Raw genomic sequence first — 54,183 nt, forward strand, 5'->3', positions numbered from 1 at the left:
CAACTTCCCGAGCCACGGAAATCCACTTATCTGCATGAAGAGCTTCGTCAAAATGAGTAAAGTTTGCCACCACAACGCCAGACTTAGGGCGTTTATTGAAGTAGCCGTAGTTAATGTAATAATGAACATTAGCGTCGTGGTAATCCTCATTTATCTTTGCGTTCTTTAAACGCTTTACAATCTCTTCCCCTTTTCTGTGCATTATCCAGCCGGGCTTCTCGGTAACCACTCTTAGCTTTACGTCATCCGAATTTGGCAAAACCACCTGTTCCTTTGAAAACATTCTCGTAATTACATCCTTCATTCGTTTAATATCGTTTGGCGGCGTCACTTTTTGGTCGAACAGCTTTCTAGTTTTGTTCTCATAGTGAATGGCAGTCGCGTTATGGCAGTACATCACTTTCTTCTGGAACGCTTCTCTATACTCAAGGCACAAGATAACATCCTGTGCTGCCACTTCACACTGCTCATCGAACCTGACCGCTAAAAACTCTTCTCGGTCGATTATCACAAACGCGCCTGTAACCGCAGGCACATCCATATCATACGCAACCCTGGGATCTCTGTATGACGCCTTGTTTTTCAAATAATGATAAGGCATTAACTCATCGTTGATGAACATTCCCGCATGCTGAATATTTCCGTCCGGGTACCTTAAGTTCGCCCCCACAACACCAACATCACGCTGTTGAAAAACAGTCAATGCCCTATCGATGCAATGTTGATCTAACTCGATATCATCGTTAATGAAAAGCAGCGTATCGTAGCTCGCCATCTCGGCAATTTCATTGTTGTTTTTTGAAAAGTTGTATGGCTTGATTGATTCAAAAAGAATATTTTGGCTGTCATATCGACCAATTGGCGGCAGCGATTCACCATTCCAGGAACAGATCACCTCGTAATCCCCCTTGGGAAACGCTTTTGGAATAGAGATAATTAGCTTGTCAAGGTTCTCTAAGCTTCTGGATACCGTCAAAATTGACAACATTTTCTACTTCTCCATTAATTCAAGAATTAGCTCTCTATACTCTGAGACCATTTCTTCATAACTGGTTAGGGCCTCAAACTGTTTGTAAGCGCATTTCCTATAAGCGCTTAAACGCTGGAGACTGCCTATTACACCATAAAGCTTTGTTGCCAGCTCCTCTTCATTACCAGCTTCGTAAAAAACACCACTTTCACCTTCTGTAATTTGCTCAACGACTCCAAAGCAGGGAGTTGCCACTACTGGAAGAGAAAAATATAGCGCCTCAAGAACTACCCTAGGATAGCTTTCGTGAACAGATGACATTACGAAGGTGTCGGAAGCAAGGTACAGCAGTTGAACCAGTGGGTCATTCGTATCCTCTGTCTGGGGCAACAAATGAATTTTACCTTGCAACGCCACCGGAAGATTCAACATTTCATCGTAAACCAGTCTAGAATACTCATTATCATTCATGCCGACGATAAACACACGGGGCACCTCATCCAGCCTTTCATAGAGGCTGGGTAACGCGCGCACTAAATCCAGCTGCCCTTTCCTTTCGCAAACAGTGCCAACACTCAGTACTACTCTTTCGTTACTCGATATCCCCATCATTACTCGTGCAGTATCGCGCGTAACTCCACCAAGTTTTCTTTCAAGCTCAGACGCTTCAAGCCCATTGTAGATAACAGTTTGATTGCCAGAGTCTGCAAATCCCCAAAGATTCTTTGTTGCGCGAGCGACAAAAACTGATCGATCAACACGGGCTACCAATGAGTCAGCATATCCTCTAATATAGTCGGGCAAGTAGGAAAAGTAAGTTGTCGGATCCTCGCTCTCCCGAGGGATTAAGATAGTCGGAATGTCAAGGGCCAAACCAACAATCGCAGAATGAAAAGACTGCAAGGTGTTCGCTACAATTACATCAGGAGATAGCGCCCCCATGGAGGCTATAAGATAATCTAGCTCGCTTAGCCAAGACTCCTCTGATGAGCCACGCACCCGAGGGTAGCTTTGAACGATCACCGAAATACCCTGTTCTTCGTAAGCCTCTCTCATTGGGCCGTCAGTAGGTGAAAAAACGACGGGATATAGCCTAGCCGACCTCGCCAAGCCAACTACTGTCTGATAAAGACTTGTCTGAGCACCCTGAACTTTAAAATTATGGGAAGCGAATAAGACAACTCTCTTTCCTAGCGTCTTCGCGTGCTCTGCACGTTTTACCCAAGCCGACTTCTCCTTAAACCGCTCAATGCCGATAACTCTACTGACAGAATCGGTAGACAACCTTACTTCCAACCTATGTTCGTCACCATCAAAAAATTGCTTAGGAACGCTTAATAGCAACTCACCGGCCGGAATATTTAAGGCTCTTTGGACATCCGGCCGATTGTTGGTCACATTCGTTGTCCTGACCACTTCGCCATCAATTAAAAGGTGTGCCTTTACACTCTTCAACTCTTTTATTGTAGGCATTGCCAGCCAGCCCCTATACCTGCCTTTAGAAAAGGACTCTTTTCGAAAGCTTACCTTTATTTCACCGCATTCCGGAAGCTTTACTTTGCCTCCGTCAAGTTTTTCTTTGATTTGACCTAACCTCTGAAACTCCTTCCTTGATAAAAACCGTGCATTGTCAATCAGGCTTGTACGACGAAAAAAAATGTCGCATAACGACCGCCTAAGTCCCGACACCCTCTCAAAGTAGAGCTGGAACCTATTAAGGGTATCATCTGAAACATCCAGCCATAGATCATGCGTGTTAAACACTGCAGCTGATCTACTTCTGATAGGCTGAATTCTTCCACATTCTAGAAAAGGAAAGTCAACTGGAACTTTCGTCTTCTCACCTGCAACCTGAATTACGCTCCCCCAACATACATGGTGAAGCAAACCAAATATTAGAGAAGATCGACCAGCGCTTTCTAAGTTAACGATTGCAGCGGGCTGAGAGACGACCAAGTCTCGAAGTTGCGTCACAAAGGAGGCGCTCTTTTCAAACTCACGCAAGGCAACCCATCCCGAGGCAAGGTCTTTGTCACTCTCAATAACACTGATTGGCTTTAAAACATCCCGCCTAATAAAACTAGGAATTAACCGCAAATTAAACGCTGCTTGTTCTGCGACTACATTATTAGCCCCAAGACTGGCAATGCATTTGACATAGCCATCAAATGCATTGGAGTAATTCCTCTTCCTAAAAGCGGAGTTAGCTCGGCCTAAAGATTTTTTTACGTTATCCATAAAGTTTTTTGTCACCCATTAGCGAATCGTAATCACTTGAAATTAATCAACATCACCAATCAAGTGCTTCAAATACTTACCATACTGAGTTTTTCTGTATAGAAGTGCCTGAGCCTCTAAATCCACGGATGTAATCCATTGATTCCTCCATGCAATTTCTTGAAGGCAAGCCACCTTCAAACCCTGCCTATGCTCAATGGTTTGCACATACTGCGCTGCCTCAAGTAGACTATCGTGAGTCCCGGTATCCAACCACGCAAACCCCCTCCCCAAGCGCTCCACACTTAAGTCGCCTCGTTCTAAATATGCATTGTTAATAGAAGTAATTTCCAACTCACCTCGGACTGAGGGCTTAACCGACTTCGCAATATCAACAACATCGTTGTCATAGAAGTATAAGCCAGTCACCGCGTAGTGGGATTTTGGTTTCTCTGGCTTTTCTTCAATGCTAATGGCTTTACCATTTTCATCAAACTCCACTACGCCAAATCGCTCAGGGTCATTAACCCAATAGCCAAAGACAGTTGCACCTTTTCCTTTACTTGCGGCATTTTTAAGTTGATTGGTAAAGTGCTGACCGTGAAAAATGTTGTCGCCCAACACCAAGCAGACGCTGTCATTGCCAATAAATTCTTCGCCGATAATGAAAGCTTGGGCCAGGCCGTCCGGGCTGGGTTGGACTTTATAGCTAAAGGTAACGCCAAACTGCTCGCCCGTACCCAATAATTTTTGATATTGAGGCAAATCGTCAGGGGTACTGATGATTAATATATCGCGAACACCCGCCAGCATTAGAACTGATATGGGGTAGTAAATCATCGGTTTGTCGTACACTGGCAATAATTGCTTTGATGTTCCCAGAGTGATGGGGTGTAGGCGGGTTCCGCTGCCGCCTGCCAGTACGATGCCTTTCATTTAGCTTTCCTTTGATGTTTGGTTACTTTGTTGCGTTGTTTGCTCCGCTAAAGCGGGCTCTTTTTCTGGATTCCCTGTCGTGGCAGGGAATGACGTTACTACTAAACCCTTTCCTATTTCTGGATTCCCTGTCGTGGCAGGGAATGACGGTAATGCTAATTTGTCTTTTCACCTGCCTGGATTCCCTATCGTGGTAGGGAATGACGATAATGATAAACCGCCTGTCTCCTGTTTGGGTTCCCTATCGTGGTAAAGAATGACATTAGTGCTAATTTGTCTCTTCGTCTGCCTAGGTTCCCTGTCGTGGCAGGGAATGACGTTGCTACTAAACCCTTTCATATTTCTGGATTCGCTGTCGTGGCAGGGATTGACGATTTTACTAACCGCTCCGATTCCCTCCTTTTGGGAAAAACGGTTTTCTTTTGGGGTTAACCGTTATAATCCAGATATTCCTCTAGCGTTTGTTCTAGTTGGGACTTCCAGTCGGGTAGCTGTATACCTAGGGCTGACTCCAGTTTTGTTAGGTTTAAGCGCGAGTTTAGCGGACGCTTAGCCGGTGTGGGGTAATCTGCCGTGGCTATGGGGTGAACAGCCTCGGGCGTTATCGCTAGCTTTTTGCCGTGCATCAAACACCCGGTAAAAATGGCTTGGGCAAAACCTTGCCAACTGGTAGAACCGCTGGGTGCCAGATGATAAATACCCGACTCTATCCTCTTTTCATACGCCAGTAACGAGACTTGCGCAATAAGTCGCGCCGGGGTGGGTGCGCCTGTTTGGTCTGACACGACGTTCAGCTGTGCCTTTTCTTTGCCTAGGCGAATCATGGTTTTCATAAAGTTGTGGCCACGGGCGCTGTAAACCCAGCTGGTACGGAATATGTAGTGCTTGCAACCGCTGGCAACAATGGCACTGTCGCCACTCAGCTTAGTCGCGCCATAAACGCCTAAGGGACCAGTTTCAGCCGTTTCGCTATAAGCCGCACTGCCAACGCCTGGGTATACATAGTCAGACGAATAGTGGATTAGCATTGCACCAGACTGGGCCGCATAGTTTGCTAATTGACTGGGAAGCTCCGCATTAATTCGGGCAGCTAAAGCTTGTTCGCTTTCGGCTTTATCAACAGCGGTGTATGCTGCGGCATTTAGTATTAAGGCTGGCTTTAACTCGCACAAGTGGGCGTCTACAGCCTCGGCGCTTTCCAGGTTTAGCTCTGCTCGGGTTGGGGCGTTTATTTCCCCCAGGGGTGCGAATACACGCTTTAGCTCGAAACCAACTTGGCCCGTTTGGCCCAACAGTAATATTGTCATAGCATTCAGCACATTCGTGGCTAGGAAAATTTAGGGGCGTCGTTAAACAACAAGCCTTCGGCATCTTTCGCGGAAAGCGTAGGATTGGCCCCTGCGGGCCATTCTATACCCACGGTAGGGTCATCCCACCGTAGCGAGTATTCATCACCAGGGTTGTAGTAATCGGTGCACTTATACTGAAACTCCGCCATTTCACTGGTTACATAAAATCCATGAGCAAAGCCCGGCGGCACCCACAGCATTTGCTTATTAGCTTCGCTTAAATAAGCCCCCACCCACTGCCCGAACGTAGGAGAACTTTGGCGCATATCCACAGCCACATCGAAAACCTCACCCCGAGTTACCCGGACTAACTTTCCCTGTGGCTTTTGGTACTGATAATGCATACCACGCAAAATACCCTGAGCGGAACTTGAATGATTATCCTGCACGAATTGATATGCACCACACTCTCGCTCAAATTCACTTTGACGAAAGCTTTCCATGAAAAAGCCGCGTTCGTCGCCGAACACTTTAGGGGTAAGCAGTTTTACGTCGGGTATTGCTAATGCTTTATAGTTCACTTTTACATCTCTCCCACTTTAGCGGCAGCCACGCCTAAACGCTCCCCTCGGTAGCTGCCGTCTTGTACCTTTTTCCACCAAGCTTCGTTAGCCAGGTACCACTGGACGGTTTTACGCAATCCGGTTTCAAAAGTCTCTGCAGGTGTCCAGCCCAGGTCTTTTTCGATTTTGCTCGCGTCAATCGCGTAGCGGTGGTCATGGCCTGGGCGATCGGTCACAAAAGTGATTAGTTCGCGGTAACTGGTGGACTGGGGCACCAGTTCTTGCAAAAGGTCGCAAATAGTTTGTACAACCTCAAGGTTGGCTTTCTCGTTATGGCCACCGATATTGTAGGTTTCACCCACTTCACCTTTGGTAGCCACGGTTATGAGCGCACGGGCATGATCTTCCACATACAACCAATCGCGAATTTGCTGACCATTGCCGTACACAGGTAATCGTTTAGCCGCCAGGGCGTTTAAAATCATTAACGGTATCAGCTTTTCGGGAAAGTGATAGGGACCGTAATTGTTACTGCAATTGGTAATTAACGTGGGCAAGCCATAAGTACGCTGCCAGGCGCGAACCAAGTGGTCCGAGCTGGCCTTGCTGGCACTGTAGGGGCTACTGGGAGCATATGGAGTGGCTTCGGTAAACAGATCATCCGTGCCCTCAAGATCACCATACACCTCGTCAGTGGATATGTGATGAAACCGAAAACTTTTCGCTTCAGGTTCTCTTAACCCCTGCCAATAAGACCGTGCGGCCTCCAACAACGTGTAAGTGCCGACAATATTGGTTTGAACAAACTCCATGGGGCCGTCGATTGAACGGTCCACGTGACTTTCGGCCGCCAGGTGCATCACCACATCGGGTTTGAATTGGTTAAAAACCTGCTGCATAGCAGCTCCATCGGAAATATCGGCTTGTACAAAGTGGTAGCGGGGGTTGTGCTCCACCTCAGCCAGTGATTCCAAATTGCCCGCATAAGTTAACTTATCGACATTAACCACGGTATGGTCGGCATTCTGAATCAGCTCGCGCACAACGGCACTGCCAATAAAACCGGCCCCGCCGGTGACTAAAAACACTTTACTCACTTAAGTTTCCTTCAGTTTTGTCTTCGTCTAATAGCTGCTCGATAAGCGCCATTTGCGCTTCGGCCCTTTCTAGGTGCTGCTCTACCGCTGCTTGGCGAGCTTGGGTATCAGCCAGCTCTTGCTTCAGGCGGTAGTTTTCAAGCTTTAGTTCGCTAATTTCTACCCCCTGCTTAATTAACTGCTGTTTTTTTTCTTCCAGCTGTTGCTGCAGTGTTGCGTTATTACTGTTAGCTTCTAGCTGCTTAGCACTGCCTACCGTTTTATCGGTAGCCCCAAAACTAAAACTTAACGGCTGATCGGGCGCTGTGTGATTTGTCATTCTGCATTTACCTCTAAAGCCCAACTTGTGCTGTTATCGGTATGGCGGCGATATTCCAAGGCGCGGTCGTTTAATATTGCCGACCACGCATCATTTAATTCGGTGTCCGCCTGATTGCAGGGCATTACCACATCCAGCGAGAAAGCCGCCAAAGATTGCAATAATTGCGACAATGCCGCTTGAGGGTTAGGCCCGCCATCAGCCGGTGGCGTGATCACCACCAATAGCTTTGCGGTCTCGGCGTTTAGTATTTGCGGAATGCGCTTTAGGCTATCTTGCAAGTCGTAGTAAAGCTCGCCTTGGTCATTGACCTCTATTAACGGTGCGAACTTAACCTCAACGGCGGCGCTATGCCCCTGGGCGGTTAACGTTTTCTTTAGCTGGGTGCATACCTTTTTTTGGTGCTCAAAAGTGATTATACGTTTGGGCAAGTCAGAATCAGACGGCTCTATATACTCGGCACTGTCTTTCGCAGTACCCGATAACCGCTTTTGGGTAGCGGCACTTAAGCTATTGGCCAACAGCAGTGTGGCAGGGCCTGCGCCCAGCTGCAGCACCAAGTCATAGGGTTTGGATTTAAGCTGATTAGTTAAGGCCACAGCAAAGGCAGAGGATAAACGCTCGCCATTAAACTCCAGCGCGCGGCTGTCGCCCCCCAGCTGTTGCTGAAGCTGGATGCCGGCCTCTAACTCTTGCGCAGTGGTGGTTACGGTATCGGTCACATGGTGGCCCAAGGCATTGGCGGCTTGCTCTAGCTGTAAACGCTGCTGGCCGAATAGGTACTCCATTCGCTTTTGTAGCTCGGCAACGCTGCCCTGCTGCCCCTCTTGGCTATTTAAGCGTTCAGTAAGCTGCGCGGCTTGCTCTTGTGCTCGTGCCAAGTCTTGCTTGGTTTGAGCGTGCGCGTCTTGCTCTGCTTTCAAGTTTTGCGCGGCCTGCTCTTGCTGTTCATTTAATTTTTGCTCGGCACTGTCAGCCCTGGCTTGTTGATTATTCGCACGTTTTTGTGCGCCCTCTAGCTTTTGTTGCAGCTCTGCCAGCGTTTGTTTTTTATCGGCCAAGTCGTTTTGGGTTTGTTTGAGCGTAGTACTGGCTTTTTCCAGGTTCTGGCTTTTTACTTGCAACTGCTCTTTATGTTCAGCCAGTTGCTTTTCAGCCTGGTCGGCACGATTTTTTTGATTCTCAAACCGCTTTTGTAAGTCTTCTGCCGCCGCCTGCTTTTCGTTAACTGTTTGCTGCAGTTGTTCGGCTTGCTTTTTCTGCTGCTCCAGCTTTTCTGAAGCTGCCTGAGCGCTTTTCTTTTGCTCGGCCAACTGCTTTTCCAGTTGCTCGGTTTGCTGCGTCTTTTGCTGCAGCGGTTGTAGTTTTTCTTGTAGAACTTTGTTTTGGCTATTGGCTTGTTCTAGCTGCTGCTTTAGCTCGCCTATTTGTTTTTGGTGTTGCTGCAGCTGCTGCTGGCTTTTTTGTTGTTGCTGTATTAGTTGCTGATTTTGCTGTTCGGCTTGGACTGCTTGCTCCGTGGATTTTTGGAGCTGCTGCTGGGCAGCCTTTAAGTCGCTTTGGGCGTTTTGGCTGGCCTGCCCCAACTGCTGTTCGTAATCCGCTTGCAAACTAGCCAGGGCCTGCTTGTGTGCTTGCGCTGCGCTGGTTTGTTCGGCCAGCTGCTGTTGCGTGGCTTGCAAATCGTCTTGTTGCTGCTGCAGCTGTTCTTGTTTGCTGCTTAGCTGCTGTTGCAGACCAACCTCGGCCTGGGTGGCGTTTTGCAGGGCCACCTGGGTTTCGGTAAGGGTTTTATCCAGCTCTGCCAAGCGGGCGTTGGTGGCCTTGGCATTGGTTTTGTATTCCGTCAGTTGTTTTTGCACTTTTTTATGAGCGCTGCGCTCTTTTTTGTGCTTTTGTTTGGCCTCGTCTAGCTGCTCGGTTAAACGTGTTAGGGCTAGCATGCCGGTGTCTAGCTGGGCATATAGGTTTTGCGCGGTGCTGGTGGCAATGCCCTCGGTTAGCTGGTAACCCAGGGTTTTCAGCTTTTCGGCGGCATTTACCTTAGGGCACTGATATAGGCCGGGCTTAGTGGCTTGAAAATAAATATTCGCAAAGGTTTCAAAGCGGTTGCTTTGCGCCAGGGCGGTTAAGATATCTGACTCAGCGCCCGGGGCCTGCACAACCAGCAGATTGTGGTAGCCCTGAATACTTAACTGATTGAACAGTTGCGCTGGGGTTTGGCGCTGCACACTGTGGGTATTGGCCAGTCGCAGGCCGGGGTATAGATTTTTTAGCCCATCCAAAGGATACAAACTGGCGGTGTGGGCCAGGTTATACACGTGAAGCTCGCTACCTGCACGGGCGCCGCCCACGGCCTGCTCCAAAACGGTCACCCGATTATCGCCTTCGGCTTGCTGGCGTAGTTGCTCGGCCAGCTGGGGGTTAGGCTCGACCAGAATAATGCGCTCGGCCGCGCTGCTTAGGTAAGTGGGCAGTTCACTGCCCTGGCCGGCACCAATGTGAACAATAGTGCCGGTGTTTTGCGGTACATCGATTTGCATTGGGTTTGCCTCTTACTTCGCGTGGCAGGCACGGCCCTCGGCCTGACCGTACTTTAAGTAATGCACAAGGGGGTTAAAGTGGTTAGTGGCAACATCCGGGTAACGGCCCAGATACCATTGGCTGTCAAACTGGGGGCTGGGGTTGCGCCCCTCGAACCCGCCGTGCAGTACATAGTGGGCGGCGGGCTCTGCGCCGGTGAACACCACGTCGGGGTTTTGTTGCAAGTACCAGTCGCCGTCAAACAGTTCGGAGCTTTTAACTAGGTCTACGTCTTTTTTAAGCTGGCGGTGCTTGGGCGAGAACTGTTTTGCCACCATCCGCGCAGGTGCCAGCACCGAATGCATGGGCGAATGCTTGGGGGTAAGCTTTTTGCTTTGCGCCAACAGGGATTTTAAATCGCTGGTGGCGTGGTCTTTAGCTTTGCGGGCAGTGGTTAACTTAGCTTCTAGCTCATCAATTTTTTTCTGCAGTTTTTCGGCCTGCTTGGCTGCGTCTTGCTGAGCTTTTTGCAGCGCTTTGTCGTGTCTTTTAGTGGCATCCGCCAGGGCTTTGTTGTGCTGTTTTTGGGCGTCGTCCAGAGCTTTTTTATGCTGCTTAGCCGTGTCAGTTTGCTCTTTTTCTAAGGCTTTGTTTTTTAGGTAGTACTCTTCCAACTGTTCTTGTACTAAAAACAGCTGGTCTAAGATTAGTTTGTTTTCGTCTTTTGTATCGCTCAGCTGGGTTTGCAGGGGCGCCAGAGCTTGTTCGGCTTTATCCAGGTTGGACTGGGCGGTTTTTAACTGTTCGCTGAGGGCTTTCTGCTCGGTATCGCGCTCCGTCTGTAAAGTTTTGATTTGCTCTTTCACCGCCTTCAGGTCGGCCTGCAACTTGGCATTGACGCTTTGAGACTGCTTAAGCTGAGCTGACTGCGAGTCACCCGCCTTGGCTAGCTCTGCCTGTTGCGCTTTTAGCTCTTTCTGTGCGGCGTTTAAATCGGTTTGCAATTTGGTATTAGCGCTTTGCGATTGTTGCAGCTGCTGATCGTGGGCCTGTTTTGCCTCGGCCAATTGCTTGTCAGCCGTTTGGTTTTGCAGGTAGTAGGTTTCCAGCTGCTCTTGCACGGTAAACAACTGGTCTAATAGCAGTTTATTTTCGTCTTGGGCGTCCGCGAGTTGTTTTTGTAATGGCTCAAGTGCCTGATCGGTCTGCTCTGTCGCCTGAAGCTCTTCACAACGACTCTGCAATTGACTGTTTTCGGCGCGCAGTTGCTCTAGCGCATCTCCACCGCTGATTGTTTGCTCGTAAGCTTTTAAGTATAAATCCTCTACTTGTGGCGCGGCCCACTCCAACGGCAAGCTTATGGCTTGTAGCTCGGGCAGCAGCGCCAGAATATCCGGATGGGTAGCGCTGAGTAGGGCGGCGGTTACTCCGGCCAGTGGCGTGTAATCGTTGTTTGCTGGCTGAACCTGTTCAGGTGCCTGCAGCTGTAGACCGTGGCGCTCATTTAGCCAGTGGGCCAGACTTTCGGCTTGTTGCTGCGCAGCCGGGGCGCTAACGGTACTGCTGTTTAATGGGTTGGCGACATACTGCTCAATAACCTGCCGGGCCTTAGCGCACCAGTCGGCCGCCGCCTGTTGGGGGGTAGTGCCGGCATCTAACGCTTGAGCAATGGCCAGCTGAGGAGGCAGATACACCAACAGCACCGGCTGCGATTCGCCTTCAGGCTCGCCCTGCTCCAAGGGAGTTAGGTGGCCCTGTAATTCGCCCAGTAGCTGCTGCATAGCAGACAAGCCGCCCATAGGCGCCAGTCCAGCTAATGTATTAGGGGGAGTGTTGATTGATTCTTGCGTCATGAGTTTGCTCTTAGCGCCCCCCGAGCGGAGGTGTCGCGTTGCTTTAATTCAGCTTCAAGTTCAGATATATCGCGCTCTAGCGCGGCGCGTTCAGATTTTTTAGTGCTTAGCACGCTGACCGCGATACTACGCCGGGTGCGCTGACCACAGGGGGTAATTTGATAGGCATACTGGGGCTGCCCGGCAGAGCGCTGGGCCTGGATTAATTGCTCGTCACCCATTTGTTTCAGGCAGGCATTCACCCAGCCCAGGCTAACATCCAATTGGCCAGCCAGCTCGCGCTGCGTGATGCTGGCGTTATCTTCCAGCAGCTTTAAGATTTTGTAGCGGTATTCGTCGGTTAGCATCCTGGCAACCTGGGGCGAAAACCCCGTAAAAAAGGAAAGTACAAAAGGCCTATGGCCAGCTTCCGTTCAACCAATGAACGTGATGCTACAAAGTTTTACAAAGGAATGCAAATATGTGGAATGGTGCGCCTATGTGGCGGCGTAGCCACGCTCTTTGTCTGGGTTCCCGCATTCGCGGGAATGACGGGGGCACGGAATGACGTGGGGCCGGGAATGACGGTCTTTCGGGGAATGACGTCTTGCGGCAAGCCACGCTCTTTGTCTGGGTTCCATCTACGTGATGGCTCAGCCACTCTCTCTTGCAAGATTCCCGCATTCGCGGGAATGACGTTCTTTCGTGGGAATGACGGGGGCACGGAATAACCATAGTAGCGAAAGAATGTCGTTCCCGCGGCGGCGGGAAACCAGCTAAAGAGTTATACCTTCGGCGAAGTCATTCCCGCGAATGCGGGAAACCAGAACAAGAGCTATGCCTTCGGCATACCTTTAGACATATTTCTGTCACATTTCACTCTTACCTTCGGTTTTTGGTTTGCGTAAAAATTATCAAACGGTAATATGGCGCAACAAATTGCACTAAACGAAAGGACTTATTGTGAAGGTTACGATTTTTGGCACTGGCTATGTAGGTTTGGTACAAGGGGCCGTGCTGGCCGAAATGGGCAATGATGTCGTCTGCGTTGACTTAGATGAGAACAAAGTAGCGCAGCTTAATCAGGGGCATATCCCCATTTACGAGCCGGGGCTGGAAGAGTTAGTTACCAGCAACGCCAAAGAGGGCCGGTTAGCGTTTACCACCGACAGTGCTGAGGGAGTGAGCCACGGACAGGTGATTTTTACCGCCGTGGGTACACCGCCGGACGAGGATGGCTCGGCGGATTTAAAACATGTGCTGGCGGTGGCGACCACTATTGGCCAATATATGAGCGAGCGCAAGATTATTGTGAATAAATCCACGGTGCCCGTGGGTACGGCGGATAAGGTGCACGCCACCCTGGCCGACACTCTGGCCCAGCGCGGCGAAGATATTCCGTTTGATGTCGTATCGAACCCCGAGTTTTTAAAAGAAGGCTCGGCGGTGCACGACTGCATGAGCCCCGACCGCATTATTATTGGCACCGACAGCGAATACGCCGAAGAAGTTATGCGCGAGCTGTACGCCCCTTTTGAGCGCAAGCACGGTAAGGTAATGGTGATGGACGTACGCAGCGCCGAGCTAACCAAGTATGCTGCCAACTGTATGCTAGCCACCAAAATCAGCTTTATTAACGAAATTTCTAACCTAGCCGACCGTCTGGGCGCGGATATTGAAGCCGTTCGCCAGGGCATAGGCAGCGACCCGCGTATTGGTTACCAGTTTATTTACCCGGGAGCGGGCTACGGTGGCTCATGCTTTCCCAAAGACGTTCAAGCGCTGATTCGCACCGCCGACGATATTGGCTTTGATAGCTTGCTGCTTAAGGCGGTAGAGCAGCGCAACGCCTCACAAAAGCAAACCGTGGTGGAAAAAATATTTAAGCATTTCGGTGACGTTAGCGGCAAAACCTTTGCCCTGTGGGGTTTGGCCTTTAAACCCAACACCGACGACATTCGCGAAGCCCCGGCGCGGGTAGTTATGGAAGCGCTATGGGACGCTGGCGCTAAAATACAAGCCTACGACCCCGAGGCCATGGAGCAAATACAACACGCCTACGGCAACTCGCAAAGCCTGCGTCTGTGCGGCACCAAAGAAAGCGCCCTGCACGGCGCCGATGCGCTAATTATTATGACCGAGTGGCAGGCCTTTCGCGCACCGGATTTCGAGCTTATTCAAAAAGAGCTTACCGAACCGGTGGTATTTGATGGGCGAAATTTGTATGAGCCCAAGCGAATGGCGGCTAAGGGTTTTGTTTATTATTGTATTGGGAGGCCTGCGCTGTAAGCGCGACTCTTTTTCTGGGTCCCCTGTCGTGGCAGGGGATGACATTCCTGCGCTGTAAGCGCGACTCTCTTTCTGGGTCCCCTGTCGTAGCAGGGGATGACGTTCCTGCGCTGTAAGCGCGACTCTCTTTCTGGGTCCCATCGGTGTAGTGGCAAGCCACGCTCTCTAGCTGGGTTTCCGCATTCGCGGGAATGACGTTACTTCGGGGCATGGCGTCTTGTGCCGATGGTGTAGCTCTTACTCTGGATTCCATCTATGTGGTGGCATAGCCACGCTCCCTATCTGGATTCCCGCCTTCGCGGGAATGACGTTACTTCGGGGGAATGACGTTACTTCGGGGGAATGGCGTTACTTCGCGGGGATGGTGTTCTTGTGTTTTAAGGGTGGGTCTTTTGGTCAGCGGGCTTGGGCATTGGTCCTCAGTTGCTCTCCGTACTTTACCGTCATTCCCTCGGACGAGGGAATCCAGAAAAACTGTGCACTTCGAGTGCGGCCTTTAACCCGTAATGGTTGGGTACAAGTCTTCCCAAGCTGGGTTTTGGTGCTCGATCAAGTTTAGCTTCCACGCCCTATTCCACTTTTTTAGCCGCTTTTCTCGTTGAATAGCACTTTCCATGGTGGGTGCCGTTTCAAAATAGACCAGCATAGTCAGATTGTATTTATGGCTAAAGCCTTCAACTTGGTGGTTTTTGTGCTGCCATATACGCTGGGTTAGGTTACTGGTAACGCCGATGTAGAGCGTGCCATTGCGTTTATTGGTAAGAATATAGACGGCGGGATGCTTCATGGACACTCCTTGTCGATTGCCCACCCTTGCTGGGTTTAAATATAAATGAATGGGCTTTATGACAAGGTAGCAGACATAGTGCTGGATTCCATCGGTGTTGTGGTACAGCCACGCTCTTTTTCTGGGTTCCCGATCCGGGTCGGGAATGACGTTTTTTCGTGGGAATGACGTTACTGCTAGGGCGGGACTGTGGCGGAGCGGGGTTTCTGGATTTCAACGATGCCGTGGCTAAGCCACACTTCCTGTCCGGGTTCCACCTATGCTGCGACAAGTCGCGTTTTTTAACTGGATTCCGTGTCGGGGCACGGAATGACGTGGGGTCGGGAATGACGTTCTTTCGCTACTATGGTTATTCCGTGCCCCCGTCATTCCCACGGAGGTGGGAATCCAGCTAGAGAGCGCGGCTTGCCGCTACATCGATGGAACCCAGAAAGACAGTTATGCCTTTGGCAAACTCATTCCCACGGAGGTGGGAACCCAGATAAAAAGTTATGCCTTTGGCATACCCTTCCCCACCCCCGGCGCGGCCATAGGCTTAGCGGGCGCTACTTTATACTGCGCCGCAACGTCGCGGACGCTGCCGCTCGCACAGATAAAGCCCTTTTCTAGCCAGAGGGCGGTGTCGCAGAATTTAGACACTTCGCTGGCGCTGTGGCTAACAAAGATTAGACTTTGGTTGCCGCCTAGCTTTTCATTCATCGCTTCGCGGGCACGTTTTTTGAAGGTGGCGTCGCCCACAGCCAGGGCCTCGTCCAGTAGGAGTACGTCTATGCCGGTGTAGAGCGCAGTAGCGAAGCCTAGGCGCGAGCGCATGCCCGAGGAGTAAGTAAAAATGGGGCGCTCGAAAAAGTCTTTAAGCATGGAGAATTCTTTAATTTCGTCCATGTGCGATAAAGCTTCGCTGCGGCTGTAACCTTGCAGCATGGCGCTTAGCAGGGCATTGTCGCGGCCGGTTAGGTCTTTGCGAAACCCCAACCCCAAGGTGAGCAACGATCGCTTGACCCCGGCGCTTACCTCTAGACTACCATGGGTAGGCGGGATAATACCCGCCAGAATTTGCATTAGGGTACTTTTACCACTGCCATTGCGGCCCAAGATGGCGAGCTTGTCGCCGCGCTTTAGCTCGAAGCTGACACCGCTTAGGGCTTGGTGCTTAAAGTATTTGAAAAAACCCACCCGACTTTTGTAGGTAAAGCCGACGCGGTTTGCTTTGATTAGTATGTCTTGGCTCATCGGATTACCACGCGTAAGGCTATGTTGCGGCTGTCGTAGTGATATAAAACATGCAGGGCGGCAATAACCACCACTAATAAGCCACTTAACCAAGCCAGATGAAACATATCGTAAACTTCGTCGCGCATTAAAATGGCGCGGAAAGAGTCCAAGTAAAACGCCATGGGGTTATAATTGAGCAAGGCCTCGCGCAGCCAGGGGTCGGGTATGTCGTTAATGTCCCAGAATACCCCCGAGGCAAACAACATAAACACCATAAACATGCCTATTAACTTGCTAACGTCGCGCGCGTAACTAACCAGCCAAGCCCCCAGTAAAGTGCAGGCAATAATAAACAAATACTCGCTAACCACCAGCGGCAGCAACAGCCACCATAAAGAATCGGGGTAGGAATCGTAGGCAATCGCTAAGCACAGCAACACCCAAAATACCGCCCATTGCCGGTATACCCCTTCTTGCACGCTAATATAGGGAAACAAGGTTTTAGGGGCATCCATTAAGCCGATCAACCCTTTGTTTTGAATTAAGCTATTGGAGCCTTTAGAGACCGACTTGGTAAACCACAGTAGCGGTATCTTGCCGCACATAAGGAAGAATAAATAGTTGGGACCACCGCGCTCCAGGAAGTAGGCAAATACCAAATAGAAGATCACCACATACAACAGTGGTTCCAGTATCCACCAGAAATAACTGAGAATTAACTTTGAGGCTTCGGCTTTTAGCCCCATTCGTGCTTGCACATGCACAAGCGATACAAACTGTTTTACGTTCACTAATCCTTCTTAGCCTTGCGGCATATTCTTACACTTTATTCGTAACGGGTAATGTCATCTTCACCCAGGTAGTCGCCGCTTTGCACCTCGACCATAATCAGGTCAATCACGCCCGGATTTTCCAACTTATGTTTGTGCCCGGCAGGTATAAACGTAGATTCATTCACCCCCAACAGAGTGATTTGATCTTCATTGGTAATGCGCGCCATACCTTGCAGTACCACCCAGTGCTCGCTGCGGTGGTGATGCATTTGTAAGGTGAGCGAGGTGCCCGGCTTAATCACAATACGGCGCACTTTGAAACGTTCGTGCTCTTCGAGCACAGTGTGACTGCCCCAGGGGCGGTGCACAGTGCGATGCTGTAAACGGGCACCGTGGCCAGAACGCTTTAGCTGAGCGACAATGTCTTTCACCCCTTGCGCCTGGCTTTTATGGGCAATTAACAGGGCGTCGGCGGTATCTATTACCAGCAAATCTTCCACCCCCACCAGGGCGGTCAAGCGGTCGTGGCTGCGCACGTAGTTGTTGCTGGCACCGGTGCTAAGCACTTCGCCGTCAAAGCGATTGCCGCGGTCATCGGCCGGGGTTAACTGGCCCATGGCCTCCCACGAGCCTATGTCACTCCAACCAATGTCTGCTTTGACCCCGGCCAGACACGCGGTTTTTTCCATTAACGCATAATCAATGGAGATGTCCGGTACCTGAGCGAAAGCCTCGGGACACAAGCGGGTACTGCAATGGCCCTTGCCCTGGGATTGAATACCCGATTCTAACGCCCGCGATACACTTTGCAGTAGCTCGGGCGCGTGGGCTTTAAGCTCGGCCAACGCCAGATCGGCGCGGCTGCAGAACATGCCCGAGTTCCAGTAGTAGTTGCCGGAATCTACATACGCCTGCGCCGTGGCGGCGTCGGGTTTTTCTACAAATTGTTGCACACTTAACTGATCGCCCGGCCCGGCGGCGGCCTGAATATAGCCGTAGCCGGTTTCCGGGTGTTCGGGCACGATACCAAACACGGTCAATTTTTGCTGCGCAGCCAAGTTGGTGGCCTGCTCTACGGCGCGGGCAAAGGTGGACTCGTCGGTAATTAAATGGTCAGCGGCCAATATTAGTATGTGCGCATCCGGCCCGTAGCGGCTGGCAACATCTAACGCGGCCGCAGCAAACGAGGCGGCAGTGTTGCGGCCAAAGGGCTCCAGAATATAACCGTGATTACAAGCCACGGCGTCATCGGTAGTTGCGTAGGCGTCTTCGGTTTTAAACAGTAAATCGTCGGTGGTAACAGTGAGCACTTCGCTCACCCCCGGCAATTGGCTGGCACGGCGAAAGGTTTTTTGAATCAGGCTTTCGCCGTCTGGCAAGGGAATAAACGGTTTGGGGTGGGTGACCCGCGACTCTGGCCACAGACGCGTGCCCGCGCCGCCGCACAAAATAACCGGTACCAGTATCGGCTGCATAAAACTGCCCGATTACTTGGGCGCCCCGGCGTAATCCGCCGGTGCCGCCATAAAGAAAGGGTTTAACACACTGTCTTGCTGGTTGTAGACCAGCGGCTCACTGGTATCCAAATGTACCAGCTTACCCCCGGCACCCAGCAACACGGCGTGGGCGGCGCCGGTATCCCACTCACTGGTCGGGCCCAGGCGCGGGTATAGATGGGCGCGGCCCTCGGCTACCAAACAGATTTTTAGCGAGCTGCCCATACTGGTAATACTGGGTGAGTCAAACTGGGCGACAAACTCGGCGAAGGCTTCGCTCTGGTGGGAACGGCTACCCACAATGCACCAATCAGCTTTGCCTTTAGGCAGAGGTGCGACGTTTATGGCCTGAGCGCTGCCGGACTCAATTTTTTCACTGCCCTGTGTGGCAGTGCCACCGGCGTAGGTGACCCCTAGCGCGGGCGCGACCACCACACCCCACACAGGTTTTCCATCGACAATATGGGCGATATTAACAGTAAATTCACCGTTCTTTTTAATAAATTCCTTGGTGCCATCCAACGGGTCCACCAACCAGTATTCAGCCCATTGGCTGCGCTCGGTCCAGGGAATATTGGCGCTTTCTTCCGACAAAATAGGCGTGTCGGGCGTTAAAGCTTGCAGCGCGTCTTTAATATGGTGGTGGGCGGCCAGATCGGCCTCGGTTAGCGGGCTGCTGTCGGATTTTTGCTCTACGGCAAAATCCTTTTGGTAGATCACCATCATTTTCTCGCCCGCTTGTTCGGCAGCCGCGACAACCTGACGGTAGAGCTGGGAGTTCGACATAAAAATCCTTCTGAATCTATTTCGCCAGTACTTTTAATATGGCGTTAACACTGGCTCCAACATCGTTACCGCTGGTATCGATGGTTATCTCGGCGTGGTCGGGGGCCTCGTAGGGGTCACTGATGCCGGTAAACTGTTTGATAATGCCCGCGCGAGCTTTTTTATACAGGCCCTTGGGGTCGCGCTCTTCGCACACAGAAAGCGGGGTATCTAAGTAGGCCTCGATAAATTGGCCGTGGTTAAACATTGAGCGCACCATCTGGCGATCGCGCCGATAGGGGGAAATAAAAGCGCAAATTACCACCAGGCCAGCATCGACCATCAACCTGGCAACCTCGCCTACCCGGCGGATGTTTTCGGCGCGGTCGGATTCAGTCATGCCTAAGTCTTTATTCAGGCCGTGACGAACATTGTCGCCATCGAGCAAAAACGAATTAACCCCACGGTGATGCAGGGTAGCGTCCAGAGCGTTGGCCACGGTGGATTTACCCGACCCAGATAAGCCGGTAAGCCAGATACAGCGTGGAGTTTGGTCCAGAAGCTTGGCACGGTCGACCGAACTGATGGTTTGGTTGTGCCAGACGGCCTCGCAGGGCAAGGTGTCGTCAATACGTTGATAAGGGGATTTTTCGTCGCTCATGTCGTCCCTTTCGCGAAGGTTTTGGGTATTGTACCGATTTTGCGGGGGAAAAAGGAAGGTTGCGCTAAAAGCGCAGCTCTTTTGCTGGGTTCCCGGTCGGGCCGGGAATGACGTCTTGATCTGAAAGCACAGCTCTTTTGCTGGGTTCCCGGTCGAGGCCGGGAATGACGTCTTGATCTGAAAGCACAGCTCTTTTGCTGGGTTCCCGGTCGAGGCCGGGAATGACGTCTTGATCTGAAAGCACAGCTCTTTTGCTGGGTTCCCGGTCGAGGCCGGGAATGACGTCTTGATCTGAAAGCACAGCTCTTTTGCTGGGTTCTCGGTCGGGGCCGGGAATGACGTCTTGCGCTGAAAGCACAGCTCTTTTGCTGGGTTCTCGGTCGGGGCCGGGAGTGACGTCTTGATCTGAAAGCGCAGCTCTTTTGCTGGGTTCTCGGTCGGGGCCGGGAATGACGTCTTGTTCTGAAAGCGCGGCTCTTTTGCTGGGTTCCCGGTCGGGGCCGGGAATGACGTCTTGTTCTGAAAGCGCGGCTCTTTTGCTGGGTTCCCGGTCGGGGCCGGGAATGACGTCTTGTTCTGAAAGCGCGGCTCTTTTGCTGGGTTCCCGGTCGGGGCCGGGAATGACGTTTTGTTCTGAAAGCGCGGCTCTTTTGCTGGGTTCTCGGTCGGGGCCGGGAATGACGTCTTGCGCTGAAAGCGCAGCTCTTTTACTGGGTTCCCGATCGGGGTCGGGAATGACGTTCATTCGCGGTAGTGACGTCTTGTGCTGAAAGCGCAGCTTTTCTGTTAGGTTCCTGGTCGAGGCCGCACTACTGTCCGGAATATTATAGAATCGCCGCGCCAAGCTAAAATCCGTCCTTCCCTCGAAGGTGGGAATCCATAGAAATCAATCAGTTACACAATCTACATACATGGGCCCCGTCTTCGCAGGGGTGACGATATTTTTAAGTCTTTGCCCCCTTAATTGGCTGTGCCTCATAATTGCGGCACGCTAAAACAAGTTACTAATAATTATCCCCGACTATTTGGTATAGGGGCACAATAATGAAGGTACGAAACAATGAATTTCGCCACTGTAGTATTTAGACGTCACGCCCTCGGACGAGGGAGTCTCACCAGGAGGGGCTCCCAACCCACCATTCAAGCATCCAACTGTTTGATACCAGTGCGGGCAAAGCGCAATAAGGGCTCGTAGTAGGCGTTTTGGATGACTGATTTTAGAATGTCAGGGTCCGCCTCTACGTAGTCGTGTACCAACACGTTGCGAAGGCCAATCACTTTGCATCAGGAGATCTCGTCATCAATCACCCCGGCCACCTGCAGGGCCTCGATGGCTTTGCGTGGTTCGAGGGCAACTTGACCGGTAGCCGACTTACACCAGTGTTTAGCAATGCCAATACAGCTTTCTATAAGCAAATGCACAACACGCTCAGCGGCCACCTTCTCTAGACGACTCCAGGCACGCTCCGCAAGAATACCGCTTAATAGCTTCAAGTCTTGCTCGCACTCGTTCAGATGTTGCTGCTGAGCTCGGATATAGGCTTGGTTCGCTAAACTCATCGCTTATCACCCCACTGATCTCGATTGCCATAGTCATGTTCCGAGCGTGAGAGTATGCGCCGCTCCAGCCCCAGACGAACAAAAACATCCCCGTCTAGCAATCATTGACCATCGGTTAAAATAGCCAGACCTAATGGGATAGGCACCAGCGAGATATCAACGACCGATAGCTCTGATTCGCTTATACCGAGGCTATCCCGCCACTGTTGTGCCATAAGCTCTGGCCGCAGACGTCGTTCCAAAGGAGCTTCTAACCAATCATTAAAACCAACCGCTAAATCATAGTCGCTATCTGGATGGAAATCACCGCGCGCCCTAGAACCATACAACCAAAGCGCGACAATGGACGCATCTTTTTTGGCCATATAAGTCATTTTGATATCAAGTCGTTCATCCCTTTCTCACCCGTCCTTGCAGCCACCACCAGGCCCAGCCGCCCACCACGATATTGGTCAACGCCGTAGCGATAAAAAGCCCGTTAAGGCCCCACAACTGTTGCAGCGCCCAGGCCAGGGGCAGAAAGAGCAGCAGTACCCGGCTGACCGATAGCAGCATCGCGGGCCAGGGATTGCCGAGGCCGTTAAAGGCCGCGTTGACGGACATTACCAACCCGTAGGCACCGTAACTAAAAGGGACAATACTTAAATAGAGCATGGCAACGGTCGCAACTTCAGTGTGATCGGTAAAGAGCTGCACAATGGGGCCGCCCAGCAACCATAATATAAGTGTCAACAGCGCGCCGAAGCCCAGGCAAAACCCGGTGAGCACCTTCTGCGCCTGAATCAGCCTGGAAGTTAAACCCGCCGAGTGGTTTTGCCCAAAAAACGGCCCCACCACCCCGGACAAAGCGTAAAAGGCGATGAGTGCCAGAGGCTCAATACGTACAGCAATACCCATTCCCGCGACGGCATCTGTTCCGTAACGAGCGACCATCATTACCACAATACCGCTGGCCAGCGGAATAATAATATTGGACGCCATGGCGGGCAGGCCCACGTGCACAATGCTGCGCCAAGATTCAGCGATAGCACTGCGCGAAGCAAAAGGCGACGTCAACAACCCTACTCGGGCGCGCAAAATATACAGCGCAACCAGCAGGGTTAGCCCCCGAGTGATTAAGGTCGCCCAGGCCGCCCCCGCCAGCTCTAAACGCGGAAAACCCCACAAACCGAAGATTAAGAGCGGGTCCAAGAGTGCGTTAAACACGGCGGCAGCCCCCATCAGGCTGCCCTGAATTCGACTGAGGCCCATAGCCCGCAGCGATGCCAGAGCGACCATGGGCACTAACAGGCAGGGAGCACTGAAATACCAAATGCTCATGTACTGATGAATAAAAGGCAACAATTCGGCCGAGGCGCCCAGCAAAGTAAAAAGCGGGTTAATGGTAAACCAACCAATGGCGCACACGGTCACGGAAATGAACAGCGTTAGCGTCACCGCATCGGTGGCCAAGCGCTGAGCCTGATGCGCCGCCCCGGCTCCGACACTGCGCGCTACTGCCGATGACGTGCCCGCCCCCAACCCGATGCCAATACTGGTTAGCACCATCACCACCGGAAAAGTGAAGCTCATGGCGGCAAGTGGTTTATTACCCAGTTGAGCGACGAAGAAGGTATCTACCACATTGAACGACATAGTCGCCAGCAGCCCCCACACCATGGGCAAAGCCAGGGCGCGTAACTGGGCCGACACCCGGCCTTCTGTCATGGTGGCGTGTAGCGGGGGCATGAATGGGAACCTGTTTTTACCGAGGGGCGAGTATATCAGTTGATGCGAAAAGCCGCGTGCTTTAACTGGTCACAACATAGCTGGAATCCAGCTAAAAAGCGCGGCTTGCTGCCACATTCAGCGTCTCGCGTTCCGCCTCCCAACGACCCACTGGTATGATTCCCCCCGCGCAAACTCTATAATGCACCATTGATTTGCAACCGCTCAGATGTAGGCAAGGCCATGACCGCTAAAGACAAACTGTATATTTTTGATACCACCCTGCGCGACGGCGAACAGAGCCCCGGCGCGTCCATGACTCGCGACGAGAAAATTCGCATTGCCAAAATGTTAGAGAAAATGCGGGTGGATATTATTGAAGCGGGCTTTGCCATTGCCAGTAAGGGCGACTTTGAATCCATTCAGGCCATTGCCAAAGCGGTTAAAGACAGCACCATTTGCTCACTGGCGCGCGCCGTGCCCGGCGATATCGAGCGGGCGGCCGAGGCGATTAAACCCGCCAACAGCGGCCGGATTCATACGTTTATTGCCACCAGCCCCATTCACATGCAGTACAAGCTAAAAATGCAGCCCCCGCAGGTGCTGGAGCAGGCCGTGTCGGCGGTAAAACTGGCCCGCAACCATACAGACGATGTGGAGTTTTCGCTGGAGGACGCCAGCCGCTCGGAATTTGACTTTATGTGCAAAATTATCGAGTCAGTGATCGACGCCGGAGCGCGCACCATTAACCTGCCAGATACCGTCGGCTACGGCGAACCGGAAGAATACGGCGCGATGTTTGGCCGTTTAATTAACGCCATTCCCAATGCGGACAAAGCCATTTTCTCTACCCACTGCCACAACGACCTGGGCCTTGCGGTGGCCAACTCGCTGGCGGCGGTAATGCATGGCGCCCGCCAGGTTGAGTGCACCATTAACGGCTTGGGCGAGCGCGCCGGTAATGCCGCGCTAGAAGAAATCGTAATGGCAGTGCGCACCCGCCAGGACATGATGCCGGTTGAAACCGATCTGGACGCCACCCACATTGTGCCCACCTCGCGTCTGGTCTCCAGCATTACCGGCTTTGCGGTACAACCCAACAAAGCCATCGTGGGTGCCAATGCTTTTGCGCACGAATCGGGCATTCACCAGGACGGCGTGCTTAAGCACCGCGAAACCTACGAAATCATGCGCGCCGAGGACGTAGGCTGGAACACCAACAAGCTGGTGTTGGGCAAACATTCGGGCCGCGCCGCGGTGAAAGCGCGCTTTGAAGCATTGGGGATTACCTTCGACAACCCCGAAGCCCTGAGCGCCGCCTTTGAACGCTTTAAAGACTTGGCGGACAAAAAACACGAGATTTTCGACGAAGATTTACAGGCGTTGGTCAGCGACGTTAAACCGCAATCGGTGCCCGAGACTTATCAGTTGGGCGATTTAGAAGTGGTATGCAAAACCGGACAACAACCCACCGCTACCTTGTCACTGACCATCGACGGCAAAGAGCACACCTGTAGCGCCACCGGCAGCGGCCCGGTGGATGCCACTTACAAGGCCATTGAAAGTGCGGCGCAAAGCCACACCACCTTAAAGCTGTACTCGGTTAATGCCATCACCCAAGGCACAGATTCGCAAGGTGACGTAACGGTAAGACTGGAAAAAGACGGGCAAATCGTCAACGGCGTAGGCGCCGACACTGATATTGTGGTGGCCTCGGCCAAAGCCTATTTGCACGCCCTTAACCTGCTTGCCGCTCCCGAGCGTTCGCACCCGCAGCGCGAAGGCATTTAAACAAAAGGCTAAGGCATGAACGAGCGGCAGCGTCATCAATATTTAAGTGCCATGGGGATCGACAGCTTCATCCCCAGAGTGCTGCTACCTCACGCTCCGGCCCCCACTCTGTGCGACTTGCCGGTAGTTAGCGAAACGCCTGCGCCCCCCCTATCTGCCCCCGTGCAGAACAATCCAATGGCGCCGCCAGCCCCCAGTCAAGTGGGGAATATGCTGGGCGATATGGGCATTGCGACCGACAAAAAGCCGGTGCGCAAAGAGCCGCTTAACCTTTATCTGCCCCAGCCCAAAAAAGGCGTCACCCCGGTGCATCTGCACCTGTGGCGCCCCAGTAATAAGCTGCTGATTATTGATGAGCACACCCCGGGTGCTGCCTTACCCACGGATAGATTGCTGGCGAGTATTCTGCGCGCTTGTCGCCAGCACAACATACCTTTGGGTGAGCCCGAGCGTATGCGCTGCCCGCTGAATGAACAGCTGGCGAAAATGTACAGCCAGGACGATCTGCGCGAAGAGCTGCAAGCCTGGCTAAGCGAGGAACTTGCCAAGCAGCAAGAGCCTGAGCTGTGGTTAATGGGGCCCGAGGCAGCGCAGTGGTTTGTAAGCCCGGAAAACGTGCCCGAGGCTTTCAGCCAAACCCAGCTAAACCTTACCGGCACCCAACGCCAACCCGCTATTGTGCTGCCAAGTTTGAGCAAATTACTGCAAGAACCACAACTAAAACAAAAAATTTGGCCTACCTTGAATGGCGTTTAAACCCTTAGACCCGAACACCTTAACAGGCGACTGCCAAACCGCTACCGGCGAAACACTGACCTTGCGACCTTTGACGGAAGCCGATATCGAGCCGCTGTGCGAGATTGAAAAACGCGCCCACTCTCACCCCTGGAGTCGCCGCCTATTTACCGACTGCCTACACTCGCGCCAGCGCTGCATTCTTATTTTTACCGGCCGGACGCTTGTGGGCTATTTTGTCGTGACCTATGCCGCCGGCAGCGCCGAGCTGTTAAATATTGCGATTGATCCCTCGCAACAAGGAAAAGGCCTGGCCTTTGCGGCACTTACGCATTTAATCCAAGCACTAAACGGCGTCGCCGAGACTTTATATTTAGAAGTGCGCGAATCCAACCAGTCGGCTATTGCCTTATATCAAAAGCTGGGGTTTGCCGAGGTGGGCATTCGGCCCAATTACTACCCCGCCGCAAAAGGCCGCGAAGATGCGGTGATTATGGCTTTCAGTTTTGTAGATGAGTGATGGATAGCGGCGGCAAAGCCGCGCTTTTTATCTGGATTCCAAATCACGTTTGGAATGACGGAAATTTCAGCTCCTGTCATTTCTTGAAGTCCGTTAGTTTTTGACCCCTGTCATTCCATGCCCCGACACGGAACCCAGCGATAGAACGCGCCTTGTCGCAACATACACACGATAGGGAAAGGAAAAACGGCTCCGCCGACAACGGAGCCGGAAGGCAGGTTACAGGCTTAACACCTTCTCGCCCCGGGCGATACCCGAGACACCCGAGCGGACCACTTCCAAGATAGAAGCATCGCCCACGGCTTGTAAGAAGGCGTCCAGCTTGTCGCTGGTGCCGGTAATTTGAATGATGTACAGGCTGGCGGTAACGTCCACGATCTGACCGCGGAAGATATCCACACAGCGCTTAATTTCGGCGCGTTGAGCACCGGCGGCTTTGACTTTGATCAGCATCACTTCGCGTTCGATGTGAGCGCCCTCGGTCAAGTCCACCAGCTTTACCACATCGATCAACTTGTTCAGATGCTTAGTGATCTGCTCAATTTTGTGATCGTCACCAATGGTGGTTAACGTCAGACGCGACAAAGTCTCGTCTTCGGTAGGCGCCACGGTGAGCGATTCGATATTGTAACCACGCTGTGAAAATAGCCCCACGACCCGCGACAGCGAGCCGGGTTCGTTTTCCATTAATACTGAAATAATTCGTCTCATCTTATGTGCGCTCCGTTTTGCTGACCCACATATCGCGCATGGAGGCGCCGGCAATTTGCATGGGGTAAACATGCTCAGAAGTGTCTACTGCGATGTCCATAAAGACCACGCGGTCTTTCATGGCAAAGCACTCTTCCATTTTCGCCTTTAGGTCGTCTTTTTGGGTCACGCGCATACCGACATGGCCATAGGCTTCCATTAACTTCACGAAGTCGGGCAAGGAGTCTTCGTACAGACTTTCGGAATAACGGCTGTCGTACTGCATATCCTGCCACTGGCGTACCATGCCGAGGGCCTGGTTATTGAGGCAGATAATTTTTACCGGCAGATGATACTGGGTGAGCGTGGCCAACTCTTCGATACACATCTGAATGCTACCCTCGCCGGTCACACAGGCCACGACCGCATCGCGATGCGCCATTTGCACGCCCAGCGCGGCAGGCAAGCCAAAGCCCATGGTGCCCAGACCACCGGAGTTGATCCAGCGGCGCGGTTTGTCGAACAGGTAATACTGCGCGGCAAACATCTGGTGCTGCCCCACATCGGAGGTGATATAAGCATCGCCGCCGGTTACTTCATGCAGCGCTTTAATTACGTCTTGCGGCATGATTTTCTCGCCGCCGGTGTTATAACGCGGCGCTGTGTACAAGCCATGGCTGTCGCGCCACTCGTCGATTTGCTCCCACCAGTTTTTGATCGCCGCCGCGTCTGGCTTTTGCTCGCTTTCGCCAATCAGCGCCAGCATTTCGCTCAATACACTGTCCACCGCGCCCACAATGGGAATATCGGCGGTTACGGTTTTAGAAATAGACGCGGGGTCGACATCAATGTGAACAATTTTGGCGTTAGGGCAGAACTTGTTAACCGCGTTGGTTACCCGATCGTCAAAGCGCGCGCCCACCGCCAAAATGGCATCGGCATTGTGCATGGCCATGTTGGCTTCGTAAGTGCCGTGCATACCCAACATACCCAAAAACTGACGGTCGCTGCCCGGGTAGCAACCCAAGCCCATCAGAGTGTTGGTAACCGGGTAATTCAGCTTGCGGGCAATATCGGTTAATAGCTCAGAGCCGTTGCCCTGAACCACCCCGCCACCGGCATAAATAACCGGGCGTTTGGATTCCAGCATCAGCTGAACGGCTTTTTTGATTTGCCCCGCATGACCGCGAGTGGCCGGAGTGTAAGAGCGAATCTTCACCTTCTCCGGATACTCGTAGGGATAGGTATCAAACGGGTTAGTGATATCTTTGGGGATATCAATGACCACCGGACCGGGGCGACCGGTGCGGGCGATGTAGTAAGCCTTTTTGATCACCTCGGGAATATCGCGAGCGTCGCGTACCATAAAGCTGTGCTTTACGATGGGACGTGAGATACCCACCATATCCGTTTCCTGGAAGGCGTCTTCGCCGATGCGCTCGGAGACGACCTGTCCGGACAGCACCACCATGGGAATAGAATCCATATAGGCGGTGGCAATGCCAGTAATAGCGTTGGTGGCGCCGGGGCCAGAAGTAACCAACACGGTTCCCACATCGCCGGTTGAGCGCGAATAGGCATCGGCCGCATGGGTAGCGGCTTGCTCGTGACGCACCAAAATGTGCTTAACGTCTTTTTGTCGGAAAATAGCGTCGTATATGTGCAGCGCAGCGCCACCGGGGTAGCCGAAAACGGTTGTTACGCCTTCGTCCCGCAGCGCGCGAATTAACATATCGCCGCCTGATAGCATTTCCACGTTATTTCCCCTTTAAACTGCTTGAGTCAAATAAAATAAATAGGCTCCACTATAGCAAAGCAACAGGGCTTGTTGCCGCCAAAGTGGCAAGTCTATGTGAATTCAGGATTCCCCAAGTTACGCGCTGGTAGCAATTGCGGTTTCTTGGGCAGGCGGCATCGGTGGATGCGCCTACGCGGTGCGGATGGTTCAACAAGCGGGTGACTTGCTGGCGCGGCCAGGTGCCGAGGTTTTCGGCGGGTTCGCGAGCCATCTAGCGAGAGGGTGTATTGTCGCAATATACGCCGTAAAGTCAAGGAATGCGGGCGATTTGCTGGCGCAAAAGGCATCAAATTCACAAATCGCGCACGAGGTTTCACACGGCGAGAAAATTCAGGTTATAGTGATCAGTCTAAAAAGCTCTAATAGGTGAGATTATGATCGCATCAATGTGGCGTATTGCCTTGGTACTCGTTGCACTGGCCGGCGCTAGTTTACCCGCTGTGGCGGCGGATACTTTTTACAAGTGGGAAAGCGAAGACGGCACTACCCACTACGGCACCCGCCCACCCAATGGGGTTGAGAGCACGGCGATTCAGCCCAAAACCGGCCACAGCGAACCGGTCAACTATTCCCACGGGCAAAGCGACGATAAACAGGCACAGGCCTCAAGCGCCGCAGCCGAGCAATCCACCAAAGACCCCGCCCGCTGCGAAGCAGCCACCAAAAACGCTGACATTCTGGGCCGGGGCGGCCGGGTACGCGAACCCACGGATGATGGCAGCTTTCGCTATTTGAGCGAAGAAGAGAAGGCCGACAGGTTAGAGCAAGCCCGTCAGGCGATAGAGGAGTCTTGCTGATGAGCCCGGTTACGGATTACCGAAGCATGAGACGCTAACGCGCGCTTTTTAACTGGATCCTCGATCGTGGCCGAGGATGACCCTCGGTGGTGGCAAAGCTGACGGTGCCAGCATCCAAAGACGAGGGCAGGCGGTTTCCGTTATTTCCGGCACCGCTTATGCGCTAGGCTCGTCATCCCGTTCACTCCATCCATTCGCGCCACCGTCACTTCACGCCCCGCCATTTTGCACCACAAGCCTCGGTACTTTCCGTCACGCCATACCCGAGCCCCCGTCACTCCCTGCAGCAACCCGTTACCCCGTCGTTCCCTGCAGCATCTCCTTACTCCGCCATTCCCTGCGTGTGCCCCCTCTTCCGTCATTCCGTGCCACGACACGGAATCCAGTCAACGAACGCGACTAGAGGCAGCATAAATGCTGCCCAGCTTGTCGCCTCATACAGAATGGCTTTTTAAAGGGTTAGTGGACCTTCCGGGCATTAAAGACAATTTTATCTCCATCCATTTTCGCCTCAATGGTATCCCCGGGAACAAATTTGCCTGCAAGTATTTCCTGGGCCAGCGGGTTTTCGATTTCCTGCTGAATGGCGCGTTTGAGCGGTCGGGCGCCGTAGACCGGATCGTATCCGGCTTCGGCAAGCTTATCCATAACCTCATCCGTTAAGTCCAGGGCCATTTCTTTTTCCGCCAAACGCTTACTGAGCTGTGCGGTCTGGATATCGGTAATACCGCGAATCTGGTCTTTGGCCAGCGGGTGGAACACCACCGCTTCATCAACTCGGTTGATAAATTCGGGACGAAAATGCTGCCCCACCACTTCCATGACGGCATCCTTCATGGCGGCGTAGCGGTTCTCGTTGTTGGTGGAGTCGGACAGGCCACCGTCGCCGTCAAAGCTCACGGTGTCAAAGGATTTGTCTTCGGCCAGATCCTGAATTCGGTCGGAGCCCAAATTCGAGGTCATCACCACCACGGTGTTGCGAAAATCCACGGTGCGACCCTGGCCATCGGTTAAACGGCCGTCGTCTAACACCTGCAGCAGAATATTAAACACATCCGGGTGAGCCTTCTCGATTTCATCCAGCAACAGCACTGAATAGGGCCGGCGGCGTACGGCCTCGGTTAAGTAGCCACCCTCTTCGTAACCGACATAGCCCGGAGGCGCGCCGATTAAACGGGCTACCGAGTGTTTTTCCATAAACTCAGACATATCAATACGCACCATGGCCTCTTCGGTGTCGAACAGAAACGACGCTAGGGCTTTACACAATTCGGTTTTACCCACGCCAGTGGGACCCAAAAACAGGAAAGAGCCATTGGGGCGATTGGCGTCCGACAGCCCCGCACGGGAGCGGCGCACCGCGTTGGAAACGGCCACCACGGCTTCGTTTTGGCCGATAACACGTTTGTGCAGCGCGTCTTCCATTTTTAAAAGCTTTTCGCGTTCGCCTTCCAACATTTTAGAAACCGGAATACCCGTCCACTTGCTGACGACTTCGGCGATTTCTTCATCGCCCACGCGGTTGCGCAGCAAGGTCATCTCCATCATGTCGACCTGGCTGGCCATATCCAGCTGTTTTTCCAGCTCCGGGATAATGCCGTATTGCAATTCCGACATACGCCCCAGATCGCCGGCGCGGCGCGCAGCGTCTAAATCCTGACGGGCTTGCTCCAGAGAACTTTTAATTTCTTGCGAGCCGTGCAAGGCCGCTTTTTCGCTGCGCCAGATTTCTTCCAGCTCGGCGTATTTGCGCTCCAGCTCTTCAATGTCCGTTTTGATTTTTTCCAACCGTTTGCGACTGGCTTCGTCCTCGTCTTTTTTTACCGCTTCACGTTCAATTTTAAGCTGAATAAGGCGTCGTTCCAGCTTGTCCATCTCCTCGGGCTTGGAGTCGATTTCCATGCGAATGCGACTGCCAGCTTCATCGATTAAATCAATCGCCTTATCCGGCAGCTGGCGGTCGGTAATATAACGCTGAGATAACTTAGCGGCGGCGATAATCGCGGAGTCGGTAATATTAACGCCATGGTGCAATTCGTAACGCTCTTTCAAGCCGCGCAAAATCGCAATGGTGTCTTCCTCGGAGGGTTCATCCACCAAGACTTTTTGAAAGCGGCGCTCGAGCGCGGCGTCTTTTTCAATAAACTGGCGATACTCATCCAAGGTGGTGGCGCCCACGCAGTGAAGCTCGCCGCGCGCCAGGGCAGGCTTTAGCATATTGCCGGCATCCATGGCGCCTTCGGCTTTACCGGCGCCCACCATGGTGTGTAGCTCGTCAATAAACAGAATAATGCGGCCTTCCTGTTTGGACAGCTCGTTCAGCACCGACTTTAAGCGTTCTTCAAAGTCACCACGAAACTTGGCACCCGCTAACAACGAGCCTAAATCCAACGATAACAGGCGTTTGTTTTTTAAACCTTCGGGCACTTCACCGTTAACTATACGCTGGGCCAAACCTTCGACAATGGCGGTTTTACCCACACCCGGTTCACCGATTAACACCGGATTGTTTTTGGTGCGACGTTGCAACACCTGCACGGTGCGGCGAATTTCATCGTCGCGCCCAATCACCGGGTCCAGCTTGCCGGCTTCGGCGCGGGCGGTTAAATCGACAGTAAACTTTTCCAATGCCTGGCGGTTGCCCTCGGCATCGGCGTCGTCCACGGTTTCACCACCGCGCACTGCCTCTACCGCTTGTTTTAGGCGTTCGGTATTGCCGAACTGCTGCAGTAATTTGCCCAGCTCGCTGTCTTTATCGTCCATGGATGAGATAAGAAGCGACTCGCTGGAGACAAATTTATCCCCCGCTTTTTGCGCGTGGCGATCGGCCAGGTTCAGCAAGCGCGCCAACTCTTGCGACATACGCACATCGCCGGATGGGCTCTGAACCTTAGCCAGCCGATCCAGCGCTTTGTTGAGTTCGTTGCGCAGGCCTTTCACATCAAAGCCGGCCTGAGATAACAGCGGCTGCACAGTGCCGCCCTGCTGATCCAGCAAGGCCAGCATTAAATGCGCGGGCTCCAGCTGAGTGTGGTCGCGCCCTACCGCCATGGACTGAGCGTCGGACAACGCCAGCTGCAGTTGATTGGTTAAACGGTCGATTCGCATGGGTTATTCCCTCAAAAATACTTGATTGCTTGCTTATTAAAGTAGGGGCAGTTGGAGGGAAATCAAGTTATTCGTCTGACGTCAGGCGTCGGACGTCAGACGAATCATTTAATCCATATCGCCGTGGCCATACGGCCGGTGTGTTTACCATCGCGGCGATAGGAGTAAAAACGTTTGCTATCGCGGTAGGTACAAAAGTTTCCACCGTAAACCTGTTGGACACCGCAAGCGTTAAGGGCAGCGCGGGCCAGGGCGTATAGGTCGGCGTAAAAATGCATGGGCTTGCGTCCTGGCTGCATGGCGGCGGCGATGGCGTCCGTGTGCTCATCGGACTGTGCATTTTTAAAGAAGGCTTCGAGCACATCAATACCCACCTCAAAATACTCTGGGCCTATAGCGGGCCCCAGCCACGCGAGCAACCGCTGCGGCTTGGCGTTAAAGCGATTCACGGCCCTGGGCACAATACCGCGAGCCAGCGAACGCCAACCGGCATGCACGGCGGCTACTTCGTCGCCCTTCTCGCTGCACAATAAAATGGGCAGACAATCGGCGGTGAGCACGGCGCAGGGCAAGCCACGGGTGCGCGTAAAACTGCCATCGGCGGTGCGTACCCGGCCATCGCTTTGGGCGGCAACCACTTTAACGCCGTGAATTTGCTCCAGCCACTGAGGCCCCTGGGGCCAATGGCAGGCCTGAGCCAGACCTTGCCGGTTGCTTTCTACTTTTTGCGAATCATCCCCCACATGCAGCGCCAGGTTGTTACTGTCGTAGGGCGCGGTGCTGACGCCTGCGGATCGGGTGGTGGCAATAGCGCCCACACAAGCCGGGGCGGGCCAATCGGGGCTGATGAACGCGTTAGTCATCCGCTTGCTCCAATGCGTTTAACAGTTGCACCATATCCTCCGGCAGAGGCGCCTGCCAACTCATAGACTGTTCGCTGTGCGGGTGAACTAACCCCAAGCTGGCCGCGTGCAGCGCCTGGCGGGGAAAGCTACGGAGCGCCTCTAGCAACTCGGCCGAGGCGCCGGCCGGCTTACGAAAACGCCCGCCATAGACCGGATCGCCCACCAAGGGGTGGTTAATATGCGCCATGTGCACGCGAATCTGGTGGGTGCGACCGGTCTCAAGCTTAAGACGCAAATGGGCGTGCTGGGTAAAACGCTGCAATACCCGGTAGTGAGTAACGGCCTCTTTGCCGCTGACAGGCACCACGGCCATTAGCTTGCGCTGTTTGGGGTGGCGACCAATGGGGGCGTCCACCTTGCCGCCACCGGTAAACTGGCCCACGGCGACCGCCTCGTATTCGCGGCTGACACTGCGCGCCTGTAACTGGGCCACCAGGTTATGGTGGGCGGCTAAGGTTTTGGCAACCACCATCAGGCCCGTGGTGTCTTTATCCAGGCGATGCACGATACCTGCCCGGGGCAATTGTGCCTGATCGGGATTATGGTACAAAAGTGCATTGACCAGAGTGCCGCTGTAATTGCCCGCTGCCGGGTGCACTACCAAGCCCGCGGGTTTATTGACCACCAACAGGTGTTCGTCCTCAAAGACGATATCCAGGGGAATATCTTCTGCCTCCCAGGTGTCATCGGCTACCAGTTCGGCGCGCAAAGCGAGGATTTCTCCCCCCAGCAGCTTGTCTTTGGGCTTGGCGCTGGCGCCGTCCACAGTAAGCTGCCCCGCCTTAATCCACTCTTTTAGGCGCTCGCGGGAATAATCGGGGAACAACCCCGCCGCCACCTGGTCAAATCGCTGGCCTCGCTGTTCCCGGGGCACCTGGGCGGCAAGGTCTATGGTCTGACTCATCCGTTTACTCTCGTGATGCGGGGGTCTGCTTTGGCTTGGCCCCCGACTGTGTTTAAATAGCGCCCTGTACGGCGGGCGGTTGTGGCCTTAGCCTGAATTGCGTGATGATAACGAATTGTGAGCCCTAACCCTATGCGAGCGTCTGTTTTTCTTTTAAGCGGCCTTTTAATTCTGCTGCTTTCTGCCTGCTCATCCAATGGCGAGCGCCAGGATTACACCTCTGAGGCCGATCTGTACGAACAGGCCATGGGCCAACTGAACAGCAGCCGCTGGGAGAGCGCCATCTCCTCGCTGCAGTTGCTGGAAGAGCACTTCCCCTTTGGTAAATACGCCGAACAGGCACAGCTTGAGCTGATTTACGCCTACTACCGCTCGGGCGACCCGGATGCCGCCACAGCCTCGGCGGATCGCTTTATTCGCCTGCATCCGCAACACCGCAATGTGGATTACGCGTACTACATGAAGGGCCTGGCCGCCTACGATAAAGACGAAAACTTCCTTGCCACCATTATTCCCCTGGACCAGACCCAGCGTGACCCGGGCGCCGCGCGTGAATCACTGGCCTACTTTACCCAGCTACTCAACCGCTATCCCGACAGCTCTTACGCTCAGGACGCCAAAAAGCGCATGTTGTACCTGCGCAACCGCCTGGCACGCTATGAAATTCACGTAGCCAACTACTACTTTAAGCGCGGCGCCTATCTGGCATCGGTCAAGCGTGGCCAGTATGTGCTGGAAAACTACCAGGGCACCCCGTCTACACCCGACGCCCTGGCGGTCATGGTGCAGGGCTATCACTTGCTGGGAATGGACGAACTGTCAGACCGCAATCTGGCGGTGCTGCGCCTAAACTACCCCGACCACCCGGCCTTTGATAACAACGGTGAATTCAACTTTCAGCACGGTGATGTCGAAGAGCGCAGCTGGGTGAGTAAAGCCACCTTTGGTTTATTCGACAAGCGCGACCCACGCGGTTTTGACTCGCGCCGGGTGTACGACCCGCAGTATCAGGATACGCCTCGGGCGAGTCAGTAGATCGCCGGGAGCGATTCTGCAAAAAAAGCGGCGCCTAGGCGCCGTTTTTTGTGGGCGCTGGCAATGCAGACAACCGACTCAGAAACACCTGTGCCCCCACCAAGCAACGCCTGGCGGTCGCCCTTAAGCGGCTAAACACAAAGGCTCACCGCAGGTGGCTGTTTCTCTGGATTCCCTCATTCGAGGGAATGACAATAAAAATGCGAAGCCAAGACCAAAGCCCCTGCAGACGTTATATTCCCGGCACCGCCACCACGGCCGCACCAAAGCGCCTTACAGATGTTTATTCCCCGCACCGTCATCCCCGGCCACGACCGGGGACCCAGAAAAAGAGTTATGCCTTTGGCATACCCTTACTCCCCCGCCTTCCACCCCGAGGTAATCGGGTAACGCCTATCGCGGCCAAACCCACGGGTGGTAATACGCGGCCCAATGGGACTTTGGCGGCGTTTGTATTCGTTGATATCCACCAACCGTACCACCCGCTGCACATCCTCGGCGTTAAAGCCTTCCTTGATAATCTGATCAGCGCTGTAGTCGCGCTCTACATACAGCGCGAGAATCTCGTCCAGCACCTCGTAGGGCGGCAGCGAGTCCTCGTCTTTCTGATCCGGGGCCAACTCGGCCGAAGGCGGGCGAGTGATAACGCTTTCGGGAATAATCTCGCCATTGCGGTTGCAGTGGCGGGCCAGCTCAAACACCAGGGTTTTGGGCACATCTTTAAGGGCGTCGAACCCCCCGGCCATATCGCCGTAAAGGGTGGAGTAGCCCACCGCCAGCTCGCTTTTGTTGCCGGTGGTAAGCACCAGATAGCCTTTTTTGTTGGAAATGGCCATAAGCAGCACGCCGCGACAGCGCGCCTGCAGGTTCTCTTCGGTGGTATCAACGTTTAAACCGGCAAATTCGTCGGCCAGGGCACCCATAAATGCCTCGTACATGGGCTCGATACTGATGGACTGGTAACGCACACCCAGGGTTTGGGCCTGGGCGGCGGCGTCGTTTTTACTTAAATCTGAGGTGTAGCGAAACGGCATCATTACCGCTTCAACCCGCTCGGGGCCCAAGGCCTCGACGGCTAGCGCCAGGGTAAGGGCCGAATCGATCCCCCCCGACAAGCCCAGCACCACCCCGCGAAACCCGTTTTTATTGACGTAATCGCGCAGGCCCAACACCAGCGCCTGATACACCGCGTCCAACTTAGAGGCTTGCGGCGCCAATGCTTGCGGCGCCAGGGTAAGCGTGTCGCCTTCGCGAATAAACGTGCTGTAACTAATCGCCTCGGCAAATTCGGGCGAGCGCTGGCAGACCTTACTTTGTTGATCAACAGCCATCGAGCCACCGTCAAACACCAGCTCATCCTGTCCGCCTACTAAATTGGTATAGACAATGGGCATGCCCCCCTCAGCCGCCCGGCGAGCCAGCAGTTGCTCGCGCTCTTGCGCCTTGCCCTGATGAAAGGGCGAGGCATTTAAATTAAGCATTAGGCGCGCACCGGCATCCCGCGCCTGAAGCATGGGCTCGCTTTGCCAGATATCCTCGCAAATGGTCAGAGCGGTGGGCGTGCCGTTTAAATCAAACACACAAGGAGCATCGCCGGGCACGAAATAGCGCACCTCATCAAACACCTGATAATTGGGCAGCGATTGCTTGGCGTACTCAACTTTCAGCTCGCCCTGCTCGATCACCCCGGCCATATTAAATACCCGACCCGCAACCACCTTGGGGTAGCCCACGACCAAAGCCAACGGCAGGTTAGCTGCTTTCAGCTCGCCCAGAGCACGTTCGATACGCAACTGCAAACTTGGGCGCAACAGTAGATCTTCGGGGGGGTAGCCGGTCAAGGTCAGCTCGGGAAAGACCAGTGCGTGGGGCTTACACTCAGACATCGCCTGGCGGGCAATATCGAGTACTTTTTGTGTGTTTCCGGGAATATCGCCTACCAGCAGATTTATTTGCGCGGATCCAACAACCAAGTTTTCCATTGGGACATCTCTTCGTTCAAACTTACGCGTATTTTCCGCTATCGCGCGCAATTAAGCAAAGTAGCAACCGCGCGGCTATGTTGTACAATGCCTTGTCCCGCAAGGCGCGAGCGAATGCCCATGTTATGCATTAAACCAGGTTACGCATGAAACCCAGGCCGATTACATTAGAACAAGGTTACGACCCCTACCAGCTGTTGCGTGTTTACACCTACTACCGGGTTTTTCTGGGCGCATTATTGCTGCTTATTTTTGAAAGTCATGCGCTGACCAACCTGCTGGGCAGCGAGCACGAAAATGTTTTCTTTTACACCGCTTGGGGTTACACGATCTTAAACACTCTGCAGCTGGTGGGTTTATGGTTCAACCATCAGCCTCCGAGTTTGCAGCAAAAGCTCAGCGCCATACTGCTGGACATTTTCGCCATTACCCTACTGATGTTTGCCAGCGGCGGGGCCACCAGCGGTTTGGGTTACCTAATGATAGTCTCGGTGGCGGCGGCGGGCATGCTACTGCCCACCCAGCTCGCCATCTTTACCGCAGCCCTGGCCACCCTGCTGCTAATCGGGGAGAGTGTGGCACACCACGCAGCGACCGGCATAGACACCAAGTCATTGTTTGTGGCCGGCTCACTGGGGGCGTTAATTTTTATTACCGCCTACACCTTTCAGTACCTGACCAAAAAAATTCAGATTAGCACCGCCGAGCTTAAAGCCCAGACCGAGCATATTGCGCACCTGCAAAAACTGGCGCGCTTGATCGTCGAGCGGATGCGCACCGGTATTATCGTGCTAAATAAAAACGATGATATTGAACTGATCAACGAAGCGGCACAGTCATTTCTAGGCCTGGGCTCCAATCAGGATCTAACGTTAAAGCTGGATCAACTACCGGCCATTCAATCTCAGCTACAGCAGTGGCGCGGCTCGCACGACCCTCATACGGGCAATCAAATTATTCCCCCGTCGGCGGGTAACACCACGGAACTTAAAGTCAGCCTGGCAAACCTAGAACTGGGTAAGGACGAAGACACGCTGGTATTTATTGAAGATAACCGCGCCATTGCGCAGCAGGCCCAACAGTTAAAACTGGCCTCACTCGGTAGACTTACCGCTAGTATTGCCCACGAAATTCGCAATCCGCTTAGTGCCATTTCTCATGCCTCCCAGCTGCTGGGTGAATCTCCCGACATTAATCCTGCCGACAGCCGGCTGCTGGAAATCATCAGCCATCAAACTCAACGGGTTAATCAGATTATCGAGAATATTCTGCACGTCTCGCGCCGCCGCCCAGCCGAACCCGCAACCCTAGAGCTGAACGCATTTATGCGGGAGTTTTTATCCGGCGACTGCGAACAAGCGTCACAGGTATCTTTGCAATCTCAGACGCCCTCGATCTATGCGCGCTTCGACCCCTCCCAACTACAGCAAATACTGTCCAACTTGATCAGCAACGCATTGCGCTATACTGACAACTCAATGCATGAACCTCCTGTGCGCATCGAGCTGGGTATTGAACCCCGACGCGATACCCCGTTTTTAAAAGTTATAGACAATGGCCCCGGCATTGCGCCCGAAAACCAACGCCATATTTTCGAGCCTTTTTTTACCACCGAAAGCCAGGGCTCTGGCCTGGGTTTGTTTATCTGCAAAGAGTTGTGTGAAGCCAACCAAGCGTATATTGATTACCTTTGCGACGAAGAACAACCCAGCTGTTTTACCCTTCAATTTGCCCACCCCGATAAGGTACAAAAATGAGCGAGACTATTACTGCCCTTGTCATTGACGATGAACCCGATATCCGCGAACTGCTGGAAATCACCTTGGGGCGCATGCAGATTGAAACCTTCAGCGTGGAATCCGTCGCACGGGCAAAAAAGCTGCTACAAGAAACAGACTTTTCTATTTGCCTGACGGATATGAAGCTGCCCGATGGTAACGGCTTGGAGATTGTGGAATATATTCAACAGCACCATCCACGCCTACCTGTCGCGGTTATTACCGCCCACGGCAATGTGGACGTGGCGATTGAATCGATGAAGGCAGGTGCGTTTGATTTTATCTCGAAGCCCGTGGACTTAAACACTTTACGTCAGCTGGTCAACAGCGCCATACAAACCACGCAAATTGCGGTAGAAAACGATAATAACGACCCACGCTTAATCGGCGAGTCGGCGGTCATGCAAAAGCTGAGCAACAGCATTCGCAAACTGGCGCGGTCCCAGGCGCCGGTTTACATCAGCGGCGAATCCGGCGCGGGCAAAGAGTTAGTAGCTCGCTCCATCCATCACCTGAGTCCGCGCCTGCATCATCCGTTCATAGCGGTAAACTGCGGTGCCATTCCCCGCGAACTACTTGAGAGCGAGCTTTTCGGCCATGTTAAAGGCAGTTTTACGGGCGCCCATCAGGACAAACCCGGTTTGTTTAAAGCCGCTCAGGGCGGAACCTTATTTTTTGATGAAGTGGCCGACTTGCCATTGGACATGCAGGTAAAGTTGTTACGTGCGATTCAGGAAAAGTCCGTGCGTCCGGTGGGCGCCACTGGCGAGGTCAAAACCGATGTGCGCATTCTGTGCGCGACCCACAAGAACCTGGAGCAAGAGGTCACCGAAGGCCGCTTCCGGCAAGATTTGTTCTACCGCCTAAATGTGATTCAACTAAATGTACCCGCCCTTCGCCACCGCCGTGAAGATATTCCGCCACTGGCCAACCAGCTACTGCAAAAGATCGCGTCTTCCGCCGGAATGCCTACCCCAACACTTTCGCCTAAAGCGCTAGACACTCTAACCGCCTACTCATTCCCCGGTAATGTCCGCGAGCTGGAAAACATTCTGGAGCGCGCCTTCACCCTGTGCGAATCAGACTCCATTGGTACCGATGATCTGCACCTGCCCGAGTCAGCCCCTTCACCCGCAGCGCAACACGGCAATAATGGTGGCGCACCCGACTATTACCAGCGCTGCTTAGAACACAGCTCGCTGGATGATTATCTGGAAGAGATAGAACGGGAAATTCTGTGCAACACTCTGGAATCTTGCCGATTCAACAAAACTCAGACGGCTAAAAAGCTGGGCATTACGTTTCGTTCACTGCGCTATCGGCTGCAAAAATTGGGATTGGATAAAGAATAAGACCCGCAAAGGCGGGCCTGAAATCATAATTTACCAGCAATCGCCACTAGTGGGTGTTCGCTTGCCGACATGGTCAAGGGTTAAAGAAGTACAGCCCGAGTCGCCAGTTTGCGGAGCTTTTTTCGCCTTCGCCGTCGCGGTAAAGCCTACACCTCCGCCAGAAGTTACCACTTCAACTTCATAAAAACCCTCCGGCGAATCGTAGGTACCCAAAGCACTGCAACCGGTAAAGGTACCGGCCGAGCTGCGGCAACGCTCCATCTGCTGCGCCGCATCACTGAGCGCCGCTTGCGCATCGGTACGATTGCCCCGCCGCACATGATCCAGGTACGACGGATAGGCAATAGAGCCCAAAATTCCGATGATGATCACCACAATCATCAACTCGATTAACGAAAACCCATGTTGTTTGTTATTCATAGTAATTTCCTTATTGCATCTGGCGCCAGGATTGACGGCCCATAGCTCCTGCAGGCGGAGGAGCAGGAATCGGAGCAAGAGTACCGTCACTGTCTTGTTTTATAAACGTACCGCCATCTCCGCCAATATGAATATATTCCGATAGACTGGATAACGAATCACTCTCCATACCCTGATTATCCAGCATAGGTTCGTTGCCTCGGTAAAAAGTACCGATAGCCGTTAAATCCATAATCCAACTTTTACCGCCATAATCACAAGCATTTTCGGTAGGAACAATCGTAGGAAAGATTAATCTATCAAAGATTAAATTGGACTTGTCGGTCACCCGCTCTCCCGCAATGGGAAAATTAATATACCAACCGTGGGTGTCCTCATCAGCCCAATTGAAATCGTTCGCCCCACCGTCAACGTTAAAGCCGCTTACGTTATCGCCAGCCTGAGCCTCTTTTACAATACGAATACCGTTAGAACCGCTCACACTATTTTGAACCAAATCGTCAGGCTCTACTGTTTCTCCGGTATCTGCTACAGCGTAAAAACTATTGGTATTAGAGGTGGATATATCACTATCGGTAAGATAGCGTCCAGTACCAAAATAGACCATGGTAGTGGCAATACTATCAATACGTTTCTCTGGATTTAGCCCCACTGTTGGTGGCGCGGTAATGGGCTGCCCCCCTGTATCAAATAATTTACTAATAGCTTTATTGGTGTTTTTCGCACCTACTTGGCTCATATCAAAGCGCCACATGTTACCCAGCAGATCACCTGCGTAGGCCTTGTCAACAGTACCATCACCGTTCATCGAAAACTCGGGCTCAGCTAGGCCGTTATCGCCGCTGGCACCGGTATCAAACACCGTTACATCTCCCAACGAGCCATTGTTAAGCTCTACGGCAATCAGCTTGGCGCTGTGTACACCCGACGTATGGTAGCCATTACCAAATACAATGGCCCAATCAGAACCACCCGGTAAAGGCACAATAGCTGCTTTACCTAATACATGGCCGATATCCGACGTATCTAAGCTGCCTACATAACTTGGGTTAGCAGGATCAGTGACATCAAGCACATATATCCCCTCGGCACCTTCCCCATAAGCTGCCACCAAATAAGTGCGCCAGCTATTACCGAGGTAGACATCGCCCACCGTAACTTGTCCATTAGCAGTATAGATATGCGAGCTTCCATACTTTCCATAATCCGGGCGAGTAATTTCAGCTAATTTATCGTATACACCGGGCGGCACAAAAGCAAAAACCTCAGCCCCGGTATTCGCGTTAAACGCGTGCAGCTTACCGTCGTTGGCCTGTACGTAAACAATGGGCGTTTTTTCTTTTTTGGCCTTCACATAAGTGCCATAACTACTGCCACCATGGTTACTTAATTTGCCATAGCGATAATCTTTATCGCCAAAAAACACCGGGTCTGAATCGACGATATCTCCAATAACAGAAACGTCACCAACAGCGGAGAACTCGTCGTCATCCTCTCCCGCTTTACGCTGACGAAGCGCCGCGTTAGGAGGGTTTTCGCCGCGCAACCAATCAACACGTAAAGCCCCTACCGTACTATCATCTCCATCTTTAAGTGCTTCCTTTTGCTGGCTGTTTAAGTTGGACCAAGTAAAATCCACCAATGTAGAGCCGTTGTAAGTCAAAATTTCTCTTTTATCAGGCTCTGGCAACATCTTTGATGCCTCCCAAGCCACACCGCCGATATCTCCATCTTCAGTCAATGACGTTGCCCTTACATCGCCCCACCAACCGTTAGAGTTAAACAACGACTGAAAAACCATACTATTGTTTTGCAATCGAGTAGAGTTTGTAGAAATAGAAGCGCGAGCGCCCGCCATATCTGCCAAACCGCCAAAGATTCGGGTTAATGCCGATTCCAGCTCTTGAGGACGAACAGCCATGTAATAATTGCTAGGCTCTTCATCGGCGGCAGGTTTTTGTGTTTGAGAGTCGTTAGGATCATAGTCGAACCCACCCCATTTGGCAGCGTAATACAAAGGCTGCTCTAACACTTTTGCCGCTCCCGAGCTGGAACCAATAGAGAACGGCTCTGTGTGCGCATTATCACTTCTCACGCAATTCTCACAGCCTTCACCGGTATAACCGTTAATACCCGAGTATACGTGAAAACCCTCTCTTTCAGTCCCGGATATAACATAACCGAACCCCATATCGTCACCTGTAGACTGCCCCTGGACATCCGTAGTGACCTTAAGAGTATCACCATCGACCTCAAAGCCTATATAACCCCATAAGTCTTGGTCAAAGTCACCACCTTGTTCAGAATCCTCCCAGTTCACCAAGTACTTACCCGTAGTACCTGTATATTCAATCACCTTAAAATCCACCAGGGCACAGTTCGAGTATGTAAATTGAGCATCCCATTCCTGTGTACCATTTTTACGATAATCTCGACATGCGGGCAAAATGGTCACGTCACCTTTAGCGGTGCTAATATTGATTTCGGGGACAGGTGGAGCAAGTGCTACCCCATAGGTGATTACTCTCTCCCGGTCATCGGCAATCCCTTCTGTAAGCGCATGATAAGCCAGCCCCGCCATATAATAACTACCCTCCAAACGTGGAGCATCGGGACAGGTTCCTCGTACTGCCGATAACTTTGCAATCGACTTTGGCGTACACAGCTGGTTGTTATCCGACCCGCTCTCACCTACAAAATAGTTACCGGCTCCAACTTCCACCGCCCCTACTGTATCAGTTACGGTATCGACACTAGTCAAACCAATACTGCTAGTGTTGGTGATATCATCGCCATCGTAAGAACTCGTCGAGGCATTAAACTGCAATACCGCCAAAGGTGCACAGGAGTTTGCATCCGCAACTGGGTCATTCCAGTCGTCCTCAGCTAGCGCAGAATGAAAATCCGTATCATTCGCACTAAACAACGCTGAGTTATTATTGCCCGCCAAGTACCTTAAAGACTCATAATATAGTTCTGATTGGGGGTTACCCCAGTTCACACACTGGCCATTGTTGAACCTATCGTTACGTTGATAATTCCAGGAAGCGCCGCAGTTATTGTAAATGCCAGTGTTGCCCCCGCTGTTACGATTATTTGGATACTCATATATCCGTAAAGCATCGATAGAGGAAATAATGCCGGGAATAACCCTCGTGTGCTTACCGTTATCGGTATTGATTTCATTAGTAAAACTAACTGCTTGCTTGCGCAGCACCCCCCCTGATTTGTTCTTTTTATAGGACCCAGTCATCAAACCAAAGTGAATAGAATCGTCTTCTCCGTAAGCATTTAGCACCCCGGTCGGTTTAACACTTGAACCATAGGCTTGACACCGTTCCAAATTATTTTCATCTACCTCGCCGGCGCACACTTCTACTCGGACATTGTAATCAGCAGAACTTGCAGGGCTGTCTGACTTAGCTTTTATCAGTGCACCTTTTGCATCCGGGTCATTGCCATTGGTTCCCCAGGTATCATTCCAACCCAGTTCTGGTATATCGCCGCTGAGAATACACTGCAAACGTTCACCTGCGGCCCATAGGGAATAGTTACCGCTTACGACACGCATTTTTGGTGCGCCATTATCACTTAAACTGACGTTACAAATGGTCACCTCATCCATATTAAGTGGAATGTAGCTACCTAAATCGTCGCCGTCATAAAATTTGGCAAAAGCATGAGCATCCGGAGGAATATAAGCACGCTCCAGCACTGTTCGGCCTGCTTCATCCACAAAACGCTTACCCCCATAAAGTAATTTGCGCACAGCATCAATTCGAGTCATCGTAGCCCAGTTGAGAAAGTTACCACTCCACTGACCGCTACATTGATGGTTGCTTGCTTTGCTCGAACGACGAAATTCACCACTGGTATAGTTGTAGCAATAATCGCTATTAAAATAGCCATAGTAGGTGAAACTATTTTTATAAGTTGTTTCAGGAGCATCATCGCCGCCCGGAAGATCGCCATCCAAATCGGAATAATCATCATAAAGTTCAAAGTACAACTGATGATCATTAGAGAGATTCAGCATCATGATTGGGGTAACAGGCTTTTTCATAAACAATGGCGACTGCGCCAAGTTAACCGCCGTAACACTGTGGCTGGTTGCCAGCGCCAACAGCCCCACCGAGGCCGCAACGCCTGCTTTTTTTAACCCTACAATTTTTTCAATAAAACGATTCATGGTATCTCCCCCTTCCCGAGGAATTAGCGATAAGTGGTTTGTAAAACCACCACCGTGTTTTCGTTAGCGCCTTCGCCGCGTGCGGTAACGCGGAACATCACCCTGGACTCTTGCTCCTGCACCGACATAAAACCGGCGGCACTGCCGTCCATGCCAGGCTCCAGGTAGTCCAGCTTTTCTACCGCGTATTTAGGCTGTTCATTCACATTTTCGAGCGTGCCGCCATAGGTGGCAGCTTCAGTATCCCAATCGAACGGGGTAAAGGCACCGCCTGCGTCTTTACCTAACCAGTAATAGCGGCTGGGGGTATCAACCCCTTCGTAAAAGCCTGTTGTATTATTAGCAATCTCATCGTCAATAGAGGTGTGGCCATCCGCCAAGTTAGACTCACCGTCTCGCAGGGCGGCCTCGGCGGCTTCAAAGGCCACATGGCGGTCGCGGGCGTTACCGGCCATCATTTCTTGCATATTACTGCCGCGAATGGCCGCCAAACCGATAATGGTTAACAGCAGCACCATAATTAAACCGACAATTAAGGTAACGCCGGACTGCTTATTAAAAGACATCATTGCTTTTTGTTTCATACGGCAAACCTATTAATTTAAGCGCGAGCGAATGCCCACGGTACTGGTAAATACCTGGCGAATACGATTGTCGGCCGAGGTAACGGTTTTACCTGCAAACTCATATTGGCGGGGGTCGGGGCTGACATTGTCTTCACTACTGCCCACCAGTAGTTCTACCTTAACGGCGGCAACGTCTGCCCAGCTGGCCACTGTAGCCACTTGTTCTAAGGCAACAAAATTGTCTACCCGGCCATCAAAATTGGTGTCAACCCCAAACTCCAGGTGCATATTTTCGACGTTTTTTAAAAGCTCTACCGAGGGATTAAAGCCCTCTTTCATAAAGAGCCCGGGACGGACGTTATCGTCGGATGGGTCAGCATCGGCTACGTAGTACATGCGGGTGCGAATTTTGATAATTTCCGAGCCTTTGTCGAAGGTGTCATCGGCGTTATTACCACCCCACGAGGCAGGCGGTTTGTTACCCGGCGTACCACTGGCGGCATGCACTACAAGCACACCGTGGCTGTTGGTTTTTAAGTTAGTCGCCTGAAATACGCGCGCTTTCGAGCAATCGGTAATAATCAAAATGTCGTCGGGACACAACCCGCTAAAGCAGCCGTTGCCTGTCGCACCGGTATTAATCGCCACCAGATTGCCGCTGTTGTTATTCTTTGCGATTCCGACACCACCTCCGGCCGCCGAGCGCAAGGTAAGCACAGGGCTTATAGGTGTGTGCTCTAAACTCACCGGCGCAGCACTAGAGGCCTCTATTCCAACCTCAAAATCTATCTCATAGTCATCGGGGTCGTTAAGGGTACTGGTGTAGTTAATCCCCGTACGGCTTAAACACCCCATGTAGCCCGCCTCGCGAATATCCCGGGCGAGAAATTCCATACCCAGGCGGCCGGTCTCCTGCACCCGGGACACACCCTTTTGGGTGCTGAATACGGTTTTACTGGATAGGAATGTTTGCACCACACCGGTCATTAAAACAATGCCCAGGGTGATAGCGATCATCAGTTCTACGAGCGACAGGCCCTGTTGGTTATGCTTCATGCTTACACCCGCGTCTGGTAGCTAAAGGTAGATTTTTCATTGGTGCCCTCACCTTTATCCAGAGTGGGCTCGGTCCAGGTAATAGAAACCGTGCACACCCGCCCGTCGCAGGAAACGTCGGCCTTACCTTCGGGTAAATCGGCTACCAATGCCTTGCGGTCAGCCTCGGATGGGGTGGTAGGCGCGCCCGACATAGAGCTGCTGATGCGCACCTGCTCCATTAGGTCATAGGCGATAATATTGGCCTGCGATCGCAAGTAGGCGCTACTGTTATACTGCAGTGAACGGGTTTGCAGTGCGGCCAGTGCTAACAGGGCCGTTGCCAGTAACACCACAGTGACCAGCACCTCGATTAACCCCATACCTTTTTGAAATGTGTGCTTCATCGTCTATTTCATCCCTTTGCGTTACGACGAGGTGCAAGCCGTTTGCTTGCTTTCTACCATGCCGGATAAACCCACGGTAATTTCGGTTGCACCCTTTCCGGTACAGCCCGTGACATAAGCTGTAATCGTTGCGGGCAAGGTGCCGACATCGGCCAGGGTGCCCAGCCCCTGATAACGCAGCAAACTGGGCCCCGTTACACTGGCGCCATCGCTACCCCACTCCAGAAAGCGCAGGACATCGGTACCGGCGTTATTAATCGTCACTGAGCTGGCGGTAGGACTGCTGGCGCTATCGACGACTACAATAACGCCATCCGACCAGTTGCCGTCGCAGGCCGTGCCCGACTTAGAGGCGCAGACAGAGACAAACTCGCCGCGCTTGACTGCCTCGGAGCGCGCTACCTGAACCGCATTGCGAAGGTCCTCCCCGAGCGACTGGGATTGATGATTGACAATCAAGTCGCGAAAATTAGGCGCCGCAATTGCGCCGAGGATAACCAGTACGACCGTCACGATTATTAGCTCAATCAGGGTAAAGCCGCTTTGCATCTGACGGCCTGCCGCAGGCGAGTATCTCGGTTGTTTTTTGTTCTTCATGAATATGCTGTCGTCCTTACCGAGGCGGTCATTATTTGACCACCCATTTAGTGTCAACTACCCTCATTGAAGATTAACACAACACCGTCAAACGCCCAGCTATCGCTGATGTGCGGTCAACAGGGAAGAGCGAGTGGCATAACCACCCCAAAGCAGAGGAAGCGAACAATGAAACCTTACCAGGGCTTCACCCTGATTGAGCTGATAGTCACGTTAGTGGTACTCATTATTGTTACCACAGTTGCGATTAGCTCGTTCCAGACGTTAATTCTGTCGCTCAAGGTAAAGTCCAGCACCGAAGAGCTCATACTTGCCGCACATACTGCGCGCAGCCACGCGGTGAAAGAAAACCGGCGCATTACCCTGGCCCATACAGGCCAGTGGAATGATGGCTGGATTATATTTGTTGACGCCGACCATGATGGCGAACGGGACGGCGGCGAGCGGCTGCTGCGTCGTCACGGACCATTGAGTGACTCGGTTCATGTGGACGCCAATAGCCCGGTATCGTCTTATATTTCTTATACCGGCAATGGCACCAGCCAGTGGGCGACTGGTTCGGAGCACAGCGCTTTTCAAGCCGGCACGCTTACGGTTTGCGCTACCGAGGACTACCCCAAAGGCTATGCGCTGGTACTGTCTAAGGGAGGGCGTATTCGTCGCGAAGTCGCCCCCGAGGCTGATTGTCCTCGCTCAACGTAACTCTTTCGGCAGCGAAAAACGAATATTCTCGGGGATACCTTCCACCTCTTGCGAACTTACTGCACCTTTACTTTTTAGGTGCGCGATCACCTGCTCCACCAAGGCCTCGGGCGCCGATGCCCCGGCGGTGATGCCCACTTGATACTTATCAGCCAGCCAGGCGTCCGCAATTTGTTCGGGGCCATCCACCAGATAGGCCTCAGCGCCGCAGCGCTCAGCCAGTTCGCGCAGGCGATTGGAGTTGGAGCTGTTGGGCGAGCCCACTACCAGCACCAGGTCGCTTTCCAGGGCCAGCTGGCGCACGGCGTCCTGGCGGTTGGTGGTGGCGTAGCAGATATCGTCTTTGCGCGGGCCTTCAATGTGGGGAAACTTGGCCCGCAGCGCTTCGATAATTTTGGCGGTGTCGTCCATGGACAAAGTAGTCTGGGTGACATAGGCCAGCTGGGTGGGGTCTTTTACCTCCAGCGCGGCGACGTCGTCTTCGTCTTCTACCAGGTAGATGCAGCCACCATTGCTGTCGTCATACTGGCCCATGGTGCCTTCCACCTCGGGGTGGCCTTCGTGGCCAATTAAGATGCACTCGCGCCCCTCGCGGGAGTAGCGGGTGACTTCCATATGCACTTTGGTCACCAGCGGACAGGTGGCATCGAACACTTGCAGCTTACGGGCCTCGGCCTCGTTGCGCACAGCCTGGGATACACCGTGGGCACTGAAAATCACAATCACATCGTCGGGCACCTCAGACAGCTCTTCCACAAACACCGCGCCGCGCTCGCGCAGGCCGTCTACCACATAGCGGTTGTGCACCACCTCGTGGCGCACATAAATCGGCGAGCCGAACACATCCAGCGCCCGGTTGACGATATCGATGGCTCTGTCCACCCCGGCGCAAAAGCCGCGGGGGTTAGCGAGTTTGATTTGCATATTTAAACCCTTCGGGTTTTGCAACACCGCGTCGGACGTCTGACGCCCGACGTCGGACGAATTAATGTACCTGCGCCGGTTCGATTTCCAGTACCGCCACTTTAAAGACGATATCGCGCCCGGCCAGGGGGTGGTTAAAATCGACGGTGACTTCGTCATCGTTAAAGTCTACGACAACACCGGGCAGCTCGGCGTTCTGGGCGTCGGCAAACGAAAGCATCAGACCTTCGCTTAGCTCCAGCCCGGGCTCGAACTCCGAGCGGCTGATAATTTGTAAGTTGTTGGGGTTGTGCGCGCCAAAGCCGTCCTCGGGCGGAATCACGAACTCTTCGCGCGCGCCTTCACACAGGCCGTAAAGTGCCTTCTCAAACCCTTTCAACATTTGCCCGTCGCCCACGGTAAAAGTGGCGGGCGAGCCTTCAAAGTTCGAGTCCACCATTTCGCCGTCGGGCAGTGACAGCGAGAAATGCAGGGTAACTTTGGTTCCCGGCCCTATCGCTAACTCACGCATTGTTTTGCTCCCCGGATTTTGTCGCACTGTCATCCTGAAAAAAGAGCATATACACAATCATTAAAAACGCCCCAAAACAAATAGCGGAGTCCGCGAGGTTAAACGCGGGAAAGTAACTGTTTTTGTAGTGGACGGAAATAAAATCCACCACATAACCAAAACGCAAGCGGTCGATTAGGTTACCCACGGCGCCGCCCAGCACAAAGCCTAAAGCGGCGGCCTCAAGCCAGCGTTCGCGGGCAATACGTAGCAGCCAAATCGTAATGGCTATGCTCATAAACAGCGCAATGCCGGTAAAAAACCAGCGCTGCCAGCCGCCGGCATCGCTTAAAAAGCTAAAGGCGGCGCCGTGGTTATGCAGCAGGGTTAAGTCAAAAAACCAGGTGACTTCGACCGGACGACCATAGGTTAAACCAGCCGTAGCCGCGGCTTTCGACCATTGATCTAACACAATCACCACCGCTGCCAGTAAAAACCAACCCCAGGGGTGTGCGAATCGTTTAAGCCCTGTGCTTTGTGTATTAGGCATAGTGTCGCTCTTCACCCGCGCCGTCGATATTGTCTACACAGCGCTGGCATATATCGGGGTGCGATGCCACAGCACCAACATCGGCGCGGTGGTGCCAGCAGCGCTCGCATTTGGGCTGTTCAGATTTGCTTACCCCCACTTTTAACCCTTCAACATCCGTGGCCACGGCATCTGCCGGGGCGTCATCCAATGCGGCCAAAGACGCGGTGGAGCTGATCAAAATAAAGCGCAGCTCGTCGGCGACTTTTTCCAGCGCCGCTTTTAACTCGGCGTCGCAGTACAGGGTCAGCTCAGCGGTCAACGAACCGCCAATGGCGCCTTCGCCACGCTTGGCTTCCATCACCCGGTTAACGGCGGTTTTGACCTCGGCAATTTGCTCCCAAAAGGCATCGCCCAGCTCGTCGTCGGCGCCACCGGGCAGCTCGTACCACTCGGCGGTAAAGACAAAGCCCGTGCGCTCGCCGGGAATTTGCTGCCACATTTCATCGGCGGTAAAACTCAAAATCGGCGCAATCCAGCGCACAAAAGCCTCGCTTAAATGATAGAGCGCGGTCTGCGCCGAGCGGCGCGGCAGAGAGTCGGCCTTGGTGGTGTACTGGCGATCTTTGATGATATCCAGATAGAAACCGCCCAGCTCCACCACACAGAAGTTATGCAGCTTTTGGTAAATCTGGTGCAAGCTAAAGCTATCGTAAGCGCTGATCAGCTCTTGCTGCAGGGCCGCCGCGCGGCGCACAATCCAGCGGTCCAGGGCGATCATTTTATCCGCCTCGACCAAATCCGTTGCCGGGTCAAAACCGTTGAGGTTAGCCAGCATAAAGCGCGCGGTATTGCGCATGCGACGGTAGGAATCGGCGGTGCGTTTTAAAATTTCGTCGGACACGCTCATTTCCGAGCTGAAATCGGTCGCCGCCACCCACAGGCGCAGCACATCGGCGCCCAAATCGTTCATCACTTTTTGCGGCGAGACGGTGTTGCCGATGGATTTGGACATCTTGCGGCCGTCGGCGTCCACGGTAAAACCGTGAGTCAGCACGGTTTTGTATGGCGCGGTGCCGTTAATGGCCATGGCAGTTTTGAGCGACGACTGAAACCAGCCACGGTGCTGATCCGAGCCCTCAAGATACAGATCCGCCGGATAGCTGAGTCCTTCGCGCTGGCGCAGCACCGCGTGGTGGGTCACGCCCGAGTCAAACCAAACATCCAGGGTGTCGGTGACTTTTTCATAGTCGTCGGCATCGCTGCCCAAAAGCGGCGCGGCGTCCAACTCGTACCAGGCGTCCATACCGTCTTTTTCTACCGCTTGGGCCACCTGCTCAATTAGCTCGGCAGTTCGCGGGTGCAGCTCGCCGCTTTGCTTGTGCACAAACAAAGCGATGGGCACACCCCAGGTACGCTGACGGGAGATACACCAGTCGGGGCTGGATTCCAGCATGGAGTCGATGCGCGCGCGGCCCCAGTTGGGCACCCACTGTACATTCTCCACCGACTTGGCCACTTCGCCGCGCAGATCGTTCTTGCTCATGCTGACAAACCACTGGGGTGTAGCACGGAAAATCAACGGGGTTTTGGTACGCCAGCAGTGAGGGAAGCTGTGAGTCAGTTTGCCTGCATTAAACAGCGCGCCTTTTTCGGTTAACAGATCGATGACTTTTTCATCCACCTTGTACACATGCTCGCCGGCAAACACCTCGACAAAATCCCGGTACACGCCATTGTCGTCAATGTAGTTCAGCGTGCCTATGCCGTAATTTTTACCCACCGCAAAGTCATCCGCGCCGTGATCAGGCGCCGTGTGTACACAGCCGGTACCGGCATCCAAGGTGACGTGATCGCCCAAAATAACGGGTACGCGACGGTCGTAGAACGGGTGCTGCAGCACCAGGTGCTCAAGCTTGGCACCGGTAGTGCGGCCGACAATGTTGTAGTCTTCGATGCCCGCGCGGTTCATCACCGACTCCAGCAGGCCTTCGGCCACCACCAGACGCTTATCGCCCACTTGCACCGCCACATAATCCAGCTCGGCATTTAAGCTAACCGCCTGGTTGGCGGGCAGAGTCCAGGGCGTGGTGGTCCAGATAACCACTTCCAAGTCGCCCTCTCCGGCCAACTCAGCAAACGCGGCACTGGCGGCGCCCTGGTCCACAAAGGCAAATTTTACGTCGATACTGAACGAGGTTTTGTCCTGATACTCCACCTCGGCCTCGGCCAGTGCCGAGCCGCCCACCACTGACCAGTACACGGGTTTAAAGCCGCGCTGCAAGTGGCCGTTTTCAACGATCTTGCCCAGGGCGCGAATAATATCCGCCTCGAACTTGTAATCCATGGTGAGGTAGGGGTTATCCCACTCGCCCAGCACCCCCAGGCGAATAAAATCTTTCTTTTGTCCCTCTACCTGGCGCGCGGCATAGGCGCGACATTTTTCGCGGAACGCTTTAACGTCCAGCTTAACCCCGGCCTTGCCGTGTTTTTTCTCGACATTGTGCTCAATAGGCAGACCGTGACAGTCCCAGCCGGGCACATAGGGGGCGTCAAATCCGCTCAGGGTTTTGCTCTTAACAATAATGTCTTTAAGAATCTTGTTGACCGCGTGACCAATGTGAATATCGCCATTCGCATAGGGAGGGCCATCGTGCAAAATGTACGACTTGCGCCCTTTGCGGGATTCGCGAATCGCCTGGTACAGGCCCGCTTTATCCCAGGCTTTAAGCATCTGGGGCTCGCGCTGCGCCAAGTTTGCCTTCATGGCAAAGGGCGTGTGGGGCAAATTCAAAGTTGCTTTGTAGTCACTCATGGTCGTTGTCTGTTACCCGATCTGTGTTAAGGCCGCGAAAAAGCCGCGCCCCCGGCGAATATCCTGTTGCAATTGTGCTTTTAAGGCATCTACCGATGCAAACTTTTGCTCGTATCTGAGCTTGGCGTGAAACTGGATTGCCAGAGCCTCACCGTAAATATTGCGGTCAAAATCAAACAAGTGAACTTCCAGCAGCGGCTCAATATCACCCGCCACTGTAGGTTTTACGCCCACATTGGCGACCCCGTGAAAAGTATCACCTTTTAATTGCGCGCTAATCACAAACACCCCCGATAATGGCGAGCGAAAGCGCTTTAAGCGCAAATTGGCTGTGGGCACCCCAATCTGGCGCCCCAGCTTTTTGCCATGGCCAACGCGCCCGGTAATGGTAAATGGCCTGCCCAAGTAGGCCTCGGCGCGGGCAAAATCCCCCGCCGCCAACAGCTCGCGAATCCGGGTGCTGCTGATGCGCTCATCCTCGATGGTGAGGGTGCAGGTATCGGTGACCGAAAAGCCCTGTTGCTCACCCACCTGCTCCAGCAAGGTGTAATCACCGCGCCGGTCGCAACCAAAACGAAAATCATCGCCCACCACTAGGTGCTTAATGTCCAGGCCGTTCAACAACACCACATCGATAAACTCGGCGGCGCTTAAACTCCGCAAGGCCTCGTTAAACTGCAGGCAAAGCACCCGCTCTACCCCGGCCTGCTGCAGCGCGATCAGCTTTTCGCGCAGGCGCATCAACCGGGCGGGCGCTTTTTCGCGGGCGAAATACTCGTGGGGCTGCGGCTCGAACAGAATCACCACCGAGGGCAACTGAAACTGCCGCGCCGCCTCAGCCAGCTGGCGCAATATCGCCTGATGCCCCAGGTGAACCCCATCAAAGGTGCCAATAGTGGCCACAGAACCGCGATGTTCCGCGCGCAGATTGTGTAAACCGCGAATGAGATGCACTTAAACCAGAGCCTGCCGAGGGTCGAAAACTAAACGCGCGAGTATACCGCAGGTGTGGGGGGCGGGGGTACCTTTGGATGAAGAACGCTGGACGCTGGACGCTGGACGCTGGACGCTGGACGCTGGACGCTGGACGCTGGACGCTGGACGCTGGACGCTGG

Annotated in this window: 45 protein-coding genes and 1 pseudogene (1 of these 46 only partly in view); 9 read left to right on the forward strand and 37 right to left on the reverse strand. The window is 53.1% G+C overall.

All coding sequences use genetic code 11. The features are described 5' to 3' along the window. From M6D89_RS13345 to M6D89_RS13390, 10 genes are all read right to left on the reverse strand, one after another. Positions 1 to 988 carry the 5' portion of a glycosyltransferase gene (locus tag M6D89_RS13345; RefSeq protein WP_253968577.1) on the reverse strand. It extends 581 nt beyond the left edge of the window, so 988 of the gene's 1,569 nt are visible here — the first part of the coding sequence; the start codon lies at positions 986 to 988; its stop codon lies off the left edge, out of view. A 3-nt stretch (positions 989 to 991) separates the two neighbouring features. Then, a complete protein-coding gene (locus M6D89_RS13350; RefSeq protein ID WP_253968578.1) occupies positions 992 to 3,208 on the reverse strand; it encodes a glycosyltransferase family 4 protein in 2,217 nt (738 codons plus the stop codon). Between the two features lie 42 nt (positions 3,209 to 3,250). Beyond that, entirely contained in the window at positions 3,251 to 4,123 is an 873-nt protein-coding gene (gene rfbA, locus M6D89_RS13355; RefSeq protein ID WP_253968579.1) for a glucose-1-phosphate thymidylyltransferase RfbA, read from the reverse strand. A gap of 428 nt (positions 4,124 to 4,551) precedes the next feature. Further along, a complete protein-coding gene (rfbD, locus tag M6D89_RS13360; protein WP_253968580.1) occupies positions 4,552 to 5,430 on the reverse strand; it encodes a dTDP-4-dehydrorhamnose reductase in 879 nt (292 codons plus the stop codon). A gap of 20 nt (positions 5,431 to 5,450) precedes the next feature. Beyond that, positions 5,451 to 5,993 (reverse strand): dTDP-4-dehydrorhamnose 3,5-epimerase, encoded by a 543-nt coding sequence (gene rfbC, locus M6D89_RS13365; protein ID WP_253968581.1) that lies wholly within the window; start codon positions 5,991 to 5,993, stop codon positions 5,451 to 5,453. 2 nt (positions 5,994 to 5,995) lie between these two features. Then, positions 5,996 to 7,072 carry a dTDP-glucose 4,6-dehydratase gene (gene rfbB / locus M6D89_RS13370; RefSeq protein ID WP_336297554.1) on the reverse strand — a complete coding sequence of 359 codons (1,077 nt, stop codon included), beginning with the start codon at positions 7,070 to 7,072 and terminating at the stop codon, positions 5,996 to 5,998. Then, positions 7,065 to 7,391 (reverse strand): hypothetical protein, encoded by a 327-nt coding sequence (locus tag M6D89_RS13375; protein WP_253968582.1) that lies wholly within the window; start codon positions 7,389 to 7,391, stop codon positions 7,065 to 7,067. Before M6D89_RS13375 ends, rfbB begins: the two co-directional genes overlap by 8 nt. Continuing rightward, positions 7,388 to 9,934 carry a hypothetical protein gene (locus M6D89_RS13380; RefSeq protein ID WP_253968583.1) on the reverse strand — a complete coding sequence of 849 codons (2,547 nt, stop codon included), beginning with the start codon at positions 9,932 to 9,934 and terminating at the stop codon, positions 7,388 to 7,390. Before M6D89_RS13380 ends, M6D89_RS13375 begins: the two co-directional genes overlap by 4 nt. Before the next feature lie 12 nt (positions 9,935 to 9,946). Next, a complete protein-coding gene (locus M6D89_RS13385) occupies positions 9,947 to 11,767 on the reverse strand; it encodes a coiled-coil domain-containing protein (protein ID WP_253968584.1) in 1,821 nt (606 codons plus the stop codon). Then, on the reverse strand, positions 11,764 to 12,114 hold the full coding sequence (locus tag M6D89_RS13390) for a winged helix-turn-helix transcriptional regulator (protein ID WP_253968585.1): 351 nt from the start codon (positions 12,112 to 12,114) through the stop codon (positions 11,764 to 11,766). The genes M6D89_RS13385 and M6D89_RS13390 overlap by 4 nt, the downstream gene beginning before the upstream one ends. Before the next feature lie 595 nt (positions 12,115 to 12,709). Between M6D89_RS13390 and M6D89_RS13395 the strand changes: the two genes are divergently transcribed. Next, positions 12,710 to 14,035: a UDP-glucose dehydrogenase family protein gene (locus M6D89_RS13395; RefSeq protein ID WP_253968586.1), complete on the forward strand. Its 1,326-nt coding sequence runs from the start codon at positions 12,710 to 12,712 to the stop codon at positions 14,033 to 14,035. A 496-nt stretch (positions 14,036 to 14,531) separates the two neighbouring features. Here M6D89_RS13395 and M6D89_RS13400 read toward each other — a convergent pair whose 3' ends face one another. From M6D89_RS13400 to M6D89_RS13445, 10 genes and pseudogenes are all read right to left on the reverse strand, one after another. Further along, positions 14,532 to 14,822: a GIY-YIG nuclease family protein gene (locus M6D89_RS13400; protein WP_253968587.1), complete on the reverse strand. Its 291-nt coding sequence runs from the start codon at positions 14,820 to 14,822 to the stop codon at positions 14,532 to 14,534. 489 nt (positions 14,823 to 15,311) lie between these two features. Then, positions 15,312 to 16,055 carry an ABC transporter ATP-binding protein gene (locus tag M6D89_RS13405; protein ID WP_253968588.1) on the reverse strand — a complete coding sequence of 248 codons (744 nt, stop codon included), beginning with the start codon at positions 16,053 to 16,055 and terminating at the stop codon, positions 15,312 to 15,314. Then, positions 16,052 to 16,828 (reverse strand): ABC transporter permease, encoded by a 777-nt coding sequence (locus M6D89_RS13410; RefSeq protein ID WP_253968589.1) that lies wholly within the window; start codon positions 16,826 to 16,828, stop codon positions 16,052 to 16,054. The genes M6D89_RS13405 and M6D89_RS13410 overlap by 4 nt, the downstream gene beginning before the upstream one ends. Positions 16,829 to 16,863: 35 nt before the next feature. Next, on the reverse strand, positions 16,864 to 18,285 hold the full coding sequence (locus M6D89_RS13415) for a mannose-1-phosphate guanylyltransferase/mannose-6-phosphate isomerase (protein WP_253968590.1): 1,422 nt from the start codon (positions 18,283 to 18,285) through the stop codon (positions 16,864 to 16,866). Positions 18,286 to 18,297: 12 nt separating this feature from the next. Next, entirely contained in the window at positions 18,298 to 19,092 is a 795-nt protein-coding gene (gene cysQ / locus M6D89_RS13420; protein ID WP_253968591.1) for a 3'(2'),5'-bisphosphate nucleotidase CysQ, read from the reverse strand. 16 nt (positions 19,093 to 19,108) lie between these two features. Continuing rightward, a complete protein-coding gene (gene cysC / locus M6D89_RS13425; protein WP_253968592.1) occupies positions 19,109 to 19,732 on the reverse strand; it encodes an adenylyl-sulfate kinase in 624 nt (207 codons plus the stop codon). 64 nt (positions 19,733 to 19,796) lie between these two features. Then, on the reverse strand, positions 19,797 to 20,477 hold the full coding sequence (locus tag M6D89_RS13430; protein WP_253968593.1) for a hypothetical protein: 681 nt from the start codon (positions 20,475 to 20,477) through the stop codon (positions 19,797 to 19,799). 395 nt (positions 20,478 to 20,872) lie between these two features. Further along, positions 20,873 to 21,292, reverse strand: a pseudogene (gene hepT / locus M6D89_RS13435) (type VII toxin-antitoxin system HepT family RNase toxin). Positions 21,293 to 21,393: 101 nt separating this feature from the next. Next, positions 21,394 to 21,666 (reverse strand): nucleotidyltransferase domain-containing protein, encoded by a 273-nt coding sequence (locus tag M6D89_RS13440; protein WP_253968594.1) that lies wholly within the window; start codon positions 21,664 to 21,666, stop codon positions 21,394 to 21,396. A 16-nt stretch (positions 21,667 to 21,682) separates the two neighbouring features. Beyond that, the gene (locus M6D89_RS13445; protein ID WP_253968595.1) at positions 21,683 to 23,020 is read right to left on the reverse strand and encodes an MATE family efflux transporter; all 1,338 of its coding nucleotides are present in this window, start codon (positions 23,018 to 23,020) and stop codon (positions 21,683 to 21,685) included. 222 nt (positions 23,021 to 23,242) lie between these two features. Between M6D89_RS13445 and M6D89_RS13450 the strand changes: the two genes are divergently transcribed. The 3 genes from M6D89_RS13450 to rimI are packed head-to-tail and all read left to right on the forward strand — an operon-like array spanning position 23,243 to position 26,045. Next, positions 23,243 to 24,790, forward strand: coding sequence for a 2-isopropylmalate synthase (locus tag M6D89_RS13450; RefSeq protein ID WP_253968596.1), 1,548 nt, complete (start codon positions 23,243 to 23,245; stop codon positions 24,788 to 24,790). A 15-nt stretch (positions 24,791 to 24,805) separates the two neighbouring features. Beyond that, complete coding sequence (locus M6D89_RS13455) at positions 24,806 to 25,546, forward strand: hypothetical protein (RefSeq protein WP_253968597.1); 741 nt, start codon at positions 24,806 to 24,808, stop codon at positions 25,544 to 25,546. Continuing rightward, entirely contained in the window at positions 25,536 to 26,045 is a 510-nt protein-coding gene (rimI, locus tag M6D89_RS13460; RefSeq protein ID WP_253968598.1) for a ribosomal protein S18-alanine N-acetyltransferase, read from the forward strand. Before M6D89_RS13455 ends, rimI begins: the two co-directional genes overlap by 11 nt. 219 nt (positions 26,046 to 26,264) lie before the next feature. Here rimI and ilvN read toward each other — a convergent pair whose 3' ends face one another. Further along, positions 26,265 to 26,756 (reverse strand): acetolactate synthase small subunit, encoded by a 492-nt coding sequence (ilvN, locus tag M6D89_RS13465; RefSeq protein WP_215975611.1) that lies wholly within the window; start codon positions 26,754 to 26,756, stop codon positions 26,265 to 26,267. A 1-nt stretch (position 26,757) separates the two neighbouring features. Beyond that, positions 26,758 to 28,491, reverse strand: a complete 1,734-nt coding sequence (locus M6D89_RS13470) for an acetolactate synthase 3 large subunit (RefSeq protein WP_253968599.1) — start codon at positions 28,489 to 28,491, stop codon at positions 26,758 to 26,760. Between the two features lie 416 nt (positions 28,492 to 28,907). On the opposite strand from M6D89_RS13470, the gene M6D89_RS13475 reads away from it, so the two are divergent. Continuing rightward, the gene (locus tag M6D89_RS13475) at positions 28,908 to 29,330 is read left to right on the forward strand and encodes a DUF4124 domain-containing protein (RefSeq protein ID WP_253968600.1); all 423 of its coding nucleotides are present in this window, start codon (positions 28,908 to 28,910) and stop codon (positions 29,328 to 29,330) included. A gap of 459 nt (positions 29,331 to 29,789) precedes the next feature. Here the strand turns inward: M6D89_RS13475 and clpB are convergent, their stop codons facing one another. From clpB to rluD, 3 genes are all read right to left on the reverse strand, one after another. Then, positions 29,790 to 32,438, reverse strand: a complete 2,649-nt coding sequence (clpB, locus tag M6D89_RS13480) for an ATP-dependent chaperone ClpB (RefSeq protein ID WP_253968601.1) — start codon at positions 32,436 to 32,438, stop codon at positions 29,790 to 29,792. 104 nt (positions 32,439 to 32,542) lie between these two features. Next, on the reverse strand, positions 32,543 to 33,301 hold the full coding sequence (gene pgeF, locus M6D89_RS13485; protein ID WP_253968602.1) for a peptidoglycan editing factor PgeF: 759 nt from the start codon (positions 33,299 to 33,301) through the stop codon (positions 32,543 to 32,545). Next, entirely contained in the window at positions 33,294 to 34,247 is a 954-nt protein-coding gene (gene rluD, locus M6D89_RS13490; RefSeq protein ID WP_253968603.1) for a 23S rRNA pseudouridine(1911/1915/1917) synthase RluD, read from the reverse strand. The genes pgeF and rluD overlap by 8 nt, the downstream gene beginning before the upstream one ends. A 132-nt stretch (positions 34,248 to 34,379) precedes the next feature. Here rluD and M6D89_RS13495 point away from each other — a divergent pair, with 132 nt between their 5' ends. Next, positions 34,380 to 35,282 carry an outer membrane protein assembly factor BamD gene (locus M6D89_RS13495; RefSeq protein WP_253968604.1) on the forward strand — a complete coding sequence of 301 codons (903 nt, stop codon included), beginning with the start codon at positions 34,380 to 34,382 and terminating at the stop codon, positions 35,280 to 35,282. A 353-nt stretch (positions 35,283 to 35,635) separates the two neighbouring features. Here the strand turns inward: M6D89_RS13495 and M6D89_RS13500 are convergent, their stop codons facing one another. Then, positions 35,636 to 37,264: an NAD+ synthase gene (locus M6D89_RS13500; RefSeq protein ID WP_253968605.1), complete on the reverse strand. Its 1,629-nt coding sequence runs from the start codon at positions 37,262 to 37,264 to the stop codon at positions 35,636 to 35,638. Between the two features lie 146 nt (positions 37,265 to 37,410). Here M6D89_RS13500 and M6D89_RS13505 point away from each other — a divergent pair, with 146 nt between their 5' ends. Further along, a complete protein-coding gene (locus M6D89_RS13505) occupies positions 37,411 to 39,021 on the forward strand; it encodes an ATP-binding protein (RefSeq protein ID WP_253968606.1) in 1,611 nt (536 codons plus the stop codon). Continuing rightward, complete coding sequence (locus M6D89_RS13510; RefSeq protein WP_253968607.1) at positions 39,018 to 40,394, forward strand: sigma-54-dependent transcriptional regulator; 1,377 nt, start codon at positions 39,018 to 39,020, stop codon at positions 40,392 to 40,394. The genes M6D89_RS13505 and M6D89_RS13510 overlap by 4 nt, the downstream gene beginning before the upstream one ends. Positions 40,395 to 40,424: 30 nt before the next feature. Here the strand turns inward: M6D89_RS13510 and M6D89_RS13515 are convergent, their stop codons facing one another. From M6D89_RS13515 to M6D89_RS13545, 6 genes are read right to left on the reverse strand one after another with little or no spacing between them, the layout of a single operon-like run. Continuing rightward, positions 40,425 to 40,814 carry a type IV pilin protein gene (locus tag M6D89_RS13515; RefSeq protein ID WP_272496041.1) on the reverse strand — a complete coding sequence of 130 codons (390 nt, stop codon included), beginning with the start codon at positions 40,812 to 40,814 and terminating at the stop codon, positions 40,425 to 40,427. 10 nt (positions 40,815 to 40,824) lie between these two features. Beyond that, positions 40,825 to 45,003: a pilus assembly protein gene (locus tag M6D89_RS13525; protein ID WP_253968608.1), complete on the reverse strand. Its 4,179-nt coding sequence runs from the start codon at positions 45,001 to 45,003 to the stop codon at positions 40,825 to 40,827. Positions 45,004 to 45,026: 23 nt separating this feature from the next. Continuing rightward, positions 45,027 to 45,587: a pilus assembly PilX family protein gene (locus tag M6D89_RS13530; RefSeq protein ID WP_253968609.1), complete on the reverse strand. Its 561-nt coding sequence runs from the start codon at positions 45,585 to 45,587 to the stop codon at positions 45,027 to 45,029. Positions 45,588 to 45,599: 12 nt separating this feature from the next. Then, positions 45,600 to 46,625, reverse strand: a complete 1,026-nt coding sequence (locus tag M6D89_RS13535; protein ID WP_253968610.1) for a PilW family protein — start codon at positions 46,623 to 46,625, stop codon at positions 45,600 to 45,602. A 2-nt stretch (positions 46,626 to 46,627) separates the two neighbouring features. Next, a complete protein-coding gene (gene pilV / locus M6D89_RS13540; RefSeq protein WP_253968611.1) occupies positions 46,628 to 47,011 on the reverse strand; it encodes a type IV pilus modification protein PilV in 384 nt (127 codons plus the stop codon). A 21-nt stretch (positions 47,012 to 47,032) separates the two neighbouring features. Beyond that, complete coding sequence (locus M6D89_RS13545; protein WP_253968612.1) at positions 47,033 to 47,608, reverse strand: GspH/FimT family pseudopilin; 576 nt, start codon at positions 47,606 to 47,608, stop codon at positions 47,033 to 47,035. A 168-nt stretch (positions 47,609 to 47,776) separates the two neighbouring features. Between M6D89_RS13545 and M6D89_RS13550 the strand changes: the two genes are divergently transcribed. Then, a complete protein-coding gene (locus tag M6D89_RS13550; protein ID WP_253968613.1) occupies positions 47,777 to 48,310 on the forward strand; it encodes a GspH/FimT family pseudopilin in 534 nt (177 codons plus the stop codon). On the opposite strand, the gene ispH is transcribed toward M6D89_RS13550, so the two are convergent. The 5 genes from ispH to ribF all read right to left on the reverse strand — a co-directional run bounded on the left by ispH (position 48,302) and on the right by ribF (position 54,022). Beyond that, the gene (ispH, locus tag M6D89_RS13555) at positions 48,302 to 49,234 is read right to left on the reverse strand and encodes a 4-hydroxy-3-methylbut-2-enyl diphosphate reductase (RefSeq protein ID WP_253968614.1); all 933 of its coding nucleotides are present in this window, start codon (positions 49,232 to 49,234) and stop codon (positions 48,302 to 48,304) included. The two genes, M6D89_RS13550 and ispH, sit on opposite strands and share 9 nt — an antisense overlap. A gap of 61 nt (positions 49,235 to 49,295) precedes the next feature. Continuing rightward, positions 49,296 to 49,745, reverse strand: a complete 450-nt coding sequence (locus M6D89_RS13560) for an FKBP-type peptidyl-prolyl cis-trans isomerase (RefSeq protein ID WP_253968615.1) — start codon at positions 49,743 to 49,745, stop codon at positions 49,296 to 49,298. Continuing rightward, complete coding sequence (gene lspA, locus M6D89_RS13565) at positions 49,738 to 50,274, reverse strand: signal peptidase II (protein WP_253968616.1); 537 nt, start codon at positions 50,272 to 50,274, stop codon at positions 49,738 to 49,740. Before lspA ends, M6D89_RS13560 begins: the two co-directional genes overlap by 8 nt. Continuing rightward, the gene (ileS, locus tag M6D89_RS13570) at positions 50,267 to 53,068 is read right to left on the reverse strand and encodes an isoleucine--tRNA ligase (RefSeq protein WP_253968617.1); all 2,802 of its coding nucleotides are present in this window, start codon (positions 53,066 to 53,068) and stop codon (positions 50,267 to 50,269) included. The genes lspA and ileS overlap by 8 nt, the downstream gene beginning before the upstream one ends. Positions 53,069 to 53,080: 12 nt before the next feature. Next, positions 53,081 to 54,022: a bifunctional riboflavin kinase/FAD synthetase gene (gene ribF / locus M6D89_RS13575; RefSeq protein ID WP_253968618.1), complete on the reverse strand. Its 942-nt coding sequence runs from the start codon at positions 54,020 to 54,022 to the stop codon at positions 53,081 to 53,083. Between the last annotated feature and the right edge of the window lie 161 nt (positions 54,023 to 54,183).

It is taken from the genome of Gilvimarinus xylanilyticus (assembly GCF_024195295.1).
Lineage (GTDB): Bacteria > Pseudomonadota > Gammaproteobacteria > Pseudomonadales > Cellvibrionaceae > Gilvimarinus > Gilvimarinus xylanilyticus.

Bases quoted from the DNA above. Each gene is read 5' to 3' on its own strand.
- M6D89_RS13350 (WP_253968578.1), bottom strand. From the start codon at position 3,208: ATGGATAACGTAAAAAAATCTTTAGGCCGAGCTAACTCCGCTTTTAGG.
- rfbA (WP_253968579.1), bottom strand. From the start codon at position 4,123: ATGAAAGGCATCGTACTGGCAGGCGGCAGCGGAACCCGCCTACACCCC.
- rfbD (WP_253968580.1), bottom strand. From the start codon at position 5,430: ATGACAATATTACTGTTGGGCCAAACGGGCCAAGTTGGTTTCGAGCTA.
- M6D89_RS13375 (WP_253968582.1), bottom strand. From the start codon at position 7,391: ATGACAAATCACACAGCGCCCGATCAGCCGTTAAGTTTTAGTTTTGGG.
- M6D89_RS13380 (WP_253968583.1), bottom strand. From the start codon at position 9,934: ATGCAAATCGATGTACCGCAAAACACCGGCACTATTGTTCACATTGGT.
- M6D89_RS13385 (WP_253968584.1), bottom strand. From the start codon at position 11,767: ATGACGCAAGAATCAATCAACACTCCCCCTAATACATTAGCTGGACTG.
- M6D89_RS13390 (WP_253968585.1), bottom strand. From the start codon at position 12,114: ATGCTAACCGACGAATACCGCTACAAAATCTTAAAGCTGCTGGAAGAT.
- M6D89_RS13400 (WP_253968587.1), bottom strand. From the start codon at position 14,822: ATGAAGCATCCCGCCGTCTATATTCTTACCAATAAACGCAATGGCACG.
- M6D89_RS13405 (WP_253968588.1), bottom strand. From the start codon at position 16,055: ATGAGCCAAGACATACTAATCAAAGCAAACCGCGTCGGCTTTACCTAC.
- M6D89_RS13415 (WP_253968590.1), bottom strand. From the start codon at position 18,285: ATGCAGCCGATACTGGTACCGGTTATTTTGTGCGGCGGCGCGGGCACG.
- cysQ (WP_253968591.1), bottom strand. From the start codon at position 19,092: ATGTCGAACTCCCAGCTCTACCGTCAGGTTGTCGCGGCTGCCGAACAA.
- cysC (WP_253968592.1), bottom strand. From the start codon at position 19,732: ATGAGCGACGAAAAATCCCCTTATCAACGTATTGACGACACCTTGCCC.
- M6D89_RS13430 (WP_253968593.1), bottom strand. From the start codon at position 20,477: ATGAACGTCATTCCCGACCCCGATCGGGAACCCAGTAAAAGAGCTGCG.
- M6D89_RS13440 (WP_253968594.1), bottom strand. From the start codon at position 21,666: ATGACTTATATGGCCAAAAAAGATGCGTCCATTGTCGCGCTTTGGTTG.
- M6D89_RS13445 (WP_253968595.1), bottom strand. From the start codon at position 23,020: ATGCCCCCGCTACACGCCACCATGACAGAAGGCCGGGTGTCGGCCCAG.
- M6D89_RS13450 (WP_253968596.1), top strand. From the start codon at position 23,243: ATGACCGCTAAAGACAAACTGTATATTTTTGATACCACCCTGCGCGAC.
- M6D89_RS13455 (WP_253968597.1), top strand. From the start codon at position 24,806: ATGAACGAGCGGCAGCGTCATCAATATTTAAGTGCCATGGGGATCGAC.
- rimI (WP_253968598.1), top strand. From the start codon at position 25,536: ATGGCGTTTAAACCCTTAGACCCGAACACCTTAACAGGCGACTGCCAA.
- ilvN (WP_215975611.1), bottom strand. From the start codon at position 26,756: ATGAGACGAATTATTTCAGTATTAATGGAAAACGAACCCGGCTCGCTG.
- M6D89_RS13475 (WP_253968600.1), top strand. From the start codon at position 28,908: ATGATCGCATCAATGTGGCGTATTGCCTTGGTACTCGTTGCACTGGCC.
- clpB (WP_253968601.1), bottom strand. From the start codon at position 32,438: ATGCGAATCGACCGTTTAACCAATCAACTGCAGCTGGCGTTGTCCGAC.
- pgeF (WP_253968602.1), bottom strand. From the start codon at position 33,301: ATGACTAACGCGTTCATCAGCCCCGATTGGCCCGCCCCGGCTTGTGTG.
- rluD (WP_253968603.1), bottom strand. From the start codon at position 34,247: ATGAGTCAGACCATAGACCTTGCCGCCCAGGTGCCCCGGGAACAGCGA.
- M6D89_RS13495 (WP_253968604.1), top strand. From the start codon at position 34,380: ATGCGAGCGTCTGTTTTTCTTTTAAGCGGCCTTTTAATTCTGCTGCTT.
- M6D89_RS13500 (WP_253968605.1), bottom strand. From the start codon at position 37,264: ATGGAAAACTTGGTTGTTGGATCCGCGCAAATAAATCTGCTGGTAGGC.
- M6D89_RS13505 (WP_253968606.1), top strand. From the start codon at position 37,411: ATGAAACCCAGGCCGATTACATTAGAACAAGGTTACGACCCCTACCAG.
- M6D89_RS13510 (WP_253968607.1), top strand. From the start codon at position 39,018: ATGAGCGAGACTATTACTGCCCTTGTCATTGACGATGAACCCGATATC.
- M6D89_RS13515 (WP_272496041.1), bottom strand. From the start codon at position 40,814: ATGAATAACAAACAACATGGGTTTTCGTTAATCGAGTTGATGATTGTG.
- M6D89_RS13525 (WP_253968608.1), bottom strand. From the start codon at position 45,003: ATGAATCGTTTTATTGAAAAAATTGTAGGGTTAAAAAAAGCAGGCGTT.
- M6D89_RS13530 (WP_253968609.1), bottom strand. From the start codon at position 45,587: ATGAAACAAAAAGCAATGATGTCTTTTAATAAGCAGTCCGGCGTTACC.
- M6D89_RS13535 (WP_253968610.1), bottom strand. From the start codon at position 46,625: ATGAAGCATAACCAACAGGGCCTGTCGCTCGTAGAACTGATGATCGCT.
- pilV (WP_253968611.1), bottom strand. From the start codon at position 47,011: ATGAAGCACACATTTCAAAAAGGTATGGGGTTAATCGAGGTGCTGGTC.
- M6D89_RS13545 (WP_253968612.1), bottom strand. From the start codon at position 47,608: ATGAAGAACAAAAAACAACCGAGATACTCGCCTGCGGCAGGCCGTCAG.
- M6D89_RS13550 (WP_253968613.1), top strand. From the start codon at position 47,777: ATGAAACCTTACCAGGGCTTCACCCTGATTGAGCTGATAGTCACGTTA.
- ispH (WP_253968614.1), bottom strand. From the start codon at position 49,234: ATGCAAATCAAACTCGCTAACCCCCGCGGCTTTTGCGCCGGGGTGGAC.
- M6D89_RS13560 (WP_253968615.1), bottom strand. From the start codon at position 49,745: ATGCGTGAGTTAGCGATAGGGCCGGGAACCAAAGTTACCCTGCATTTC.
- lspA (WP_253968616.1), bottom strand. From the start codon at position 50,274: ATGCCTAATACACAAAGCACAGGGCTTAAACGATTCGCACACCCCTGG.
- ileS (WP_253968617.1), bottom strand. From the start codon at position 53,068: ATGAGTGACTACAAAGCAACTTTGAATTTGCCCCACACGCCCTTTGCC.